Genomic DNA, 57671 nt, shown 5'->3' on the forward strand with positions numbered 1-57671 from the left:
AAATAAGATGAATAACTGTTTTTTAGGTGTATTTTTGCAAAAATCCAAAAATAAACAATGTCTCAAAACACTTTAGAAATAGAAAGAGAAGAGAAAAAAGAACTTTATGCATACCAAAAAGGCGATATTGATGCCATTTTTGAACGTTTAGATAATGCTCCAGCTCAACATCATTTATTGTATCAATTACCGACAGGTGGTGGAAAAACAGTAATTTTTTCCGAAATCGTTCGTCGTTATTTAGCTAATAACGATAAAAAAGTGGTTGTCTTAACACACCGTATTGAACTTTGTAAGCAAACTTCAAAAATGCTTAAAGGTTTCGGTGTCAGCAACAAAATAATCAATAGTAAAGTAAAAGAACTACCTGATCAAAACGAGTATTCTTGTTTTGTGGCGATGGTTGAAACTTTAAAAAACCGTATCAATGACGAGAAATTACATCTTGACAACATTGGTTTGGTTATTATTGACGAGGCACATTACAATTCCTTTAGAAAGTTATTAAACTCATTCAAAAATGCCTTTATTCTTGGAGTAACAGCAACACCTTTGAGTTCAAATATAAAATTACCAATGCACCAGAGTTATGATGAACTTATTGTGGGTGACACTATTAGTTCATTGATCGACAAAGGTTTCCTTGCAAGGGCTACAACTTACAGTTATGATGTTGGATTAACATCCTTAAAAGTTGGTATTAATGGAGATTATACGGTAAAATCATCTGATGATTTATATACCAATACAATCATGCAAGAGAAACTTTTGCATGCTTATACAGAACGTTCTTTAGGTAAAAAGACTTTGATTTTCAATAACGGTATTCATACCTCATTATATGTATATGAAACGTTTAGAGAAGCTGGTTACGATATCAGACACCTTGACAACACAAGTAGTTCTGAGGAACGTAAAGATATTTTGGCCTGGTTCAAAAAGACTCCGGATGCAATTTTAACTTCTGTTGGAATTTTGACTACCGGTTTTGATGAGCCAACTGTTGAAACGATTATCTTAAACAGAGCAACAAAATCATTAACTTTATACTACCAAATGATTGGTCGTGGATCTCGTAAATTACCTGGTAAAGACGAGTTTACAGTAATCGATTTGGGTAATAATGCTGCACGTTTTGGTTTATGGAGCGAGCCGGTTAACTGGCAACACATTTTTAAATCACCTGAATTTTATTTAGAAAATCTGCGTGATGATACTGAAATTGAATTGTATTTCAAATACAGTATGCCGCCGGAATTAAGAGCAAAATTCAGTAAAACTGCTGATGTTACTTTTGATGTTGATGAAGAACATAAATTAATTATCAAACAAAATTTACGTTCGAAAGTAGTATTAGACAAATCGTTAGAGCAACACGCTTCAATGTGTGTAGACAATACTGAAACGTTGCAGGAAGCAAAATCATTAGGAAAAGAACTTGATGATGATATCGAATGCCGTATCAAACGTTACGCAAAATGTTTGAGCCAATGTAGTAAAAACTACCGTGAATGGTTGGTTGAAGATTATAAAAAGAATATGACTTTATTAATCGGTAAAAAATACCGTGAAAAAATCATGAACGAACCGGATTGATCTGGTAAAGGTTAAAAAAGTTTCAGGTTTCAGGTTATTTTCTTTGAATATAGTCTAACCGCAAAGTTCGCAAAGTTTTTTTAGCAAAGTCCCCAAGGATTAACTTTGCGTTCATAGCGTAAATCTTTGCGAACTTTGTGGTTAAATACACCATCCAATAACTTGAAACCTGAAACAAAAAAAACAATAAAAACAAAAATCAAAACATGTCTAAACAATTCTCAGCATTAGGAGTTTCAGCACCAATTTTAAAAGCGTTAAGCGAATTGAACATTGTTGAACCAACAGAAATTCAACAAAAAACGATTCCATTACTTTTAGCTGAAAGTCATGATGTTGTAGGTTTGGCAAAAACAGGAACAGGAAAAACTGCTGCTTTTGGATTGCCTTTATTGCAATTGATTAATACTGAAATCACAACTGTTCAGGCTGTAATTTTGGTTCCAACCAGAGAACTTGGACAACAAATATTTAGAAATTTAGAAGATTTTGGAAAACATATTCCGAATATCTCTATAGCTTCAACTTGTGGTGGAATCCCAATAAAACCACAAATTGAACGCCTAACACAGCCAACACAAATTGTTGTGGCTACACCAGGACGTTTAATCGACTTGATTCAACGCAAAGCAATTGATTTAAAACAAACGGAATATCTAGTTCTGGATGAAGCCGATGAAATGGTTTCGATCCTAAAAGAAAGTTTAGACGAAATCGTTGCTGAACTTCCTAAAAAACACCGCACTTTATTGTTTTCAGCCACTTTGCCTGGAACAGTCAAACAATTGATTCAAAATTACTTAAATAAAAATGTAGTTCATGTTAGTGCCAACATGGAAACGGTAGGTAACCAAGGAATTGATCACGAATATATTGTAGTTGACCCGATTGAGAAATTAGATGTTTTAATGCATTTTTTAAACTCAAAAGAAGGAGAACGCGGAATCATTTTCTGTAAAACCAAAGCTGCAGTTAATAAATTGGCCAAAAATCTGGCTATAAATCGTTTTTCTTCAGGAGCATTGCATGGAAGTTTATCTCAGGGAATCCGTGACAGAATTATGGAGCAATTTCGTGAAGGACATATCAATATCTTAGTTGCTACAGACTTAGCTGCAAGAGGAATCGATGTAAAAGAAATCTCTTATGTTGTGAATTACCATTTGCCGGACACTTACGAAACTTACGTTCACAGAAGCGGAAGAACGGCAAGGGCAGGAGCAAAAGGACTTTCATTAACTGTTTTACAAGAAGAGGAAGTAATTGAAATTCCGGAATTTGAAAAAGAATTAGGAATTAAATTCACTAAATTCCAAAAACCATCTGTTGTTAGTTTAGAAGAAAATAATACGCTTCTATGGGCAAAACAAATTTTCAAAACAAAACCCAATCACGATATTTCAGCTGATTTAAAAACAAAAGTGAAAACGGTTTTCCATCATCTTACAAAAGAGGAATTAATAGAGAAACTGATGGCTAATTATGTGTTACAAAACAAAGTTGAAGTAGCCGAAAAACCTGTTAAAAAATTCAAAAAGTAACATTTCGGGTAAATGACTTTTCCAATTTATGTTGTATATTTATAAGGTAAATTTTTATAAAACCTACTTAATCGACAACATATATGAAGATAGTCATTATAGGAGGTGGCTTTGCAGGCATCAATCTCGCAAAAGAGCTTGTCAACCATCCTCAGATACAGGTAACACTTGTAGACAAAAACAATTATAACTTTTTCCCTCCACTTATATATCAGGTTGCAACTGCATTTTTAGAGCCTTCAAGCATTAGTTATCCTTTCAGGAAATTTTTTGCAGGTAAAAAAAACCTGCAGTTTCGTTTGGGAGAATTACTTTCTGTTGTTCCGGAAGAAAACAAAATAATTCTCAGTAATGGAGAACTAACCTACGATCATTTAGTTTTCGCTACAGGAGCTGAAACGAGCTATTTTGGAATGGAAAACGTAATGAAAAACGCTATTCCGATGAAAACCTTAAATGATGCCATCGAAATGCGGAATGCGTTGCTTAAAAACCTTGAAAAAGCAGCTATCTGTAAGGACATTAGAAAACGTCGTAAATTACTAACGATCGTTGTGGCAGGAGGAGGACCAACCGGAGTAGAAGTTTCTGGAATGTTTGCAGAAATGCGTAAAAATATTTTACTAAAAGAATATCCGGAATTAGAAACCTCTGCAAGCAATGTTTATTTGGTCGATGGGGGAGACTCACTACTCTCTCCTATGAGTGAAGCTTCTCAAAAAGACACTTTAGATGCGCTTACAAAACTGGGTGTTGTAGTTAAATTACACACCCGCGTTACAGACTACGTTGACGATACTGTCTTTTTTGAAAACGGCGAAACTATTAAAACTAAAAACTTAATCTGGGCAGCCGGTGTTTCTGCTAAACTTTTTGACGGAATTCCGAAAGAAAGTTATGGACGTGGCAGACGTATGGCAACGGATCAATTTAATAAAGTAAACGGTTTTCAGAATATTTATGCTATTGGCGATACTGCCATTTTAGCTGGAGATGCAAAATTCCCTGACGGACACCCACAGGTTGCTCAGGTTGCCATTCAGCAGGGTTTGAATTTAGCAAAAAACTTTAAAGCAATGGTTCAAAATAAACCTTTGAAACCATTCGCATACAAAGACAAAGGCTCAATGGCAATTATAGGAAAAAATCAGGCTGTTGTTGATCTACCAAGTCCAAAATGGCATTTTAAAGGCTTTTTTGCATGGGTAATTTGGTTGTTTATCCATTTAATTTCTTTGATCACTTATAGAAACAGATTAAATACTTTTTGGAATTGGATGGTAGCTTATTTTGCAAGGGATCAATCTCTTAGAATGATTATCAGACCAGATAAAAAGCAACAGATTGAATAAAATAAATTCCAATTTTTAAATTCCAAATTCCAGGCTTCACAAAAAAGCCAAAATCTAATAGATTTTGGCTTTTTATATTCTATTACTTTATTAAAGAATTGGAATTTGGAATTTAAAAATTGTAATTTATTATTCCTAATGCCCAACCACCATATCATCCTCTATAGAAACTTCTACTTTTTCTTTAATAAACCTTTTACCTATATTCAAAACAACAAGCGCAATTAAAGTCGTCACCGTCATAATAAGAACCATTGGAGCCACAGAATCTTTAACAAAAACGCCAACTGCAAAAGAAGCTAATGCGCCCAAACCTAATTGAATTGCACCCATTAAAGCAGAAGCACTTCCGGCATTTTTAGCAAAAGGAGCCATTGTTAACCCGGCAGTATTTGGGTTTGAAATTCCCAAACAACCTAAAAACAAAAATAACATTGCAATGGTTTCGTACAGTCCCAAAAGATTATTCACTGAAAGTAGCAAGAAAACAATACTGATTGCAGATTGCGAGATCAAAGCTGCCAAAATCATTTGTTCACTAGAAAATTTCTTTAATAAAAGAGAATTTAACTGGCTTGAACCAATAAAACTTACAGACATAAAAGCAAAGATCCATCCGTATGTTTTGGCATCGACATGGTAAATGTCCATAAAAACAATAGGAGAGGCCGCTACGTAAGTAAACAATCCGGAAAAAGCTATCGAACCAGTAAACGCGTAGGTGTAAAACTGAGGTTCTTTTAGTACTTTCATAAAATTAGAAATAATTGGTTTCGGCTTTAGTGAAATTGAGGTATCTGCTTTATAAGAATTAGGCAAACCAACCTGTGAAGCAATTAAAATCGCTATTCCCATACACATTAATATAAGGAACACAATGTGCCATCCAAAATCTTCTGTTACATAACCACCAATTGTTGGTGCTAACATAGGCGAAAGTCCAAGAACAAGCATTAGTAAAGAAAATACTTTCGGTATATCTTTTACAGGGAACAAATCACGAACCATTGCTACTGAAGCTACAGTTGCAGCACAGCTTCCAATAGCCTGGATAAAACGTAAAAAGATAAAAGTATCAATATTATTAACATATATACAGCCTAAAGAAGCAAGAATATAGACCATTAAACCAATAAATAAAGGTTTTTTTCTTCCAAAACGATCCAACAAAGGCCCATAAAGTAATTGTCCGGCGGAAATTCCAATAAAATAACTTGACAAACTCATTGATACTTTGGCCACAGTAGTATGTAAATCCTTAGCAATACCTGCAAAACCTGGCAAATACATATCGATTGAAAAAGGACCAAGCGCTGTTAAAGAACCTAAAATAAGGATGAGTTGAATATATTTTTTTGTTGTCATTTTCTTAAAAAATTGCTTTTTAATTTAAAATATCAATTAATATTTACTATCTTGTTAGATATAATAACCATTTTATACAAAAAGTGGCTATTATGTAAGTTTTCAAAAATGTTTTGAAACTTTAACCATAAAATTTAAATTATGAAAAAAATCACTTTACTATTAGCGCTTATTTTTACAACAATTTCATTTGCGCAAACAATTACATCTAAACAAGAAGATGCAAATGTAGAACAATACGCATTGCTTACAAAAGTAAATCAGTATTATCCCGACATTACATTAAACAAAACAATTACGAATTTTTATGCTGATGGAAAAATTATCGATTCACAACAACAATTCGATTTAAAAGGAACAAAATTTTCAAGTTATAAAATTGGTATCGAGCCTGGCAATAAAAAATTGTTATTTGAATATGTTTCGGATGAAACCGGAAAAGTTTTTGGAGATGTTCAGCTTTTTAAAGGAAACGCCCTAAGAACGACGTTTTCTGATAAAACTAATGAAATTGAAGTTTCCTTAAACGGTAAATCCGTTTTTTTGAAGAAACTAATGTAAACAACTATTTAGATTCAAAACAAGAGCATACGCCATAAACGTATGCTTTTTTGGTTTATATTTGTTACCGGCGTCATGGAAGTTACAGGACATGTTGCTTCACATGGCGAAAAAGCCCAAATAAACATCAAAGGAAAAGATGGTTCAGCAAGTGCGGTTTTATTTGTGAATGAAGGATTATTAGAATTCAATAAACGTGGTGGTGCAGATTTAGTTCCGAAAGAAACAATTCTCACGAAGATCAATTAGGGAAGTTTTCCAAAAAGTAATTCCAAATGGTTAAATGATATGAATTTGGTGTTTTGCAAAAGCACTCAATTTGACCTATAATTTATATTATGTAAAATAGAATATTTTAAAACTGCTTTCTTTACACTCTTATGAACCATTTAATAATATCTACTTAACCAATAGCAAATATCAAAATAGCTTCGATGAAATAAAATAATGCTCCTCGATTTTAATAAATTGCTGTTTTTAAAAGTTTTACAATAAAACTAAAGTTAAATAATAAAGAAATTAACCAATAAAAAATCATTTTAAAGCTTATAAAACTACAAATTTTAACATTTCTTTAAAATAATTATATTCTGATAAAGATGCTTTCATTGTAAGACTTTATTTTATTATTTTTACATTCGATACTTCAAAAAAATTATCAAACGTATGAATACAATTGCTGAGCATATTGCCGATTTTTTAAAAGAATACCCGCCATTTGATAATTTGACTTTTCAGGAATTATCTGATATTGCTACTAACATCAGAGTGCTAAATTTAGAAAAGCATACTGTATTGTTTCAAAACAACGACGTACTTCATGATAGTTTTTATGTTGTGGCATCTGGTGTCATAAATTTGACTACAATTGCTGATGCTGAAGAGACAATTATCAATAAATGTCACGAAGGAGATATTTTTGGCTTAAGACCATTTTTTGCCAAAAATAACTATATGATGACTGCGAAAGCACGCGAGGAAAGTATTGTATATGCTATTCCAATCGCTGTTTTTAGACCTTTTGTAGCTAATAATTCTGATGTTTTAAACTTTTTACTGGAAAGTTTTGCTGTAAATTCAAGACATACAAAAGATAGTGTAAATTCAAACGGAAAATTGATTTCTGATACTTCATTCTATGTAGATCAGCAATCTGAAATGCAATATATTCAATCGCTTAGTTATAATAATTCACCTTTAACTACTGAAGCTAGCCATGTTGTTAAAGATGTTGCCATATTAATGACTGAGGCTATGGTTGATAACATTATTGTGTGCGAAAAAAACAAACCAATTGGTATTGTTACTGCTGCAGATTTATCATCTAAAATTGCCACAGGCCGTTATCCTATTACGGAAACCATTGATAAGATTATGTCTTCGCCAGTAGTTACTGTAATTGAAAACGTGTCACTTGCTGAAGCACAATTATTGATGTTAAAGCATAATGTAACGCATTTATGTGTTACTAAGGATGGTACAAATAAATCTGCTGTTAAAGGAATTATTTCTGAGCATGATTTGATTGTTGCTCAAGCCAGTAATCCTGGTGTTTTGATCAAAGAAATCAAGCGTTCTCAGCTTCCTAAAGATTTAAAACAAATACGTGATCGTTTGTCTGATTTGATTCAGAACTCAATTCAGAAAAACATTCCAATTTCACATATCAGTAATATTGCCAGTGAAATTAATCTTGCTATTATTAAACGTGCCGTTGAATTATCAATTTTAGACTTAGGCTCACCTCCTGCCCGATTTGCATGGTTAAGTATTGGTAGCCAGGGTCGTAAAGAACAACTTTTACTAACTGACCAGGATAGTATTTTAATTTTTGAAGATGTTACTCCGGAAAAATACAGAGAAACAAAAGATTACTTTTTAAGATTAGCAAAAAGAACAACTGCTATCTTAGAAAAAGTAGGTTACGAGTACTGCCCAAATGGTCATATGGGAAGCAATATGTTATGGTGTAAATCACTGACAGACTGGACAAAACAATACAACAGCTGGATGAATACTCCAGGTGAAAACAGCAATGATTTGAGTAGTATTTTCTTTGATTACGAAATTGTTTTTGGAGAACCAAAAATCGAAGAAGTAATTGAAAATGTTATTTTTAAAAATGCTGTAAACAATACTTTATTCTTTGACTTTCTAGGAAATGATGCTTTAAAAAGAAATTCTCCATTAAGCTTCTTCAAGAAATTCATTGTAGAAGAAGAAGGTCCGAATAAAACAAAATTTGATATTAAAACCCGTGCATTAATGCCTTTGATTGATGGTGCACGTTTATTAATTTTGAATGCAAATATTAAAGGAATAAAAAACACCTATTTAAGATTTAAACAGTTAGCGATAACTGACTCTAAAAATGCAGAGATTTACTTAAGTTGTGCTGAAGCTTTTTTAATTTTATCTAAATTTAGAACTGTTGAAGGATTGAAAAATGATGATTCAGGACAATTCATCAATCTTAGAGAAATGTCTAAAACAGATAAGGAAAAATTGAAAAATGCTTTAACACCAATGAAAGACCTTGAGGAATTAATTAAGAGTAAATTTCAACTTACCCAATTCTCATAAAATATGCTAGACTGGCTGAAAAATATCAATAAAGAATATCCGGATTTCTGGAAAGACTATTTAACAAAATTTGAGACAAAGCCCAATCGATTCGTGGTTTTGTCAACTGAAACTTCAGGATTAAATCCTGATAAAGATGTTATTTTATCTCTGGGAGCATTTTCAGTTATTGACGATGGTATTGTAATTAAAGATAATTTTGAATCGGTTTTGTTGCAATATAAATACCTGCAGGATAACGGACTTTCGAACGAGTTTATCATAGAAAGTAAAATGATAAAAATGCCGGAACCTGATGCATTAGAAGCTTTTATAAACTTTCTGGGAAATGCTATCTTAGTTGGTCATCATATTAATTTTGATATCGAAATGCTAAATTCAGCTTTAGAACGCCTGGATTGTGGCCGAATAAAAAATGAAGCTTTGGATGTTGATGTCATGTATAGAAAATTAATGGATGTGAATGACAAACAGTTTTCTTTGGACGATTTATGCGAAATCTATAAAATTCCAAAAAGTGATAGAAATTCTTCCTCTGAAGATGCATATAGAATTGCGCTTTTATTTCTAAAACTAAAATCAAGATTGGGAATAAAATAACTTTATCTAATATAAAATATTCGAAGTTTTAAGTAGTAACAAAGATATTAGACCAACCTATTTTAAAATTAAAAGTCTATGAAAAAGCTATTATTTATAATACCCTTGTTATTTCTTGTTTCAGCAATTTTCGCACAAGATCAAGATCCTTCATCTCGACGTATTTTAGGAAGCTGGTATTCTAATACCAACCGAAGTATAAAATGGATTTTTACACAAGATGGAAAAGTTTATAATTACAATAATGATATAATGAAAGTGATGTATAAATATACTATTTCGCACAGCTGTCAAAACTATTCTGATGAAAGTACTGAATTTGTAACGCTTAGAGACAAGGACGGTGATGAGTTTTGTTTTAAAATAAACGGAATAAACGAAAATAAAAATGGTATTTTATTACTAACTAACTTAAGTAATATGGAGCCTCTCGTTTTTGTAAATGATTTAAATTTAAAAATAACACAATAACAATTAATAAAGATGCTTTTTTTTTTAGCATTTAAGTACTTTTTACAAATAGACTAATAATACAAAATAGACAAATCCTTTTTTTATTCACTATTGTCTTATAAAGCAAAAATGCCTCTTAAAACTAAGAGGCATTTATTTTATTTATTTCAGAATTAAGAAATTCTTTCTTTCATAATTTCTTCAACAATTTCAGGATTTAATAATGTCGAAGTATCTCCAAAATTAGAAAAATCTCCTTCAGCAATTTTACGTAAAATTCTACGCATAATTTTTCCGGAACGTGTTTTTGGTAAACCAGAAACAAACTGAATTTTATCTAGTTTAGCAATTGGCCCAATGTGGTCTGCAATATATTGATTAATCTCTTTAGTTAGGTTTTCTTTATTTCTAACTTCTCCAGTTTCTTTTAAGATTACATAACCATAAAGAGCATTTCCTTTAATTTCATGTGGGAAACCAACAATTGCAGATTCTGCAACAGCCTGATGCTCGTTAATTGCATCCTCGATAGGAGCTGTTCCTAAATTGTGTCCAGAAACGATAACCACGTCATCTACTCTACCGGTAATTCTGTAGTAACCAACTTCATCCCTAAGTGCACCATCTCCTGTAAAATATTTTCCAGGGAAAGCAGAGAAATAAGTTTCTTTATAACGATCGTGATCTCCCCAAATAGTTCTGGCAATTCCGGGCCAGGGAAATTTAATACATAAACTTCCAACTACTTGATTTCCTTCAATCTCATTACGTTTTTCATCCATTAAAACAGGTTGAATTCCAGGTAATGGTAAAGTTGCATACGTTGGTTTTGTTGGTGTTACGAAAGCAATTGGAGAAATCATGATTCCACCAGTTTCTGTTTGCCACCAGGTATCAACCACAGGACATCTTTTATCTCCAACGTGGTCATTAAACCAGTGCCAAGCCTCTTCGTTAATTGGTTCTCCAACAGATCCAATAACTTTTAGTGATTTTAGAGGATATTTTTGAATATAATCTAAACTTTCTTTTGCTAACGAACGAATTGCTGTTGGAGCTGTATAAAATTGTGTGATTTTATGTTTTTCGATGATATCCCAAAAACGGCTAAAATCCGGATAAGATGGAACACCTTCAAAAATAACAGTTGTTCCTCCGTTCAACAATGGACCATATAAAATATAGGAGTGACCCGTAATCCAACCAATATCAGCAGTACACCAGAAAATATCATTTTCTTCGTGACTGAAAACATTTTTAAAAGTATAGGCCGTATAAACCATATAACCTGCAGTAGTATGAACCATACCTTTTGGTTTTCCTGTAGAACCAGAAGTATACAAGATAAACAGAGGATCTTCAGCATCCATAATTTCAGCAACGCTGTTATCCAGCGCTACATCTAATAATGGTTGCAACCATTGGTCACGACCTTCTTTCATTTTAATTTCAGTCTGAGTTCTTTTAACCACCAAAACTTTAGAAACTGATGGACAAGAATCTAATGCTTCGTCAACAATTCCTTTCAAGTCAATAGTTTTATTCCCTCTGTAACCTCCATCAGATGTAATTACCATTTTACATTCGCAATCATTGATTCTTGCAGAAACGGCAGAAGCAGAGAATCCAGCAAAAATTACGGAGTGAATTGCCCCTATTCTCGCACAAGCCAAAACAGCAACAGCCAATTCAGGAATCATTGGTAAGTAAATACAAACTCTGTCTCCTTTACGAACTCCTTGCTCACGCAAAACATTCGCCATTTTTGAAACTCTTTCGTAAAGTTCGTTATATGTTATATGTAAAGCTTCTTCAGAAGGATCATTCGGTTCAAAAATAATTGCCGTCTTTTCTCCTCTTTTGCTTAAATGTCTATCGATACAGTTTTTTGTAATATTAACTTTAGCTTCAGTAAACCATTTTACTTCAGCATCAGCCATATTAAAATCAACTACTTTTTCCCATTGTTGGTACCAAGTAAAATTTTCTTCAGCTATTTTTCCCCAGAATTTCCTTGGTTCTCTTATTGACTTATTGTAATGTTTAAAATATTGTTCTAAATTTTCAATTTTATAATAACTCATATGTTTTTGGAATTTTTTTATAAATGTATTAAATATCAGCGTATTCTTAAAATTATTTAATTCATAAATTTTGACAAAAAAAAACACATATTAAAAAAAATACAATCTTTTAATGTATATAATTTAAAAATTTACTTTTTTAGACAAAATTACATAGTGCAAAAAAGGCATGATAAATAATACCATGCCTTTTTAATTTTAACAATTTCAATAACAATTAATTTTTTGTAATTCTGTCTTACAATCTGCGATTCTATTTTGAAAATAGTAGCAGCTTTATTAATTAAAATAGAAATCTCAACAAGCATATTTATTGCTAAATACACCCCATTATACGGGATTACCTCACTTAACTCACTTGCTCGCAGAAGTTAAGTGAATGCAATATTGCATCTATATCCTTTTTCTTAATAAGTGCTTACTAATTCAAAATATTACATAAAACAGAGATACAGTGCAAATCCCATCACAGTCGAATGTGTGGTAATTCCCAATTTATTATCCAATTTTTTTCATTGCAGTCATAGATTCTCTCAACCAAGCTCCTACTTCTTCGATAGGATGTTGACGAATTTCTTTATTTACGGCAATTAAAATAGCATTATCTACTCCATTTGAAGTTGAGAATGGTTTTCCTATTATATTTGTTTCAACCGTTTTCATGAATTCAGTCAATAACGGCTTACAAGCGTGATCAAATAAATAACATCCGTACTCAGCAGTATCCGAAATAACGCGGTTCATTTCAAACAATTTCTTTCTTGCAATTGTGTTAGCAATTAATGGCAATTCGTGCAATGACTCATAGTAAGCAGACTCTTCAATGATTCCAGCCTCTGTCATAGTTTCAAAAGCTAACTCAACTCCTGCTTTTACCATTGCAATCATTAAAACTCCATTATCAAAATATTCTTGTTCTGGAATTGCAGCTTCTTGTGGTGCTGTTTTCTCGAAGTTAGTTTCTCCAGTTGCTGCTCTCCATTTCAATAAATTTACATCATCATTAGCCCAGTCAAGCATCATAGTTCTTGAGAATTCTCCTGAAATAATATCATCCTGGTGTTTTTGAAATAACGGACGCATAATGTCTTTTAATTCTTCAGCAAGTTCGTAAGCTTCAATTTTTGCAGGATTAGAAAGACGATCCATCATATTGGTGATACCACCATGTTTCAAAGCTTCAGTGATTGTTTCCCATCCGTATTGAATTAATTTTGAAGCATATGCAGCATCGATTCCTTTTTCAACCATTTTATCAAAACATAAAATAGATCCCGTTTGCAATAAACCACAAAGAATAGTTTGCTCACCCATTAAATCTGATTTTACTTCAGCTACGAATGATGATTTCAAAACTCCTGCTTTGTGACCACCAGTTGCAACTGCGTAAGCTTTTGCCTGATCTAAACCAGCTCCATTTGGATCATTTTCAGGGTGAACAGCGATAAGTGTTGGCACACCAAATCCTCTTTTGTACTCTTCACGAACCTCAGAACCAGGACATTTAGGAGCACACATAATTACTGTTATATCTTCACGAATCTGCATTCCTTCTTCAACGATATTAAATCCGTGAGAGTATGCTAAAGTTGACCCGTTTTTCATTAATGGCATAATAGCAGTAACTACAGCAGTATGTTGTTTATCCGGAGTTAAATTACAAACTAAGTCTGCAGTTGGAATTAATTCTTCATATGTACCTACCTTAAAACCGTTTTCAGTAGCATTTTTATAAGAAGCTCTTTTTTCAGCGATTGCATCTGCACGTAATGCATAAGAAATATCTAAACCAGAATCTCTCATGTTTAAACCTTGATTCAAACCTTGTGCACCACAACCTACAATAACAACTTTTTTCCCTGCCAATGCTGCGATTCCGTCTGCAAATTCAGATTGCTCCATAAATTCACAAACTCCTAATTGTTCTAATTGTAATCTAAGTGGTAATGTGTTGAAATAATTTGCCATTTTTTTTAATAATATTTAATGATATGTAATTTATAATTGATACTAGTTAAACGCTTCTAACAATGATGAAATTTCCATTTTTTCTTTAGAAACTGATATTCTGCCTGAACGAACAAATTGCATAATGCCGTAAGGTTTGAATTTTGCGTATAATTCTTCTATCTCAGAACGTCTTCCTGATTTTGAAATCACAAAGAAATCACGAGAAACCGTCACAATTGTAGACTGACTTTCTTTAATGATATTCTGAATTTGTTTTTCATCAAACAACAAACTTGACTGTATTTTAAACAAAGCATTTTCTAAGAAAATTGTTTCTTCATCAGTATGATAAAATGCTTTAATAACTTCAATTTGTTTTTCAATTTGTCCCACGATATTCTGAACCCATTTTTCTGTTGTATTTACAACAATAATAAATCTAGAAACATTCTCTATTTCTGATTCTGAAACGTTTAGGCTTAATATATTAATGTGACGCTTTAAGAATATTCCAGATATTCTGTTCAACAATCCAACATTATTTTCTGAATATACCGATATGGTAAATGTTTTATCTTCCATGTTTTTTTATAGTTTATTTTGTTTCAGGTTTCAAGTTTCAAGTTGTACAACCTGAAACAATATAAACCTGAAACCTGAAACTTTTTCTTTAGCTTAATCTAATCTCTGAAACACAGGCTCCTGTTGGTATCATGGGGAAAACATTATTCTCCTTTTCTACCATAACTTCTAAGAAATAAGAATCTTTTGAAGCCATCATTTCTGCGACAGCTGCATCCAAATCTTCTCTCTGTGTTACTTTTTTAGATTTAATATGATATCCTTCAGCGATAGCGACAAAATTTGGATTAATCATTTTTGTTGATGCATATCTGTTATCAAAGAACAATTCCTGCCATTGACGCACCATTCCTAAAAACTCATTATTTAAAATAACAATTTTTACAGGTACTTTTGTCTGGAAAATAGTTCCTAATTCCTGAATAGTCATCTGGAATCCACCATCACCAATAATAGCAACAACTTCACGATCCGGTCTTCCCATTTTAGCCCCGATAGCCGCTGGTAAAGCAAATCCCATTGTTCCTAAACCACCAGAAGTAATATTACTTTTAGTTGAATTAAATTTCGCATAACGGCAGGCAAACATTTGGTGTTGGCCAACATCAGAAACAATAATCGCATCCCCTTTTGAATGTTTGTTGATCATCTCCATAGTTTCACCCATAGAAATACCTTTTCCATTCGTTGGATTTAATTCTTCATTTATAACAGATTCAACTTCTATTTTGTACAATTCTTTAAACTCATTATGCCATAAATCATGAGATTTTTTCTCAATTAAAGGCAATAGTGCACTTAAAGCTTCTTTTACATCTCCTAGAACAGCTACTTCTGTTTTTACGTTTTTATCAACTTCAGCAGGATCAATTTCAAAGTGAATTACTTTTGCCTGCTTAGCATATGTAGCTAACTTTCCGGTAACACGGTCATCAAAACGCATTCCTAATGCAATTAAAACATCACATTCGTTAGTCAGCATATTTGGTCCATAATTTCCATGCATTCCTAACATCCCAACGTTTAAAGGATGATCTGTTGGCAAAGCTGAAAGACCTAAAATAGTCCAACCTGCAGGAATTCCTGATTTTTCAATAAAAGCTTTCAATTGCTCTTCGGCCTGACCCAAAATAATTCCCTGACCAAAAACTATGAAAGGTTTTTTAGCACTATTAATTAAAGCAGCAGCTTCAGCCACTTTGTCTAGTTTTAATTTTGGAACCGGAACATAACTTCTTATTGAAGTACATTTTTCATAACTAAAATCAAACTCATCAAATTGAGCATTTTTAGTAATATCAATTAATACAGGCCCTGGACGTCCAGAACGTGCAATATAAAATGCTTTTGCAATGATTTCAGGAATTTGAGAAGCTTCAGTAATCTGAAAATTCCATTTGGTTACCGGAGTTGAAATTCCAATAATGTCTGTTTCCTGAAATGCATCAGATCCTAATAAATGTCTTCCAACCTGGCCTGTAATACAAACCATTGGAGTTGAATCAATTTGAGCATCTGCTATTCCGGTAACTAAATTTGTTGCTCCCGGACCTGAAGTAGCAATGGCTACTCCAACTTTTCCTGTAGCTCTGGCATATCCCTGAGCTGCGTGAGTTGCACCTTGTTCGTGACGTACTAAAACGTGGTGTAATTGGTCCTGAAATTTATATAATTCGTCATAAACCGGCATTATGGCTCCTCCAGGATATCCATAAACTAAGTCTACTCCTTCTTCTAATAAACATCTTATAACGGCTTCTGCCCCTGATATTTTCATAGTATATTTTGTTTTATCAATGTCAATTTCAAAAATCAATATCAAAATTCAATCGCAATGTCAAAAATCAATTTCAATGATAAATTCTAAATTGATTTTTTGTTTTTTTTTGCTATTTGATTTTTGATATAGTTATTGTCATTGTCATTGATTTTTGATATTGTTATTTAATTAGTTATCGGTAACGCAACCTGTAGAAGCGCTTGAAACCGATCTGGCGTATTTTAGCAAAACTCCTTTTGTAACTTTTAACGGTGGTTGAACCCAAGCCGCTTTTCTAGCCGCAAATTCTTCGTCGGAAATTTTCAGGTCGATTGTATTTTTTACTGCATCGATAGCAATTAAATCACCATCTTTTACAAGTGCAATACCACCACCATCATAAGCCTCTGGTGTAATATGTCCTACGACAAAGCCATGTGAACCTCCAGAGAATCTGCCGTCTGTGATAAGAGCACAAGTACTTCCTAATCCAGCACCAATAATAGCTGATGTAGGTTTTAGCATTTCAGGCATCCCCGGACCACCTTTTGGTCCACAATACCTGATGACGACTACATTGCCTGGTTTTATTTTTCCGGCCTCAAGACCAGGAATCACTTCAAATTCACCTTCAAATACAACAGCTGGTCCTTCAAAATATTCTCCTTCTTTTCCGCTGATTTTTGCAACAGCACCTTCAGAAGCAAGATTTCCGTATAAAACCTGAATATTTCCAGTTGGTTTTAATGCTTTTTGAATTTCATGAATTACTTGTTGTCCATCTTGTAAATCCGGAGTAGATGCTAAATTCTCAGCTACTGTTTTTCCGGTTACCGTTAAACAATCTCCGTGAATCAATCCTACTTTTAATAAATATTTCATTACTGAAGGAATTCCTCCCGCTTCATGAATATCTTCCATCATATATTTACCACTTGGCTTCATATCAGCCAATACTGGTGTTCTGTCATTAATTGCCTGAAAATCATCCAAAGTAATCTTAATATCAACAGCGTGTGCCATGGCAATTAAGTGCATAACTGCATTTGTAGAACCTCCTAAAACAGCTACTATTGTAATAGCATTTTCGAAAGCTTTGCGAGTCATAATATCTCTTGGCTTAATATCTTTTTCTAATAATATTTTGATTGCTTCACCTGCAGCCAGACACTCGTCTCTTTTTTCCTGACTCAAAGCAGGATTTGAAGAACTGTATGGTAAGCTCATACCTAATGCTTCGATTGCTGAAGACATTGTATTTGCTGTATACATTCCGCCACAAGCACCAGCACCAGGACATGCATTTTGAATTACTCCTTTAAAATCTTCAGGAGTGATTTCGTTTTTTACTTTTTTTCCTAAAGCTTCAAAAGCAGATACAATATTTAAAGATTCTCCTTTCCATTTTCCTGAATGAATTGATCCTCCGTACACCATCATCGATGGGCGGTTTAATCTCCCCATTGCAATTAATGCACCAGGCATATTTTTATCACAACCAGGAATGGCAATTACACCATCATACCATTGTGCTCCCACAACAGTTTCAATAGAATCTGCAATTACATCACGAGAAACCAATGAAAAACGCATTCCTTCAGTACCGTTAGAAATTCCGTCACTAACACCAATAGTATTAAAAATAAGTCCGACCAGATCTGCATCCCAAACACCTTTTTTAACATCTTTTGCTAAATCGTTCAGGTGCATGTTGCAAGTGTTACCATCGTAACCCATGCTCACAATACCTACTTGTGCTTTTTTCAAATCTTCTTCAGTTAAACCAATCCCATACAACATCGCTTGCGCCGCAGGTTGTGTTTGATCTTGAGTGATGGTTTTGCTGTACTTATTTAATTCCATTATGTATTAATTTATTTTAATTTTTATTCAAAAAAAAACCTTCCAGTATTTGGAAGGTTTATAATATAGTTTTTCAATTATATTTATACCATTCCCGATGCAGATGTGAAAATCACATTGACAACAACGACAGAAGTAATAATAATTGAGATTTGCATCTTGTTATTTTTTTAGTGTGACAAAAGTATAAAAACTTACGTTACTAAAAAAATAAAATCTCAACATTTTAGATACTTCTTGTTATTTCTTTTAAGTTTTAACAAAAAATATTAAACAATTGTCGATTGTCCGATATGAACGTTGTCATTATTAAAATATAGCAAATCGTCTTTGCTGAAAATAAAATTAGAAACAAACTCCCCTACTTCATTTGTACCGAATTTTGAATCCGCTTTTAAATCAACAGTAACCACTTTAAATTCAATAGCTTTTTCAATTGCCTGATAAATTACATTGGCTTCTTTAAATAAGCCAAAATGTTCTAACAGCATGGCCGCTGATAAAATTGAAGCAATTGGATTGGCAATATTTTTTCCTTTTGCTTGTGGATACGAACCGTGAATAGGTTCAAACAATGCATTTTTTTCTCCTAAAGATGCCGAAGCCAATAAACCAATAGAACCTGTAATAACACTTGCTTCATCTGATAAAATATCTCCAAATAAATTCTCTGTCAAAATCACATCAAATTGTTTTGGATTTAAGATGATCTGCATTGCTGCATTATCCACAAATAAAAAGTCTAAAGCCACATCAGGATAACTTTCGCCCACTTTCTGAACTACTTTTCTCCATAATCTTGACGTTTCCAAAACATTTGCTTTGTCTACCATTGTTAACTTTTTACGACGATTTTGTGCCGACTTAAAAGCTAAATGTGCAATTCTGGTAATTTCTTCTTCTGAATACTCACATAAATCAGAAGCATGTGTTCCTTCTTCATTTAATGTTTTAGCTCCAAAATAAGCTCCACCTGTTAATTCTCTGAAAATAGTAAAATCTGCGCCTTCGATAATTTCTCTTTTTAAAGGAGAAGCATCAAGTAATGATTTATAAGGTTTAATTGGACGAATATTCGCGAACAATCCCAATTCTTTTCTCAATTTCAATAATCCCTGCTCCGGACGAACTTTTGCATTTGGATTATTATCGTATTTAGGATCTCCGATTGCTCCAAATAAAACAGCATCAGTATTCAGGCAAAGATTAAGCGTTTGTTCCGGCAGCGGATTTCCCGTTTTGTCAATGGCAATCGCCCCCATCAGCGCTTCCTCAAAAACAAATTCATGATTGTACACTTCGCCAATTGCGTACAACGCTTTTTTGGCTTGTAAAATTACTTCCGGTCCAATTCCGTCTCCTGGTAAAACTGCTATTTTCAAATTCATAACGTCTCGTTCTTTATGTATTTAAATCTTTTATTTTTGTTCTTTGTTCTATTTTCTTTGTTCTTTTCAACTAGGTTCTTTTCAACTAGCTTCTGATCAAGTCTCCCTGAATTTTTGAAGCTTCAATAATCTGATGAATATCAGCATCGATAACTTCTTTTTTAATATCAGCGAATTTCAAAAACTCAATGTATACAATATCTAATTGTACTTTAGTAAGCTCATAGCCTACTTTTTTAGCACGGTAAGCCAAAGCAGCTCTTCCGCTTCTTGCAGTCAAAATAATAGATGATTCGTTTACACCCACATCAAGCGGATCCATGATTTCGTAAGTCGCTCTGTTTTTGATCACACCATCCTGGTGAATTCCTGAGCTGTGTGCAAAAGCATTTGCTCCTACAATAGCCTTATTTGGCTGTACAATCATTCCCATACTTTCAGAAACCAAACGACTCATTTCGTTTAACTCTCTTGTATTAATGTTTGTATCTAAATTAAGATAAGGATGTTGCTTGAAAATCATTACTACTTCTTCAAGTGCAGTATTTCCAGCTCTTTCACCAATACCATTAATAGTACATTCTATTTGTCTCGCTCCATTAATCGCACCTGCAATAGAGTTTGCAGTTGCCATTCCTAAATCATTATGACAGTGACAGGAAAGAATTACATTTTCAATTCCTTTTACGTTTTCTTTTAAATATTTAATTTTTGCTCCGTATTCTTCTGGCAAACAATATCCTGTTGTATCAGGAATATTTAATACTGTGGCTCCGGATTTAATTACTTCTTCACAAACCTGCGCTAAGAAAGCGTTATCTGTTCTACCAGCATCTTCTGCATAAAATTCAACATCTTCTACATATGATTTAGCATGAGATACTGCAAATTTTGCTCTGGCAATAATATCTTCTCTGGTAGTATTTAATTTATGGAGTATATGAGATTCAGATGTTCCGATTCCAGTGTGGATTCTAGGTCTTTTAGCATGCTTTAAGGCAGCTGCAGCAACATCAATGTCGTTTTTTACGGCTCTTGTTAGTCCACAGACGGTTGCATTTTCTACAATTTTACAAATCTCAGAGACCGATAAAAAATCGCCCGGACTTGACACAGGAAAACCTGCTTCGATAACGTCAACTCCCATTTTGTCTAGTCGTTCTGCGATAACTAATTTTTGCTTAGTATCTAACTTACATCCTGGAACTTGTTCACCATCGCGCAAAGTGGTGTCAAAAATTTGAACTTTCTCTCTATTCATATTCATTTATTTAATGTAATTTCACATCTTGATAACAAATATATATTGTACTTACGCAGTATGAAATTCATTTTAATGAAATTATACTGTTCATAACACAATTTATAACGAGTTAATTATTTAGTAATCAATAAGTTACATTATTATATTTTACAATGGCTAACCATCAAAAAGATTTCTTATTTGTTCTGATAAAATCGCTTTCCAAATCCGAGAAAAGACAGTTTAAAATTTTTGCGAGCCGATTAGAGACCAGTTCCAATACTAAATTCATCGAGTTATTTAATATTTTAGACAAGTCCGAAACCTATGATGAAAAGCTGATTTTAAAGAGCGGAATCATCAAAAAAATACAGTTATCTAATTTAAAATCATATTTATACAAACAGATTTTAGTAAGCATTCGATTGAATATTCCTAGTCAGAATATTCGATATCAATTGCGTGAACAAATTGATTTTGCAGGTATTTTATATAATAAAGGTCTTTACAAACAGAGTTTAAAAATTCTGGATAAGACAAAAATCATTGCACTTGAAAATGATGAAAAATATATGGCGTATGAAATTGTGGAATTCGAAAAGCTAATCGAATCGCAATATATTACACGAAGTATTCAGGGGCGTGCAGATGAATTAGTTATTCAGGCAAAAGAACTGAATTATCGAAATACAATTTCAAGCAAACTATCAAATTTATCACTTCAGTTATACGGAATTATGCTGAAAACTGGTTATGTAAAAAATGATGAAGAGTATAAATATATTGATGATTATTTCAATAAACATATCGCCAAATTAGACGAAAGCAAATTTGGTTTCCGCGAAAAATACTGGTTTTACAATGCTAATCTTTGGCGTAGTTTCCTTGTTCAGGATTTTTTAGCCAGTTATAAATATGCTTATAAATGGGTTAGACTGTTTTATGATAATTCAAATATGATTTATCAAAACCCTGTATTTTTTCTAAAAGGAAATCATTACTTTTTAGAGTCTTTATATATGTTGAAATATCAATCTAATTTCAAGAAATATTTAACTTTATTAGAAGAAACAATTGCAGATCCAAAATTTCCGGTAAACGATAACATTGCATCGCTATCCTTTTTATATGTATATAACAATAAGTTAAATTTACACATCCTTGAAGGTACATTTGCTGAAAGCGAATATTTGATTCCGGAGATTTTAGAGAAAATAAAAATTCATAGTGAACATCTTGATGAACATCATGAAATGTTATTTTTCTATAAAATTGCATCTATATATTTTGGAAATGAAAAGTACAACGAATGTATTTTTTATTTAGATAAAATCATCAATAATAAGAACTTATCGATGCGAGAGGATTTAATGTGTTTTGCGAGACTATTATCGTTGATTGCACATTATGAGTTAGGAAAAGACTATTACTTAGAAAATCATCTTAAGAGTACGTACAAGTTTTTATTGAAAATGAATGATTTACATGAAGTTCAAAAGGAAATTATCAAATTCTTAAGAAACCTGAATAACTTCTATCCGGCAGACATTAAAAAGGAATTTATTAAGATGCGGGAACGTTTTATTGAATTAGAGAAAAACACTTACGAAAAAAGAGCTTTCCTGTATTTAGATATTATTTCCTGGCTGGAAAGTAAAATTGAAAACCGAAAAATTGCTGATATTATTAAGGAAAAGGCGAAATTGAGCAGCAGGTAGAAGGTTAAAAATTCAATCTAAAAAAATCCAAATTCCAATAAGAATTATTTATACAAAACAAACCCGACAAGTTGTAAATCTTGTCGGGTTTGTTTTTTTATCTGCAGTAACAGCACGTAGAAGTACCTTCCAGGCAAACATCTCCTTTGCCTGGCGCAATGCTCAGGACTCCTCCTGCAGGACCACACAATCTATCGCACAAACCAATTGTTGGATTTACATACGGAAGTTGGCCTCCAAAAATATACTTTTGAGCGTCTTTACTTAAGATTTCTGCATTTTTCATGTTTTTTAAATTTTTCATAATGGTTTTGATTTGTTTTGTTTGTTTCCTACTCTATTAGCTTTTCGGATGACGCTTTTAATAACCATAAATCGCTTTATTTCAGGTTATTAAAATCTAAATTACATAATAAAATGGTAATATTCGTACAAATATTTAAATTAAAATTAGAAAATATCTGAAAATTTGTAAGAAGCCTTTATTTACAACCATTAGGCAAATTTTAAAAGTCTCATCTCTTTATAATCCACCTTGCAATAAAAAAATCCCAAACTCCAGCAATTGGAATTTGGGATTTTATAATTTGAAATTCACTTAAGTTATTCCACAATATTAGAACTCGTTACATAAAAGTTTTTATCAACTTCTAACGCTCGATTTTCATTTGTTGTTTTTAATGACTGCCATTCTGTTGTTGGTTTCAACCAGGTTTCTACTCCGTTTATTTTCACTTTTACAGCCATATCAAATTTAGAGACACAATTAGTCCAGTGATATCCTAAAGTTCCATTTTTGAACATGTATTCAAAAACCGGAATTTGAGTTGTGGTTAAATACTGAGCAAAAACTCTGTTGAAATTAATTCCGGATTGCGCATTGATATAATCTTCAATTTGTTTCGAGGTAACTGTTTGGTGATAAAAAGTACTGTTTAAACCTCTCAAAATCGATTTCCATTTTGCATCATCATTAATAATTTGGCGAATGGTATGTAACATGTTTGCTCCTTTAGGATACATATCACCTGATCCTTCATTATTTACATCATAATGACCAATAATTGGTGTGTCGTTATGGATGTTTTTCCTACATCCAATAACATATTCAGCTCCGGCTTCTTTTCCATAATAATATTCCACAAAAAGGCTTTCAGAATAATTGGTAAAACTCTCATGGATCCACATATCTGCAATATCTTTATACGTAATATTGTTGGCAAACCATTCATGTCCGGATTCGTGAATAATGATAAAATCAAATTTTAACCCCCAACCCGTTCCACTTAAATCACGACCTAAATAACCGTTTTTATACCCGTTTCCATAAGTTACACTACTTTGGTGTTCCATACCTAAATAAGGAGCTTCAACTAATTTATAACTGTCTTCGTAAAATGGATAAGGTCCAAACCAGTTTTCAAATGCTTTTAACATTCTTGGAGCATCTTTAAATTGTTCCTTGGCCTTAGCTAAATTATCACGCAAAACGTAATAATTACAATCTAAATCACCTTTTTCACCTTTATACTTTTCAGAGAAATTAACATAATCTCCAATGTTGATGTTTACACCGTAGTTATTAATTGGGTTCGAAACATACCAGTTAAAGGTTTTTGTACCATCTTTTTCCTTTTTAACGCTTTGAAGTCTTCCGTTCGAAACATCTGTCAAATCTCCGGGAACATTTACGCTAATCAACATATTTTCTACTTCATCATACATATGATCTTTACACGGCCACCAAACGCTTGCACCTAAACCCTGACAAGATGAAGCTATAAAATCTTTTCCGTTATTGTCTTTCTTCCATGTAATTCCTCCGTCCCACGGTGGTTTAATAGCTTCTTTAGGTATTCCTCCAAAAGATATTACAATTTCTTTGGTTTCGCCTATTTTTTGTTTTGCTGTTAACTGAATAAAGAAAGCATTACCATCTCTTTCAAATTTCAATTCTTTTCCGTCCTGCGTGACCTTATAAATTTGCATTGGTTCCTGCAAATCAATCTGCATTTTATTGTATTCTTTTAAAACAGTATATTTAACGGTATTTGAGCCTTTAATAGTTTTATCAGAAGGATTTACTTTTACATCAAGATGATAGTATTTTAAATCCCACCAGGCTCTTTCTTTTGTAATGCTTCCGCGTAAAGTGTCCTGATGTGTAAAAACGGTTTCAGACTTATTTAAAAGTCCTTGCGCATTGGCATTAAAACCAACCAAAAAGGCAATAAAAACGCCTCCAAAGTAATTTTTCATAAATAGAAATTTGAAATAAATAGGGTAATCAAGTGAACTTAATCTGTAACAAATGTAAACATTCATATCAAGTTTATAATAATTTTATAATTTCAATTCGGATAATTTAATGTTAAAATTCATTATTGTTCTTTATTTTAGCTAGTTCATTTTTTCACTAATACATTATGAAATCTATTTCAATTATTTCTTTTTTATATTTTTTGTGCTCGATAACAGTTTATTCACAAAACATACCCGTTCATACGACTAATAGTAAAATGATTATTGATGGTGATTTAGCTGATTGGAAACACCTTTTACCGGCCCATTTGTTATTCATAATTCAGGAGAAAAAGCGACACAAAGCACAATGGTTTCACTTTCGTGGAATAACGAGAGCCTTTATATTGCGTATAATTCAGTTGATTCTAAGATCATCGGATCAAATCAGAAAAAAGATTCAAAAATTTTCAGTACAGATGATTTGGTAGAAATTTTTATTGATGCCGATGGAAATGGACAAGATTATATTGAGCTGGGCGTAAATGCTTTTTCAACCAATTATGACATGCTTTTAAAATGTATTTCTTCTAATTGTGGTGGATGGAAAACATCAATGATTTACGACATAGAAGGACTTGAAACGGCTAGTAAAATAACAGCTGAAGGATTTACCACCGAAATTAAGATTCCGTTTTCAAGCTTAGAAAAGATTCAAAATGGTAATTTTAAGAAACCTATAGCAGGAACAAAATGGAAAGGAAATGCTTTTAGAATTGATTACGGTAATACAACCGAATACCTTGCGTTACAGCCTTATAAAAGTCTGAAATTTGGATTTCATCAACCGCAGGAATTTGCGGTATTTGAGTTTGTGGAGTAGTTATTGGTTTAATTTGTTTCAGGTTTCAGGTTATCGCGCATAACTTGAAACCTGAAACCTGAAATAAAATCTTTTACTTCTGACGTTTCTTCAAAACATCAACAACATCATTCAATTGAAATCCTTTTGCCTGCAATAAAATCAAATAATGAAACAATAAATCGGCACTTTCGCTAAGAAATAAATCGTCGTTGTCATCTTTTGCTTCAATAACCACTTCCACGGCTTCTTCACCAACTTTTTGAGCAATTTTATTGATTCCTTTTTCAAATAAAGAAGCAACATAACTTTTCTCAGAATCAGCATTTTCTCTTCTGGTTTTAATAGTATTTTCCAAATGAGAAATAAACCCATAATTTGCTGCATTCGATTCCTGCCAGCAAGTATCCGCTCCTGTATGACAAGTTGGTCCAACTGGTTTCGCCTGAATCAAAAGTGTATCGCCATCGCAATCATTTTTAATATCTACGAGTTCTAGAAAGTTACCACTCTCCTCGCCTTTTGTCCAAAGTCTTTGCTTAGAACGGCTAAAAAAAGTAACTTTTTGAGTTTCTATTGTTTTTTGAAGCGACTCTTCATTCATATATCCCAGCATCAAAACATTTTTTGTTTCTGAATCCTGAATTATGGCTGGAATCAAGCCGTGTGCGCTTTTAATATCTATATTCATTTTATTTTAGATTATTTATTATTTTAGATTTTAGAATTCAGATTTTAGATTCTCTCTTTACTCCTTATTCTATGTTCTATTCTCTATATTCTTCTAAACTCTATATTCTTTGTTCTATACTCTATTCTCTAAAGTCTAACCTCAATATCATTATTCCTCAATTCTTCTTTCAAAGCCTTAATTTCGATTTCTTTAAAGTGAAAAACACTTGCTGCCAAAGCAGCGTCAGCCTTACCTACTTTAAAAGAATCTACAAAATGCTGTATATTTCCCGCACCTCCCGAAGCAATAATCGGAATATTGATTAGTTCTGATAATTTAGCCAAAGCTTCATTTGCAAAACCATTTTTGGTTCCGTCATTGTCCATTGAGGTAAATAAAATTTCTCCCGCGCCACGTTCAGCAACTTCTACAGCCCAATCGAATAAATTTAATTTTGTTGGTACTTTTCCACCCACTAAATGCACGATCCATTGTCCGTCAATTTGTTTGGCGTCGATAGCAACAACAACACATTGGCTTCCGAATTTCTGAGCTAAGTCATTAATTAATTGCGGATTTTTTACTGCAGATGAATTAATCGAAACTTTATCAGCGCCATTATTCAGCAGAATTTCAACATCTTCAACAGATGAGATTCCACCACCAACTGTAAACGGAATATTGATTTTCTCCGCCACACTTCGCACCATATTGACCAAAGTTTTACGACGTTCTTCGGTAGCCGAAATATCGAGAAAAACCAATTCATCAGCCCCTTCAGCCGAATAAATTTCTGCCAATTCTACAGGATCACCAGCATCGCGCAAGTCAACAAAGTTAACGCCTTTTACGGTTCTTCCGTTTTTTATATCCAAACAAGGAATGATTCTTTTTGCTAACATTTTTTTAATGTGTCAATTAGAAAATTTGATAATTAGATAATTTTTGACGTTTCGCATAAAATTATCTAATTGACTAATTTTCTCATTATCTAATTATAAAATTTTCTAGTTGTTTCAAGGAAATTCTACCCTCATAAATCGCTTTTCCGATTATCGTTCCTTCACAACCTAAATGAGCTAATTTTGGCAATTCATCAAAAGTTGAAATTCCTCCAGAAGCTATTAGTTTTATGCCATTCGCTTCTTTCAAAATTTTACCGTACAAATCAAAACTAGGTCCTTCCAGCATGCCGTCTTTTGCAATATCAGTACAAATAACGTATTGAATTCCTTTAGTTTGATAATTCTGAATAAACGGAACTAAATCTTCATCTGAATCTTCTAACCAACCCGAAATTGCGACTTTTTCGTCTTTAGCATCAGCACCTAAAATGATTTTTTCTGAACCGTATTCTGAAATCCATTTTTCGAAAATTGCTTTGTTTTTTACAGCAATACTTCCACCAGTAATCTGACTTGCACCACTTTCAAAAGCAATTTTCAAATCCTCATCCGATTTTAAGCCTCCGCCAAAATCAATTTGCAAACTGGTTTGTGTCGCTATTTGTTCCAGGATTTTATAATTTACAATTTTACTCGATTTTGCACCGTCTAAATCTACTAAATGTAAATATTCGATTCCGTGCGCTTCAAATGATTTTGCTACTTCAAGCGGGTTCTCATTGTAAATTATCTTCGTATCGTAATCGCCTTTTGACAAACGAACACATTTTCCTTCAATGATATCTATGGCTGGTATTATTCTCATTATTTAAGTCTTAAAGTTTAAAAGTCTAAAGTCGTAAAGTCTTTAAATCTCTCTTTATATTTTTAAAAAATTATCAAGTATCTTTTCCCCTACAGCACCACTTTTTTCGGGATGAAACTGTGTTCCGTAAAAATTATCTTTTTGTAATGCCGATGCGTATTCTAACTCATAATTTGTTGTGGCAATGGCTTCAGCACAATCTGGTGCATAAAAACTATGAACCAAATACATAAATTCATTTTCGGAAATTCCTTTGAACAAATCCGATTTTAAATTATAGATCTGATTCCACCCCATTTGCGGTACTTTTACATTTGGCGTGAACTTAATCACATCAACATCAAAAATACTCAACCCTTTGGTGTCGCCTTCTTCAGATGATTTACACATCAATTGCATTCCCAAACAAATTCCTAAAACCGGTTGTTTCAAATTCGGAATCAAACTATCCAAACCACTTTCTTTCAGTTTTTTCATAGCCGAACTTGCTTCTCCAACACCAGGAAAAATCACTTTATCAGCTTGTTGAATTTCGTTCGGATCATTACTCAATACAGCTTTATAACCAAGCCTTTCAATAGCAAACATAATGCTCTGAATATTTCCTGCTCCGTAATTTATAATTACTATTTTCATTTACTTTTTGTTTGTTTTGTTTCAGGTTTCATGTTTCAAGTTACTCAACAAAACGTGAAACCTGAAACTTGAAACTTGAAACAAAATTCATTACAACATTCCTTTCGTCGAAGGCAAAATCATTTTTTCTGTATCTCTTTTCACCGCTACTTTTATTGCTTTCGCGAAAGCTTTAAAAATCGCTTCAATTTTGTGGTGCTCGTTGGTACCTTCCGCTTTTATGTTGATATTCGCTTTGGCACCGTCAGAGAACGATTTAAAGAAATGGTAAAACATTTCTGTTGGCATTTTACCTACCATTTCACGTTTAAATTCAGTTTCCCAAACTAACCAGTTTCTACCGCCAAAATCAATCGCCACCTGCGCTAAACAATCATCCATTGGAAGACAGAATCCGTAACGTTCAATTCCTAATTTATTTCCGAGTGCTTTAGCAAAAACTTCGCCTAAAGCAATTGCGGTATCTTCAATTGTGTGGTGTTCATCTACTTCTAAATCGCCTTTTACAAAGATTTCCAGATCCATTTGACCATGACGTGAAATCTGATCTAACATATGATCAAAAAATGCAATTCCGGTATCTATTTTACTTTTCCCGGTTCCATCTAAATTCACATTAATAAAAATATCTGTTTCATGGGTTTTACGGGTAATAGAAGCCGAACGTGCTTCTAATTTTAAAAACTCATATATCTGTTTCCAATCGGTTGTCTGAAGAATTATTGAATCGTTTAATTGTTCCCGTTTAGACGAAATTTCATTACTTCCGGCCCCATCTGTCACATTCATGAAAATTGCTTTTGCCCCAAGATTTTTTGCTAATTCAACATCTGTCAAACGATCTCCCAAAACAAAAGAATTAGCTAAATCATATTCCGGATTATTCAAATATTTCGTCAGCATTCCTGTTCTTGGCTTACGTGTTGGTGCATTATCTTCAGGAAACGATCGATCCACAAAAATATCATCAAACAAAACTCCTTCATTCTGGAAGGCTTTTAAAATAAAATTGTGTGTTGGCCAAAACGTATCTTCAGGAAAACTATCCGTTCCAAGTCCGTCCTGATTGGTCACCATCGCCAATTCGTAATCTAATTCACTAGCAATTTTAGCCAAATATTGAAAAGCTTTCGGATAAAATTCCAATTTATCCAGGCTATCTAATTGTAAATTTTCTGGTTCTAAAACAATCGTTCCATCACGATCGATAAAAAGTACTTTTTTCATAATTTATTTTTTGAGAATAAAGAAAAAAGAGTAAAGAAAATAGACTTTTAATTCTATCCAAAAAAGCGCTTTCAATTTTTTCTTTCTTCTTTGCTCTATAATCTTTCTTCTATTTTAATAACTTCAATTCCTTAATCAAAACTGCATTTTCTTCTGGAATACCAATCGTAAAACGAAGGCAGTTTTCACATAAAGGCTGAGTATTTCTGTTGCGAATCACAATTCCTTTTGCAATTAATTCACCGTATCTTTTGTTGGCATCATCTACTTTAACCAAGACAAAATTGGCTTCTGTAGGATAAACCTTTTCTACAAAACTTACTTCAAGTAAGACTTTAAGCAACTCTTCTCTTTGCTCAATAATTGAAGCTATTTCTTGTTTTATTTTATCAGAATCATTCAAACGTAAAATTGCTCTTTGCTGCGTTAATTCATTTACATTATAAGGAGGCTTAATTTTATTTAAAACCGAAATTACAGCTTCAGAAGCATAACAAATTCCTAAACGAATTCCAGCTAAACCATATGCTTTTGAAAGTGTTTGTGTAATAACCAAATTTGGATATTCATCAATTTCGATCAACCAGCTTTCTTTACCTGAAAAATCAATATAAGCTTCATCAATTACAACCAAACCTTTAAAGTTCTGAAGCAATTTCACCACACTTTCGTCAGAGAAAGAATTTCCGGTTGGATTATTCGGCGAGCACAAAAAGATGATTTTAGTATTCTGGTCAACAGCTTCTAAAATTTTCTCCACTTGTGGCTGAAAATCTGTTGAGAGTAAAACTTCTCTATTTTCAACTGCATTAATATTCGCTAAAACACTATACATTCCGTACGTTGGTGGCAACGAAATAATATTATCGATTTTTGGCTCACAAAAAGCCCTGAAAAGTAAATCTAAAACTTCATCACTTCCGTTTCCTAACAAAATCTGACTTGATTTTACACTATTATTCTTAGCCAAAATCGCTTTCACCGAACTTTGTTGCGGATCAGGATAACGATTTACACCATTCTGAAAAGGATTTTCATTGGCATCCAAAAAAATCATTTCGGCAGTATCAAAATCTTCAAACTCATCTCGTGCTGATGAATATGGTTTTAAGGTTTTTACGTTTTCACGTGTTATTGTATTTATATCGAATTTCATTTCTTTTTGTTTTGAGAAGAAAGAATCAAGAGGCAAGAAGCAAGATTCAAATCTATACTTTTAGCTCTCTTTCTCTTGCTTCTTGCTTCTTGACTCTATTTTCTTTACTCTATACTCTTTAATCTCAGCGTTACAGCATTTTTATGCGCCTGTAAACCTTCGGCTTCAGCCATAACCTCAATAGCTCGGCCAATATTTTGAATTCCGGTTTTAGATATTTTCTGAAACGTCATCGATTTCATAAAACTATCCAGATTTACTCCGCTATAATTCTTAGCATAACCATTTGTAGGCAAGGTATGATTCGTTCCTGAAGCATAATCTCCAGCACTTTCAGGTGTATAATTTCCAATAAAAACCGAACCTGCATTTACAATTCCGTTACAATAAAAATCATCAAATTCTGAACATATTATAAAGTGTTCCGGTCCATATTCATTGATAAGATCTAAAGCAATCTGATCATTTTCTATATAAATCAATTTCGAATTTTCAATTGCTTTTTTAGCGATTTCTTTTCTGGGAAGTTCTTCAATTTGGCTTTGAATTTCTGCTTCTACCGCCTCGATCAATCGTATTGAAGTAGAAACTAAAATTACCTGACTGTCTGTTCCGTGTTCTGCCTGAGATAATAAGTCTGAAGCGACAAATGCAGGAACTGCTGTGTCATCAGCTACAATTAATAGTTCTGAAGGTCCAGCTGGCATATCGATTGCGACTCCAAATTGAGTTGCTAATTGTTTTGCAACCGTTACAAACTGATTTCCTGGTCCAAAAATCTTATATACTTTCGGAATTGATTGTGTTCCAAACGTCATTCCTGCAATTGCCTGAATCCCCCCCACTTTTAATATTTTAGTAACACCGCATAAATGAGCAGTATACAAAATCGCCGGATTTATTTTTCCTGTTTTATCCGGAGGCGAACATAAAACAATCTCTTTGCAACCTGCAATTTCAGCCGGAACCGCCAACATTAAAACTGTTGAAAACAAAGGCGCTGTTCCACCCGGAATATATAAACCAATTTTTTGAATTGGTCTTTTTTCCTGCCAACAATTTACTCCTTCAATTGTTTCAACTGAAATTCGATCTGTTTTTTGAGCGGTGTGAAACTTCAGAATATTTGCTTTCGCCAATTGAATTGAACTTTTCAATTCGTCAGAAATTGAATTAATTGCCTCCTCAATTTCCGCTGGCGTAACTTCGTAATTCTCTAAAGTGATTCCGTCAAAGATTGAAGTGTATTTTGCAACAGCTTCATCACCTTTTTTCTGTACTTCTTTAAAAATTTCTTTAACCGTAACTTCGATATCATCGATGGTTTTGGTTGGTCTTTTTAATATTTCTGACCAGGTATCTGGTTTTGGATTGTCTATTTTATTCATGCTGTATAATTTAACCGCAAAGGGCGCAAGGTTTTTTACTATTCTTTATCTAAAAAAAACGCAAAGTTCGCAAAGCTGTTGTCGAATTTTGGAATTTGGAATTTAAAAATTGGAATTTAAATTTTTACAGTACCATTTTCTCAATCGGGCAAACTAAAATTCCTTCGGCTCCAGCCTCTTTTAATTTATCGATTACGTCCCAAAAAGTATCTTTATCGATTACCGAGTGAACACTGCTCCAGCCTTCCTGAGCTAATGGTAAAACAGTTAAACTTCTTAAAACCGGTAGAATTTTACCAATTTCGTCAATTTTATCGTTTGGCACATTCATCAGGATATATTTCGAATTTCGAGCTCTTAAAACCGATTGGATTCTGAATTTTAAAGTATCGATGTGTTTCTGAATTTCCGGAGAAACTTTTGGAGAAACCGCCAGAACAGCTTCACTTTTAAGAATCACTTCAACTTCTCTTAAATTATTTTTGAACAAAGTGCTTCCACTTGAGACGATATCTACAATAGCATCAGCAAGGCCAATATTTGGTGCAATTTCGACTGAGCCTGAAATTTGGTGAATATCAACTGTTAATCCGAAAGAATTAAAATATTCGTTAACTGTGTTTGGATAAGATGTTGCAATTCGTAAACCTGCTAGATCCTGAATAGAATTGTATTCGAAAGTTTTAGGAACAGCTACGGAAACCTTACATTTTGAAAATCCAAGTTTCTGAATTACTTCAATATGTTTTCCTTTTTCTACTAATAAATTATCTCCAACAATAGCTAAATCTACTACTCCATCAATCAAATACTGAGGAATATCTGAATTTCTAAGGTATAAAACTTCTAAAGGAAAATTTGAAGCTTCGGCTTTTAACTGGTCGTTACCATTATTAATCGAAATACCGCAATCTTTTAAGATTTGAATGCTGTCTTCGTTTAAACGACCTGATTTTTGAATTGCAATTTTTAAAGTACTCATTTTTTAGTTGTTTGCTGATTAATAGTTTGAGTACAAAGAATTGGAATTAAAAAACCCGCTTGATGTACTCAAACGGGTTTTAAAATATGATGATTTACATGCATACCATTAACACATCGCTTGAGAGCAATAATGAAAATGATGATGATGTAATTGATTTGAAATCATTGTTTGGTTTATTTTATAATTCTTTGATTCGGTTGCAAATATACTAGTTAATTTCATAAAAAAGCTATTTTTAATTTAACTTAACGATAGTTTATTGTTAAAAAATATTTCAGCAGCAATTTTTATTAGATTTTCTCAATTCACTATAACGTTTTCATATTTTCGTTAAAAGTTAGTATAACTGTCGTTCCTGCTCCTATTTCACTCTCAATTTTAAACTTAATTCCAAGCAGTTCAGTTGTTCTTTTAACAATAGACAAACCTAAACCTGTCCCTTTAATCTCAGGGTGATCCGTAGAATTTGATCTGAAAAATGGATTTAAAATATTAGCCAAATCTTCTTTTGCAATTCCAATTCCGTTGTCTGAAATTTTACAAACTGTTTTCCCATTTTGTTCTGAAAGTAAAATTAAAATTTCTCCTTTCGTATTAGAATACTTAATTGCATTCGAAATAATATTTCTTAAAATAGTAATGACTAAAAAAGTATCCGATTTAATATAAAAATCCTGAACAGCATCAAATTTGATATTGACCTTCTTATTTTTTATTTTTTCAGAATTTAATGTCAAAACATCCAAAATTAAAGCATTCAAATAAACCGGTTCTCTGTTTACAGTTTTTTTTTGATTCTCAAAACGAGCCATTAAAAGAAGCTGATCGACCAGCATATTTAAATGGTCAACTTCATTTATGCAGTAATTAATTTTTTCCTCATATTCTTTGTTATCACGAGGTTTACGAATTAAAACTTCCAGCGTTCCTTTAATAACGGTTAAAGGTGTTCTTAATTCGTGCGAAGCATCAGAAGTAAATTGTTTTTCACGTTCAATTGCATCTTCAATTCGATTTAATAAATTGTTTATTGTTTTCGAAAGTATATACAATTCGTCGCGGGTTTTGGGTAACGGAATACGTGTTTTAAGGCTATCTTTCGTAATAATTTTAGACGTATTTATAATTGCATTTATTGGTTTTATACTTCTTCCGGCAAAAAATCGTGCAATAAAAAACAACAATAGTAAAATCGCCAGAAAAGACAAACTCATGATGTCAAACAGATTATTCAGCACCATTTTAGAATCTGCTAAAGACATGGCTACAATCACATAACCAATCTGTTTCTTCTTTATATGAAGCGGAACCTGAATTTGGCGAATGGCATGATTTCCCATTTTGGTATCAAACAATTCATAGTCTTCAACAGAATCATTAAATTCAAGCGTTTCTGTTTTTAGATTAGGTGCTTTATCGATAATCTTTTTGTTCAAATCTAAGAACTCGACAAAAACGGGATTTACATCTACTGAATTGTGCTCACGCTCATTCCATTCTTCTTCATCAATTAAAATTACTTTATCACCTACTACTTTAATTTCTGCTAAATGATTTTGTATTTCAACCTTTATATTTTCGTCGATATGACTGTAAACAGTATGTTTTACAATAGAATAAATTACCGAAAACACCACTAAAATCAGTAAACCAGTAGTGATTATATAGTTTAAGGCTATTCTGTTTTTAAAAGAAAGTTGTGCCATCTATAAGTCATTTGCGATATAGCCGATACCGCGGATTGTTTTTATATAATCTTCTTCAATTTTTAAATTGAGTTTTTTTCGAATTGCATTCATAAAAACATCAATTACACCGGTATCATACTCAAAATTGATTTCCCAGACGTCTTTTAAGATCTGATTTCGGGTACAAACCTTTCCCTTATTCTGAACTAAATAAGTCAATAATTCGAACTCTCTTTGTGTTAACGCTATTTCTTCCTCATTTTTCAGCACAATATGTTTCGACAAATCAATCTTAATAGCACCTAAGGTTAAAATTTCACTTCCTTTTCTGTTTCTAAAATGAACTTTTATGCGCTCTACTAATTCTTCAAAACTAAAAGGCTTTTTGATGTAGTCATTCGCGCCAGCTTTTAAACCTTCAATAGTTTCGTGAACAGTATCTTTTGCCGTTAAAAAGATTATTGGCGTTTTCTGATCTTTTATCCTAATGGCTTTACATAGATCTAAACCATTAATTTTTGGCAACATCCAATCCAATAAAATTAGATCAAATTGTTGGTTTTGAACCAATTCAAACCCTTTCGAGCCATCATTAGCCGTAGTTACCTCGTAGCCTTCCTCCTGTAAGCCTTGTTGCAGAAACTGAACAATTCCTAATTCATCTTCAACTATTAAAATGTGCATTTATCGCTATAATTTAGATTAGATTACTTTTGAATTAGTCAAAGATAAATATTTTAACACGCATTAAGGAATCCAAACGTTAGATTAAAACAAACTTAATCATCTTAAGGAAACATTAAGTTAACACTAAGTAAGGTAAAAGGGTAACTTAATCCCGAATTAATGAATCGGAATTAATTTTGCAGAAAAATAATTTCATGACTTTTTACAAGAAGATTTCCCCGTTTTACAATCTTGCATTATTCTATTTCATTATAAGTTTTCTGTTGCGAATTGTTCTATTTTTCCATCCCATTACACAAAGCTGCTTCACCATTCTTCAGAGCCTGAAAATCTTTAGTTTAGGTCTTCTTTCTGATTTTTTTGTGTTTGTGATAGCAAGCGTCTTTCTATGGTTGTACTTGGTTTTTATTTCGAATTCAAAATATAGCAAACCTTCAGGATATATTATTCTTGGCATCTTTCTGGCCCTATTTATATACGTAGCTTCCGGAAAAAGCATATTTGATGAATACGGAGGTGCATTGCCAGGAATTGTTTTAATTTTTATCGGAATAAAAACAGCCCTTTTTGCTCTTTTACTTTTTCTTCCAAAATGGAGAGACAAAATTAGATTTTGGTTATTTGCTTTTGTGCTCTTTTTATATGTTTTATTGATTCTTCAAAATGCTTTAAGCGAATATTTCTTTTGGAATGAATTTGGTGTTAAATACAACTTTATTGCAGTTAACTACCTAATTTACACAAATGAAGTTATTGGAAATATTATGCAATCCTATCCCGTTATTCCTTTATTTTCTGCTTTATTTCTGGTAACTGGAATTGCTACATATTTTATTCTTAGAAATTCTAAAAACTTCATTAAAGAAATTCCTAATCTTAACGAAAAAATAAAACTTTCTGTCGTTTATATTTTTTTATTTGCGATTTCCTTAATTGCTATTCCAACTTTAGCCAAAACAGAAAATTCTAAAAATGTCTTTGTTAATGAATTGCAATCTAACGGATTATATAAATTCTATTTGGCTTTTCAAAATAACAAATTAGACTATTTTAAATTTTATAAATCGCTTCCAAATCAAGAGGCTTTTACCCTGCTAAAAAAACAGTTCCCGGCTATTTCAGGAAAAGATATTCAAAGAGCTATTACTAGTGATTCTATTGAAAATCATAAAAATGTAGTTTTAATTACTATTGAAAGTTATAGTGCCGAATTTATGAAGTCTTATGGAAATGAGCAGAATATTACACCTTTTTTAGACAGTCTGGCACAAAAAAGTCTTGAGTTTACAAATCTGTATGCAGCAGGAAACAGAACCGTTCGCGGACTTGAAGCTGTGACTTTGTGTTTACCTCCAACTGCCGGAGAAAGTGTGGTAAAAAGAGAAGATAATAAAAACAAATTCTCAACTGGAGCTATCTTTAAACAAAAAGGTTACAATGTAAAATTCATGTATGGAGGAGATGCTTTTTTTGATAATATGCAGGATTTCTACTCTGGAAACGGCTATCAAATTGTAGACAAATCAAGTTTTTCTCCGGAAGAAATCACATTTTCGAATGTTTGGGGAGTTTGCGATGAAGATATGTATAACAAAGCCATAAAGGTTATGAATGCTGAAGCTAAGGAAAACAAACCTTTCTTCAATCATATTATGACAGTGAGCAATCACAGGCCTTTTACCTATCCTAACAACAAAATTGATATTCCTGGTGATATTAAATCTCGTGATGGAGGTGTTAAATATACCGATTATTCATTGAGAAAATTCTTTGAAATGGCGAGTAAACAACCGTGGTTCGACAATACTGTATTTGTTATTGTTGCTGATCACTGTGCTTCTAGTGCGGGAAAAACACAGCTTCCGTTAGACAAATATAGAATTCCGGCTTTTATTTACGATCCAACCGGAAGACCTTCAAAATACAATCAGTTAATGTCACAAATTGATTTGATGCCAACACTTTTTGGATTATTACATTTTAATTATCAAAGTAAGTTTTTTGGTCAGGATGTTTTAAAACAAGATTATAAACCGAGAGCTTTTATAGCTACTTATCAGGATCTTGGCCTAATAAAAGATAATGTTTTGACTATTTTATCACCAAAACAAACCGTAAAACAATTCGCTTTAAAACTAAAGCCAAAACCTGGTGTTGCACCGGAATTCCAAATATATTATGATGAAATTCCATTAGAAACAGAAAGAACTGATTTGGTGAATGAGACTATTTCATTCTATCAAACGGCTTCGGATATGTTGAAACAGAAGAAATATCAAAAGTAAAAATTTTTTGTTTCAGGTTTCAGGTTTCAGGTTTCAGATTTAACCGACGTTTCTACCGCATTTTTATCATAGAAATAAGGATGGCGCAAGAATGTGTGATAAAAAAACGCCTCAAATTCAATTAGAATTTGAGGCGTTTTTTTTATTGAGATTTCAACTTGAAACTTGAAACCTGAAACAAAATAAACCCTTTTAATCGTTCTGATTTTTCATTCCAAATAAATCTCCGCTTTGATATAATTTTAAATCATCTTTTAGAGACTGATTATTTCTTTGTGTAACAGCTGGTGAATCTAAATCGCTTAAATCAGGTTTTCCTGCATTTACCCATGCAGTGTACCAAAAACTAGCCGTTGCACTAATGGCTTTTTTCATTTGATTTTCAACCATTCCGTTTAACTCTTTATTCAATTTCTTAGCGTATTCATCAGAGAAGAGAGCTGTATTGTATTTACTTTTCAATACTTTTCCATCAGCATCCATTTTAAAAACTTCATTTTCGGGAGTTGCAGTTCTCAGTTTTTTATCAATGTCTAATAACGGTTTCGCTAAACTATGTGTATCATTAATCATATCCCAGGTTGCTTTATGAACATCTTCATAATATTGTGCCTGCGGAACATTTAACTTATAATTTTTAGCAAATAATTCAGGTAATCTGCTTTCCCAAAGTGAATGAATTCCTTTTTGATCGCTTAATTGTCCGTCATGATTTGCAGAAGTATGAAGTGGCATATGCGCATCACCTATATAATGACCTAAGTCTGCAGCAAGAAATAAAATTTCAGCTCTATTTTTATCCTTAAAAGCCTTAGTTAATTTCACCATCATATCTTCAATATACCAAGGTAAAATCCCGTTATCATTCAAAAATTTAGCATTGTATTTCTTCTTTGCTTCTTCCATCGTTTTTGGCAAACTGTCAGCAGAACCAAAGTTTTCCATATCAAAGTAATGTCTTGGATTCTCGTCTTTATAATTCAGGGCATATTTACGAATGTCCGGAACAGAGGCTTCTTGTGTTATAAAATCAATGTGATTATAAAAGAATATTTGTAGCGGTTGAGGCAAAGCCATTACAGCAGCTTTATTAATACGCTCGTGGCCAACGATACCCCATGATAAGGTCAAAAATCCAATAGCTAATACAAAAAAGGCGATTAGTCTTGGCTTCATTCTAAAGTTTTTCATTTGTAAATTTGTTTGAGGGGTCAAATTTATCTCATTTAAAGATAATTCAAAAGAATAGGAGCAAATATTATGTAAATTAATTTTTTCTTAACTTTTAAACCCTATAAATGATTTAAGTTCATATTAAAAGTTTCTTTGTAAATTCGTTTTATATTTCTTCTAAATTTTAATGTATGAGGCTTATTCATCTTAGTTTTCTTTTTTTGATATTTAATTCTGTTTGTTTTGCACAAGAAGATATTGTGCAATTAAAAAGTGTCAGTGATACTATTTTAAACCCTAAAAGAACGCTGTCTATTGCCGATCCGATGGATCCTGTAAAAACAATGCAAAAGTTGTTTCCGGGAAAATTATATAACCTTTCTGATCACAATACTTTTGTAAGCTGGAATTGCAAAAAATGTAAACCAATGTCATATATTGATGCTAATGGCGAAGAAGGTGATCAGATTTTTCCTTATAATGAAGGCGTTGCTACAAGGCTTCTTACCACTAAAGATTATACAGATTCAAAAGGAAATCAATTCAAATTATTGTTCTTCAATCATTCTGTTTACGACGAAGACGGATTGCAAACAAGCAGATTTACAGGTGGTTTATTAGGTATTGCTAAATTTGCAAAAAATAATAATTTATGGGAAATGAGATCTTTTCAACCCGCGATGTCAGCCTTTGGATCTTTTGCCCAATGTCCAAAACCTGAACTTTTACAAATTGGAGAAGATCAATATGCTTTTACATTAGTTCATTCAAATGGCGGTGCGGGCGGCCCATATGAAGGCTTTTTTTATGTTATTGCGGGACTTGACGGAAAATATCAACCCATACTGGAAACATCTGGATATAGAATGTTTAACGTTCCAAATATAGATTGGTCAAGCTCTTGTAAAGTCGTACGTGATACTAATAAAAAGTTTTTCAGAGATATTATCATTACAACAAATGGTTCGTATCATAAACCAAAAGCTGACGATGAATTTGAAGTCAACCTGCCTGAGGAAATAGTCGAAATGGCCAAATCAAAAAAGCAATTTAAGTTCATTATAGAAAAACGCTATTCTTTTAGTGGTAAAGGTTATAAAGTCGCTGCTAAGCCAGTTGTAAAATTTTCTGATGTAAAATAATACAATTGAGGTTCTTTAATTTAAATAAATAATTGAAATCAAGCTTAAACCAGCAATAAATATCCAAAGAAAAAATCCTTGCAACAAAGGCTTCACTCCTACTGATTTTAAAGTATTTACATTTAAAGTTGCACCAATTAAAAACAAAGTTATAGTCAAACCAATTTTTGCAACACCTACAATATGTGGTGCAATAACAGCAGTTGCAGGCAAGTAAGTATTAAAAAGCATTGCCAAAATAAATAAACCAATAAAATAAGGAATTTTAATTTTTTTCCCGACACTTCCAGATTGATTTTTAAAAATTACGGCAGTTCCTAATGAAATTGGAATAATCCATAAAGCTCTGGCCAATTTTACTGTTGTGGCAACCTGTAAAGCTTCTGTTCCATATTTGTTAGCTGCACCAACTACTGAGCTGGTATCGTGAATAGCTATCGCACACCACAAACCAAAATCTTTTTGAGACAGATCGAGCTGATGACCGATAAAAGGAAAAACAAATAGAGCAATTGAATTTAGAATAAAAATAACACCCAAAGCTATTGAAGTTTGATTTTCATTTGATTTAATTACAGGAGAAATTGCTGCGATAGCACTTCCGCCGCAAATAGCTGTCCCGCAAGAGATTAAATGCGAAGTCTTTTTCTCTGTTTTAAGCCATTTTCCTAAAAGTGTTCCAAAGATTAAAGTGCTGAAAATGGAAAATATCGTCAATAGAAAACCTTCCTTTCCTGCAGAAATTGCTGATGTGGCGTTCATTCCGAAACCTAAACCAATAACCGAAAATTGCAATAAAAAAGTAATGGCTTTATGATTGAATGCAACAAATGGATTTCCAAAAATATTTACGGTTAAAACGCCCAATAACAACGCGATTGGCGGAGAAATTAGCGAAAATAAACACAATGCGATTATTAACACAAAAACGGCTTGTTGTAAATAAAGATTCACTTCGAGTAAATGGGTTTCAGAATGTTGCTTTGTTTTCAAAATAGGCTAATTAATAATTATTGTACAAAGGTCGCTCCTATATCTTGAAAACACCAATCGTAAAATACAATTGATTATAACTTTAAATTATAGTAAGATGATAAATTTTGGATAAAAAGTTCCGATAAAGAATCTGATTTTCCGATTAAAGTAATGATGTAAAAGTATCTTTCGATAGTTAAAGTTTCAACATCTAAAACAATCAACTCATTATTTTTTAATTCATTATTAACAGCGTGTATTGACATGAAAGCAAAACAATCTGAGTTTAGTAAATATGATTTTATACTTTCTGTACTTCCCAATTGCATTTCGATTTGCAAATCAGTTAGTTTTACATTTAATTGTTTTAGTGCATATTCTATAACTTCAAGTGTTCCAGAACCTCTTTCACGCGTTATGAATTTCATCATTTTTAAATCTTCTAATGAAATTCTATTCTGTTTTACCAAAGGATTTTTTGTATTGCAAACCAAAACCAATTCGTCTTTTAAAAATGGAATATATTTAATCGATTGATTCTTAGATTGTCCTTCAACAATTCCGATTTCAATTTCTTTGTTGATTAACGCATTTTCGATTTGCTCTGTATTTCCATTTAACAAATTGACTTTTATATCTTTTTGCTTTTGATGAAAACGCGCTAAAACAGGAGAAATAATATACTGAGAAATTGTTGTACTTGCTCCTAACCTTAATAAACCTTGTCGTTCATTAATAAACGAACTCATATCAAAGTCGATTTCACGATAGATTTCGAAGATGTTCTTAGTATGCTTTAGCAGAATTTCTCCAGCCGGAGTCAAGGCTATTTTTGAGCCGTTTCGCTCAAAAAGTTTGGTTTTATAGGTTTCCTCTAATTCTTGAATATGTTTTGAAACCGCTGGCTGAGATATATACAACTCTGTTGCCGCTTTAGTAAAATTTAAGCGGAGTGCAACGGTATAGAATACTTTTAGCCTGAAATCCATTGTTTATTTTTTGTTTCAAGTTTCATGTTTCAAGTTAAGCAAAACTTTGAGACTTTGTTTTTATCGACGGATGTAACGAATTAAAGAATAAGAATATTTTTTTTTATGCTTCCTGCTTTAGCCGAATTAGTTATAATATGCCGTTCTGCTAAAGCCAAATTATAACTTTTTAAATTGACTCCAGCTTTATCAGGAGGCTATTCAATGAAAGTAATTCGAGTTTATTCGTAAAATTACTTTGTCTGTTCGCTATTTCAGGTTAAGGTTGTGGTAAAAATTAACTACAATATATTTAGTATTTTCCCATTGCCTGAACCCCATTTTCGGTGAATTTCAAAATTTCGGTTGTAATTGGATATCCCGATTTCTCATATTCTTCTACTATAACAGAGCCCAAACGTTCAGAAAAATATTCAAAATCTTGCTCTCCAAAAATGTAACAAAAGTCTCTCACAGGAATAACAGCATAAAATGGAAAACCAATATTACCTTGAACTAAATACTTAATTTTTGACGAAAAGAGACAAGCGCTTTTAAGCCAGACTTCCTCAATATCAATCATTCCAAGTTTATGATTTTCAACATCTTCAATTTCAATCTTTACTTTATCTGAAAAAGTATCTAAATTTAAATCAACTTGATTTTTTAGTTCTTCTAAGTCTAAGTTCCAGTCGATCAAATCATCTTCAGAAATAAATGAAAAGTTATTATTAGTATTTACCATAAAAACTTTACTAAATTCATCTGTCACCTTTTCATATATCAGATTTTCAAACTCAAAGTCATTAGGGAAAAATTGAACGTATATTTTATCTTTTATATTCTCCCAATCTTCTTTTTTTGATGAATGCGAAACAATTGTATTAACTAAATCTGTGATATAACTTTCATCATTATCTCTTTCGTAGTTACGTCTAACATTTTCTAAACTTACTTTTAATTCAGATTCTTCTACATTTATAAGAATAAATCCGTCTTTATCAATAAAATCAATAGTTAAGCCTTTATTTTCAAGTTGTATTTTAAACGTATTAAAAACAACATCTTCTTTGCTATTACTTTTGAATGAATTAGACATATTAAAATATTTATATTTTATTTAAATTAAACGTTCCTCAGAAATTACAGTTTCTAGTTCACAAAGATTTGCATTTTTTCAATTACTTTCCAAGATTTCCCAAATATTAAATCATTATCGTTCAATTCATAAGGATAATAAAAAGTGTAAGCTTCCATTTCTTTTTTATGCTCAACAAAAACAGCAATAGCGTCAGTTTGTTCTTCTTTTAATTTAACATCATAAAAAATTGCTACAGCCAGAAATTCATTTTTTCTCCAACGTAATTCTTTTTTAAGTTCTGTTATTATTGAAGTCGATTGTGGAAAATCATTTTCTTCATCTTCTTCAATTATTATGTGTTTAACTTTTTGTTCAATATTAACAACGGCTGATATGGGATAAAATTCTCCATATTCTTTTAGCAAACGTTCCACAAATGGGAATATCTCATCTAAAATGCTTTGAAAATCATTCATTTAATTATGTTTGAAGTAAAGAAAACCTTTGAGCCTTTGCCCCTATGAACCTTTGTTCGTTATTAAAGCAATCCATTATACTTCCTAACAAACCACTCAGTCGTCAATAAAACAGCGATTAAAATCAACAACCAAACCCAATCAATTAACGGCGTCTTGGTCGAAATATTTTTTTCTATCGATTTGTATTCTTTATTTTCAAGAAGTGTGTTGATCAAATTATCGGCTTGATCTTCAAAGAACGCTTTTCCGTTGGTTTGTAATGCCAATTGATTCAATTTTAAAACATCAGGATTTACAAATTGCTTTTCGATATCAAAATCCAGGATTTCAAAATGACTTGAATAAGATGTGTTTGAATTTAATTCTTTTACAGAGAAATTATATTTTCCGGCTGTTAAACCATCGAGGTTTACTGAGAAAGAATTATTTCCTTTTAACAAATCGTAATTTTTACTTTGTTTCGTTTCTGCATTTGTAACGGTAATTGTTAATCTTGCTTTCTCGTCAAACTCATAATTTTTATTGAAATACTGCGCATTGATTGCAATTGCTTCTCCTGAATTATAAAAGCTTTCGTGCGTTACAACTAGAGATTTTTTTGAAGTGGAAGAAGCCAAATATTGGATAATCTTATCTATAAAAACATCATACTTTTCAAATGATTGGTTGTCGATATGACTTTGCAAACGCCATTTCCAGCTATTTTCTCCCAATAAAAAAGCCGTTCTTTTTCCTTGATTTTCGGCGAAAGCCAATAAAGGAGCATTGGTAGAAACGTTTCTAATTTTTGAAGAAAGTAAAACAGATACATTTCCGTTGGTAGAAATTGTACCAAATAAATTTTGCAAAGGCGGGAAATTTTCAAAACCAAAATCTTCAATGGCAAACAAATTAAATTGAGATTGAAACTCTGACAAATAATCTTCTCTTTGTCCGCTCATTTTAAAAACAAGATTATTTTGTTGTTGGTTCAGAAAATTAAAATCGGTGCTGTTTCCGGTAATGATAAAAGTGTTTCTTCCGGCTAATTTATTATTATCAAAAATTGCTTTAAAGGCTGCTGTCGGCTGATACAGAACTAAAACTGAAGCATCTTGTAACTGACTAACATCATTTGGTTTAACCAAAATCACTTTACGTTGCGCATTAACTTCTATTGCACGTTTTAAAGACGCAATATCCGGATGATTAATCGACGAAACAATGGCAATGGTTGATTTTTGGTCAATAATTTCGACAGCAAAATTTTTGATATTATTATAACTGTTTTTCTCCTTTTGAGTGGAAGAAATACTTGCTTTAAAAATTTGTAAACCTACTTTATCAGCTGGCAAAAGTAAATTTATAGTTGCTGTTTTTTTAGAAGGAGAAAAAGAAACCTTTTCTTTTGCAACCACCGAATTTCCTTGCGAAATTGTAAAATCTGCAGTTGTTGGCTTATCTCCGGCATATTGCAGGAAAACTTCAACAGGAAATTTATTTTTATGAAAAGCGTATTTGTTGACGTTAAGCTGATTGATTTTTAAATCAAAAAAAGTGGTTGTATCTCCCACAACCAAAGGATAAACTTTATTGACAGGATCAAAACGATAAACGTAATCATTTCCTGTAGTTTGATTTCCATCCGTAATTATAATTGTGGGGAAAATCAGATTTTTATTGATGCTTTTAAGATTCTTGGCAACTTCGTCAAGATTGGTTTGTTTTCCTTTGAAATCAAATGTAGAAGAAGGCTTAAAATCAGCATCAAATTGATAAGACTGTATTTCAAATTTCTCCTGAAGTGCAGGATTTGAAATTATTTTTTGATACAATTCGGCAACTTTTTTATCTGACTTCAAAGCAACAATAGAACTCGAATTATCAACTGCAATTGCCAGTGGAGTTTTTGTTATTTCTAATGAATTTTTAGAAATTATCGGATTTATCAATAAAACCAATAAAGCAAAAATGGCCAAAAAACGTAAAAAAGCCAAAAACACAATCACATTGGATTTGTTTTTAGCTTTGAAATAATATTGAAAATACGACAAACCACCCGCTATTACTAAAGAAAGCAATAATAATAGAATCGTATTTGTAGTCATATTTATTTAGTGTTCAGTATCAGTTTACAGTAATCAGATTTAAAAAGTCATTATTTGCGACTATTTTGGTTCCAGTTTCAGAAAAAACTGATTACTAAAACCTTAGAATCTTAGCAACTTAGAACCTTAGCATCTTAGGTAAGCATTCCTCCACAAACATTAAGTACTTGTCCAGTAATGTATGCACTCATATCTGAAGCTAAGAAAAGACATGCATTTGCAACATCTTCAGTAGTTCCGCCACGTTTCAACGGAATTCCGTCTCTCCATCCTTTTACTACATCTTCAGGTAATTTTGCAGTCATTTCTGTTTCGATAAAACCAGGAGCGATAGCATTACAACGAATATTACGAGAACCTAATTCTAACGCCACAGATTTTGTAAAACCAATTGCACCCGCTTTAGACGCTGCATAATTTGTCTGACCAGCATTTCCAGAAACTCCAACTACAGAACTAATATTAATAATAGAACCTGCACGTTGTTTTAAGAAAGTTTTTTGAATCGCTTTGGTCATATTAAATACTGACTTTAAGTTCACATCAATAACCTGATCAAAATCAGCTTCTGACATACGCATCAATAAATTATCTTTTGTAATTCCGGCGTTATTAATTAAGATGTCAACTGTTCCGAAATCAGCCAAAACAGCATCAACAAAAGTTTGCGCTTCATTAAAATCGGCCGCATTTGATTGGTATCCTTTTGCTTTAACTCCTAAAGCATTCAATTCCGCTTCTAAAGCCTCTGCAGATGCTGCAGATGAACTGTATGTAAAAGCAACATTTGCTCCATGTTTAGCAAAAACTTCAGCAATTCCTTTTCCAATTCCACGACTAGCGCCCGTAATAATGGCAACTTTTCCTTCTAGTAATTTCATATTCAAAAATTAATTTTAATATTTATTTATAGCTATTCCTGCTATGAATGACTTGTCAAATATATGATAATTCCCTTTTTAAAAAAATAACAATCGCAATAACCTTTCAACATTACAAAATATTTCTGCTTTCTGTAGATTACATAAAATCAAAAAAGCAACTCAAAATTGAGTTGCTCCTTCTTCAAAATAAATTAAAACTAAACTTTATATTTGATTTTGCTTTGTAATGAAAAAAAACACCAATAGCATTCCGCCTACAATAAGCATTCTATACAGTGATGATTTAAACTCTGTTGTATCATTAAGCATGTCTTCTTTTTTTCTTTATCAGATCAATAACAATTGCCGGATTTATCAGTATAAAAAAAAACGACAGGTAATGTCTTTTATATTCTGGATAAAATCCTGTTATAGCAATAAGTATAAGAGCCCATAAAAAGAAAACAATGTTTATTGGTCTAATAGTTTTTTTTACAATAAAGACCTGAAGTTTAAAAAGTTAATTAAAAGCAGCTCAAAAAGAGCTGCTTTTCCCCAAAATTAAAAACAAACTAAAAATAATATTTTACTGGAACGAGTATGCAACCATTCTAAAAGGAGTAGTTGTACTTGTAAATGTATATGCTGTATAACCTGAAACCGGTGTTTTCGCAAAATATAGTCCCTGAGGATTCATAAACTCATCGTCAAGTGCTTTTAAGAAAGATGGTGTTGCTATCGCCGGCGAAGCTGCAGTTGCAACTGATTTCCAAACACCTGGAGTCAATGTCACAGTTTTATTCACGGCATCTGTTTTTATACTAAAATAGTGATATCTTCTTGCTACTGTTACCGCTGGGTTCGCTACAGCCGCAAATCTATATTCGATATAACTTGTTCCATCAGGATTATTAAACCAAGGCTGTATTCTACTAATCATTAATCCCGTTCCTGCACTTGCTTCTGAATTTGCTAATAATGATAAAAATAAAGAAGAATTTGCAGGTTCCGCTTTGGTTAAATTGTAGATATATGCATAAACATTATTCCCGCTAGCAGGCAATAATAATTTATAATCATCAGTTAAAACAAGAGGTTTTGTAGAGTACTTTATTACAGCACTTACTCCATTGGTCCCCGTTGCCGTAAAACTTCCTGTAGCATCATCATAAACGAATACGGATAATTTTTGTCCGCCCACTTCAACAGCAGGGCTAGCAATGATTCCGGTTGGCGTGTAACCAATTCCCATATCATAACTTACCGCATATCCTGTTTCAACAGAATTAGCTTCTGCAAAACGGGTTACATCACTAAACGAAAAATCAAATTGATGTTTTGTTGTTCCGTCATTCGTTTCTAATAATCTGAAAAGAGGACGTGTATCTGCTCCTATAACATTTTGCTCCATAACAATGTTCTTAGGAAGATTTGCCCAATCTGCAGCACTTGCTTTTACAAAACGTAATTCCTGAACACTTCTGTTCGTTTTAAAAATGATTTCACCATTTTCCTGTCCATAATACAAAAACTGAAAATCTCCCAAATACCCTTTTCCACGTAATAAATCAATTGGATAATCATTAGAATCTGATAAAAGGTGAATTCTGTTTTTAGTAGTAAAAACCAAACTTACAGTACTTCCTAACTGAATTGCATATTCACTTTTATAGGTTTTGGTGTCACTATCAAAATCAGATGCCATTTGCACAGTGCCATCATTTGCAAATTTGAACAAATGTGTATAACCACCTAATACTGTATTATCTGTAAAATAAACCGCTTTCCATCCAAACTCCGAAGAAAGTAATACATCGTTTAGTTCTTTTTTCTGAGTATTTAACCTTTCTGTTGGTGTTTGCTCAAATTTTTGCTCTGCCTCATTACTGCTGCAGCTTCCAAATTGCAATGAAATTATTATTACAATCAGATATTTTAATATATATTTTGCTTTCATAACATTCATTATTAATTATTTAGTACTGCGTTTGTATTTTTCTCTGCTTCATCGCGCAAGGCATAGAAATCCATATTGTACGCATCTTTGAAATATTTTACAACAAGAGCTTCTTTTGCCTTTATCTGTGCAACAGCAGTCTGACTTGTAATTCCAGCTAATATTGCAGCATATTCTGTTTTAGAATTAATCAACATCATAGAAGCCATTTCAGCAAAATCTTCATTGATATTCATTCTGGAATAATTAGTTATAAAACCAATTTCATTAGACTCTTCATCAGTGTATAAATGCCAGCTTGCCGTGTAACCAGCCGGCGTAATTGCTGCCCATGATTTTTCATCAAATGGTTTGTTTTGATTTAAAATATGAATGTATTCATGTTGAATAGTATGCAAAAATTCTTTGATATTAGCTCGGTTTTTTTTATTAACGTAATCGGTTTCAAAAAGTGTAACACGCTGTCCACCCTCGGCTAGTCCTAAAGTTCTTGTTCCAACCGTATTTAAGTTTACACCTCCAATTAAGACGATTTCTCTTGGTGCAATTTTTTTTACAAAATCTGCACCTCCGACAACGCGGTAACTATCCAACCAAATTTTCTGAACGATTTCAAGTGCAGGTTGTACTTTTTCTATCAATGGAGGAAATAAAAATCGGTTATTATCAACCGTATTTTGATTCCATTTATACTGTACATTAATATTATACGGATTTAGATAATTTACAGTAATCCAATTATCTAAAGCTGTTTTTGTTGGTTGAGTATAATCCAACTGGCTTTCTCCGGGTTGCTCTTCATGAGCACAGGAAACTAATGCTATTATCAATAGAAACAGTCCTGTTATTTTAGTATATTTTGATGATTTCATAAATCTCGAATTAAAGTTTTTATCTAGGATTTGTTTCAATACCATTGCTAGAAGCATGAAGCGGTATTTGTAAAGCTCTACGTTTATCATCTTTAGTCAAAATGTTTGTAGGCTGGTTAAAAATTTCATGTTTAACCTCAATATTAAAACGTTTCACATCAAACCATCTCATGCCTTCATGTATAAAATCTCTTCTTCTGGTTTCGGCAATAGCCTTGATATAAGAAGTTTGCACTGGCGTCAAAGCATAAAACGGAGTATATTCATTATCGATTACCGGATATTTTGCTATTACTTTGGCCTGTGTCAGGATATCTGTAGTTGCAGTATAACCTGTTGTTCTTGTTGCCATGAAATACTCCAATTCAGTATTCGCTAAAGCGATCTGACCTTTCATTATATGTGCTTCAATTCTGTTAAGGAAAAACTCATCATTACTTAGCAATACTTCTGCTAAGAAACCCTGACCAATGTTAGCTGTTACATTTGTGTATTTAAAATACTCGTAAAATTTTGGCACAAACGCTGTAACAAAACTGTTGCGCGAATAAATTGAATACAACCATGATTTACCAAAAATATTTGTTCCTGCACCTAATATTTCATTATATCTAGTTCCTGAAAGAAAAAATCTGTAAGCGCTAGTGCCTGAATAAGAAGCTCTGGCATAATATGATTCCGGAGAAACAACTAGTAAATTTGTTGGTTCGTCACTTTTTGCATAACGCATATTTTGAGTCTGAAAATCATCTAGTTTATAAGCAGCATAATCTCTAAGTTTACCAACAGGTTTTGACCCTAAGTCATTTGATAATTCAATAACTCTGTCCCAGTTTCCTTTTATTAAATAAAAACGGCTGGCAAAAGCTTTTCCGGCATCTTTATTAAAATGAAATTTAGGCTCTGAATAATCGTTGGTCAAAAATGGTAATCCTTCTTCAATATCTTTTTGAATAAAATCGAAAACTTCAGCTACAGTATTACGTTTGTATTTTGCTACTAACACTGTTTCTGGTTTTGTTACATACGGAATTCCTAAATCTTTATCAGCTGTTGCAGGATTATAACGTTGTGACCAGAAAGAAACCAGCATATAATGCGCATAAGCTCTGGCAAGTAGCGCTTCTCCTTTTTGCGGATTTAAACTTTTCGGACTTCCTAATTCTTCAATGGCTTCCAACGCTTTGTTCGCATGTGCAATTGCACTATAACAAGCGTCCCAATACGCAGCCTGAGTATCAGTATCCGTTTCACTTTGAATTTCCCAATTGTAGTTTTGCTCGTTTTTTCTTAAAGTATTAGTTAAACCACTATCAAAAACATTATCCGACATTGTCTCAGCAAAATCCAAATAACTTTCTTGTGGATAGGCGTTTACTAATAATTCAGAAATTTTTTCTGGAGTATCTATTTCGGTTCTATTATCTGGCTTTTCAGAAAGGAAATCATCACAACTAGTAATACCTATAAGTACTAATAGAAATAAGGTTATTTTTATCTTTTTCATAATCTTAAATATTATAATGAAAGGTTTAAAGTAAAAGTGTATTGAGATGTAACAGGTAAAGCAACACCTCCGGAATTACGGAATTCAGGATCCTGACCATTTAATCTTTTATCAGAATAAATTAACCACGGATTCACAGCAGATCCTTTTAACGTAAAAGTGCTTACCCCAATTTTTCTCTTAAAATCCTTTGGAAATTCCCAGCTTAGCGAAACGTTTTTCAGTCTTACAAAATCACCATCAGCAATACGAACATCAGAATAATTATAAGTATTATAGGCTCTTGCGAGGGTACGCTCTCCACCATAATTTTCATTCAATCGTTTATCTGCAATTACAGGCACATTGGTAAAGTTTTCATCTCCAGGATTTATCCAACGATTCGTAAAATCTTTGGTAAATACCGTTAAATCATCATAAGTACTATCATAAACAGGATTCAAACGAACTTTATTTCCACCTGAACCTACGAAAAACACATATAACGACCAGTTTTTGTATGTAAAGGTATTAGCAAGACCAATAGATTTGTTTGGCTCAATTGAACCTTCATATTTTAGATAGTTGGTAACATCTTTGTTATCCTGAAAATCAGCTCCTGTAATATTATCTTTTTCACCTTCAGGCATTATGAATGTTGGCAATCCTTGTTCATTTAAACCTGTAAATTGATAAGAATACAATGAATTTCTTGGATGTCCAATTGTATTTCCGCCATTTCCATCAATCAAATCGAATGAAGTTGGCTTGTTCTCTAACTTTGTAATTTTTTGCGTGTAAACAGAAAAATTAAGCGTTGTAGACCATTTAAAATTCTCAGCATTTATGTTTCTTGTAGTAAAGCCTATCTCAAGACCTTCAGTTTCCATATTTGCATTATTTCCTTGCTTAATTCTTTGACCTCCAATACCGGAAGTCACAACATAATCAACTAAATCAAAAGCTTTACGACGGTAAATATCTGTTGTCAATTGTATTCTGTTATTGAACATTCCCAAATCAACTCCTAAGTTAGTTTCGTATTGTTTTTCCCAAGTCAAATCGCCATTCTGCAATTGATCTATTTTAATTCCGCTTTCTCTGTCAGCAAGATTCAAACGATCTGTTATAAAACTTTTGTAGATAGCCAATGAATTTGTTGCTGGCCCCGCAGTAGCAGTAAGTCCGTAAGAACCTCTTAAACTTAAATTGTTTACAGATTCTACATTTTTCATGAAATTCTCTTCAGAAAGATTCCATTTCCCACTTACAGTATAGGTTGGCAACCATCTTGATGAACCACTGTCTCCTTGTCTGTTCGATCCGTCATAACGACCAGTAACCGAAGCGGTATAACGACGATCATAGGTATAACCAACTTTTCCGAAAAAACCAACAGTTCTTTCTTTCTCTTCATTAAAGCCATAGTACGAATCTCCGGCATTAATAATTTTTTCAATCAATCTAGGATCAGTAAAAGCTGTAAGTCCTCTGTCGTACTGAATTCCCGCCGCAACAAAATTATCGCTGCTCCTATCTACAACTCTCATTTCTGTTCCAAAGAAACCTTCTAATTCGTGTTTTACATTGAATGTATTTCTGTAGGTAACACTATTTCTAACATTATAAGAAGTCATATCATTAGTGAACTTTCTCAAAAATCCTCCATTTGGTAATACCGAAACTTTTGGTGCCGTTAAATCATTAGGATCTTGGTACAAAAAGATATTTGCATCTCTGACAATTGTATTTTCCATAGCATTGTAAGCACCAACAACATTTGATCCTTCCAGAATTTTATGCTCACGAGTTGTATTTGCATAACGTGCCGAACCAGTAAAATTGTAAGTCAGGTGTGGATTAATTTTATATTCCAAATCCATTTGGAAACGAATATCTTTTACCTTAATCTCCATGAAATTGTTAGCCAATTCATTGATGATATTCATTGGAGCCCAGTTATTTCTGTAATACTCTAAATTTCGATTCTCATCATAAGGTCTAAGTGTTCTGCTTGTATTTAAAACATAGTTGAACGGATTTATATCAAAATCACGGGTTACTTTTCCAAAAACAACATCTTTTTCACTTTCATAACTACCAGGAGCACCCTGATCACGTATAGAACCCAAAGTTGACAACGTAATATTTAATTTATCATTTAAATAAAATGTTCCTTTAATGTTTGACGAAAGCTGTTTTACATCATCAGCAATAGTCCATCCCGGATCTGTATAATAACCTAAAGAGGCATAAAATGTATTGTTTTTTCCTCCTCCGGAAAAACTCAAAGAGTGATTTTGTGTAAAAGCAGGTTTAAACAAAACATTAAACCAGTCTGTATTAGCCTGTTCGTATTTTCTTAAGAAATTATTTCTGCTAACAGGATCATTGTTAACTAAATAACTATCCGTTTCTGGAACATACGTATTAATTGCTCTTCCTAAAAGATTATAAGCTCCACCGTATCTTCCGTTTACAGTCGTTGGTAAATCAAGATAACCTTTAGATTCCATTTCTTTAAAAATACTCATTGATTCCTGAGAATTCAATATATCATACTGACTGTAATTTGGTACTGTTCTGGCCGTTTGTTCAATAGAATAACTTACTTTTAAAGGAGAATCTCTGCGGCCTTGTTTGGTTGTAACAACTACCACTCCATTTAAAGATCTTGAACCATAGATTGAAGTAGCAGACGCATCTTTAAGAATTTCAATACTTTGGATGTCGTTTGCATTCAATCCCGCAACAGATGAACTTAATAAAGTTTCAGAATTACCTGAAGCCAAATCTGCAAATGTCAAGTTGATAATATCTTCCTGAACAACTCCATCAATCACCCATAATGGTTTTGTGTCACCAAAAATAGAAGATGATCCACGAACCGTAATTTTTGGTGCTGTACCAAAAGTTCCCGTTACGTTTTGAACAGTAACCCCAGCCGCTTTTCCTTCGATCATTCTGCTTACATCAACTACACCATCCACTTTTAATTCCGTTCCCGAAATTTTACTGATCGCTCCTGTAAAAGTTCTTTTAGAGGTTTTCTCATAACCTGTAGTAACAACAACTTCTTTTAAGTTTTGACCTAATTCAGTCAAAACAATTGTAGGTGAAGTATTTGAAGTTCCAATTTCTTTTGTTTCCATTCCAACATAAGAAATCACAATCGTAGTACTATTTGCCGGCATTTCGATAGAAAAATTTCCATCAAAATCGGTTAAGACTGCAATTTTGGTTCCTTTTGCCATAACTGTTGCTCCCGGTAAAGGACTTCCGTTAGAATCGGTCACTTTTCCTTTTATGATTGGGCCCGCAACCAATATTTCGAACAATGAATCATGATTAGTTGCACTTGAAAATGGATCTGCAGCCACATTCTTTTGCAAAATAATCTGATTACTAACTTCTGAGTAGCTAATATTAAAAGGTACTAAAATTCGATTAAGGATACTCGACAAAGTTTCTTCGTTTGCCTCGATGCTTACCTTTTGATTTAATTGTGGCAGTCTTGAATTATAAGAAAATTTCACATGTGCAGATTTTTCTATTTTTGATAATGCATTATCTAAACTCAAATTTGCAACTGTAATCGTAACTTTTGTATCTAGTTTTCTTTGCCCATTTACACTGTTCGCCATGGTAACACTTGAAAATACAAGTGCTAGGACAAACTGAAATAGCGTTATTTTCATGATTCGATGGAGTAATCGTTGTTTAACAACTGGTTTTTTCATAATTTTGGTTTGTTTTGATTAATACTGTTCGCGTGTATTTTAAGAAACGTACTGAATTACTCTTTACAGAGAGGAATTCAATTTTTATAAGTGTCGATAATGTTACAGCATTTCGGCACTTTTTTTATGCATATTGTTTTACATAGGCATTTAATATTAGTTTGGTTTGGTTATTTTTTAGTTTTTATATTGGCATTAAGGGTTATTTATATAGTTACAGCTATATAAATTGCTAGTTACAACCTTCTGATGTTATCGTTATTTGATTGCCATTCATTTCAAAATTGGTATTTGTGCCAATACTTTTGCAGACAATTTTTAATTTCTCTGTTAAGGGCTGATCACTTAGTGAAGTAGTCAAATGGCAATCTTTCAGTTTATTTTTAGGATAATCAATATCAACTAAATAAGCCTGTTCGATTGTTTCAAAAATTTGAGATACCGGAATATCAGTAAATTCAAAACTTAATTGCTCAATATTACCCACACTATGTACCAGCGTCTCATCTTGCGTAATATTTGTTATTTTATTGAATTTCAAATCACTCCTTAAAAACCGAAGTGCCTGATTAGGAAGCAGTACCACTTCTGGCTGATCTGACTTGGCCACCAAATCATTTGATTTTACCTTAACTTTACCGGTGCGAACAAGAACTTCAACATCAGGTTGATCAGAATAAGCTTTTATTCTAAAACTGGTTCCAACGACCTTTGTAACGATCTCGTTTGCATAAACGTAAAAAGGTTTTCTTGGATTTTTACTAATTTCAAAGAAACCTTCGCCGGATAAATAAACCTTTCTTTCGTTTCCGGTAAAGATTTTAGGGTAACTTAATTTACTATTGGGCTGTAACAAAACAGAACTACCATCAGACAATGTGATGATTTGTGGTTTACTGGAATTATTAGTCTGCTCCACTAAACCTTCACTATTTTCATCAATTAACTCTTTGTAAGTTACAACATTGTCTCTGCTGGAATGATTTTTATAAAACCAAACCGACATCAAACAAAAAAACAAACTCGCAGCAATTCCACTAAGAAGATATTTTTTAAAGAAATGGGCTCGTGAATTTTCAACAAAATTGATGTGATTTTCTTTTTCTCCGATTTTTATCCAGGTTGATTGTAACGCTTTATGGATATCCGAAGATGATAAGTCCGATTCCGGCACTTTCATAGCCAGCAACAAATGTCTTGCGTCTTCTACCAACTTAGCGCGTTGGCGATTCTCTAAAGTCCATTCTTCCCAACCATCTTCATCAATTTTTAATAAAATCCATGATTGAAATGATTCGTCAGACAAGAAGTCTTCTATTTCGATATATGTATTACGTTTTTGCATCTAAAAATGAGGTTACAAAAACATAGAGGACAGCACTCTTATTATATACTCACCAAATTGTGATTTTTTTTATTTTTTTTAGAATAAAATTAAAAACTACCTGAAGATAGTAAAAGGAATACCGAAAAAGCACCTTTCCATTCTTTTCGAAGACTAAGTAAACCACGATGCAGCAAATTACTTGCAGATTGGTAATTAACATCCAGCATTTCGGCAATTTGTTCAACAGTTAAACCCTGATGATAACGCAGATATAACGCTTCTTTTTGACGTGAAGGTAAATCGTTTAATAATCTATTTAAGTGAATGATTTTTTCTCTTGTGGCGTAGTCATCATCAATGAGATCATGCTCTACTGAAAATTCTAAAAGAAAAGCTATAGAATCTGTACTTGTAGTTTTGCGAAAAATATGATCTCTTTCGAATAAACGAGCAATTCTTTTTCGTACACACGATAACAAATAAGCTTTTACTATCACCGTACTCTGCAATGTACTTCGGTACACCCAAATATCAGTAAAAACATCCTGAATACAATCCTGCACTTTTTCTTCATACGGAGAAAGTGAATTTCCATAACGTACCAAATCGGCATAATATCTTTCGAATAACATGGAAAATGATTTTTCATCACCTTCCTTTAAATTATTCCAAAGCGTACTATCATCTAAACTATTGAATGGTAAAATTGCGGTCTTCATGGTAAAATTTGGGTAGCGTACAAATAAAAATTATCACATAATGTTAGGAATCTATTTTTTTAACATTTTCCGTTCATATTGTGCGATAAATATATAAAAGCAAATATTTAAAAACCAATTTTTTCACATAAAAGAAATATTTTCTTAATATAATATGATGTGCCTCTATCATATTTTACTAGGGTTTTAAGTCAAATGTTAAAATTATACTTTCTTTAACATATTGCTTTATGTGTAAGATTTTACTTCGTTTTCACAATACGCTATTTTTTAATAAACTTCTCTGCTGAAAAACCTTTTTGTGTTTTGAGCTTTAAAATATAATTGCCTACATGAAGTTTTGAAACATCAATTTTAGAAATATTATCAGTGTTTGGAATTGCAATAACCAACTGGCCTAAAACATCATAAATAGAAACAGACTCTATTCGAACATCATTTTTAGTCTAAATATTCAAAATTTCATTTACTGGATTAGGATAAAGATTGAAATAATTCGAGAATTCGAAATCATTAATTCCTAAAGTTTTAAAAGTTGAAGTAGCTTTGTAAAGTCGTAATATTAAGGCTTGTTAATTGATTGTCAGAACAAGATAAGCCTTGAAGATTTTTAAATTGATCTATTT

Annotated in this window: 47 protein-coding genes (1 of these 47 running past the window's edge); 12 read left to right on the forward strand and 35 right to left on the reverse strand. The window is 32.5% G+C overall.

Annotated features, from left to right (window positions below; translation table 11 throughout):
- The first annotated feature begins 57 nt into the window (after positions 1-57).
- The 3 genes from B0A65_RS11480 (at position 58) to B0A65_RS11490 (ending at position 4489) form a co-directional block, all read left to right on the forward strand.
- Complete coding sequence (locus tag B0A65_RS11480; protein ID WP_074661330.1) at positions 58-1596, forward strand: DEAD/DEAH box helicase; 1539 nt, start codon at positions 58-60, stop codon at positions 1594-1596.
- A 206-nt stretch (positions 1597-1802) separates the two neighbouring features.
- Positions 1803-3137, forward strand: coding sequence for a DEAD/DEAH box helicase (locus B0A65_RS11485; RefSeq protein ID WP_074661327.1), 1335 nt, complete (start codon positions 1803-1805; stop codon positions 3135-3137).
- A gap of 83 nt (positions 3138-3220) precedes the next feature.
- A complete protein-coding gene (locus tag B0A65_RS11490; RefSeq protein WP_074661323.1) occupies positions 3221-4489 on the forward strand; it encodes an NAD(P)/FAD-dependent oxidoreductase in 1269 nt (422 codons plus the stop codon).
- Between the two features lie 135 nt (positions 4490-4624).
- Here B0A65_RS11490 and B0A65_RS11495 read toward each other — a convergent pair whose 3' ends face one another.
- On the reverse strand, positions 4625-5854 hold the full coding sequence (locus tag B0A65_RS11495) for a multidrug effflux MFS transporter (protein ID WP_074661320.1): 1230 nt from the start codon (positions 5852-5854) through the stop codon (positions 4625-4627).
- A gap of 141 nt (positions 5855-5995) precedes the next feature.
- Here B0A65_RS11495 and B0A65_RS11500 point away from each other — a divergent pair, with 141 nt between their 5' ends.
- From B0A65_RS11500 to B0A65_RS11520, 5 genes are all read left to right on the forward strand, one after another.
- Positions 5996-6415 (forward strand): hypothetical protein, encoded by a 420-nt coding sequence (locus B0A65_RS11500; protein ID WP_074661318.1) that lies wholly within the window; start codon positions 5996-5998, stop codon positions 6413-6415.
- Positions 6416-6457: 42 nt separating this feature from the next.
- Complete coding sequence (locus B0A65_RS11505) at positions 6458-6664, forward strand: hypothetical protein (protein WP_207556425.1); 207 nt, start codon at positions 6458-6460, stop codon at positions 6662-6664.
- A 417-nt stretch (positions 6665-7081) separates the two neighbouring features.
- Complete coding sequence (locus tag B0A65_RS11510; protein ID WP_074661315.1) at positions 7082-8998, forward strand: DUF294 nucleotidyltransferase-like domain-containing protein; 1917 nt, start codon at positions 7082-7084, stop codon at positions 8996-8998.
- 3 nt (positions 8999-9001) lie between these two features.
- Positions 9002-9598, forward strand: a complete 597-nt coding sequence (locus tag B0A65_RS11515; protein ID WP_074661312.1) for a 3'-5' exonuclease — start codon at positions 9002-9004, stop codon at positions 9596-9598.
- 78 nt (positions 9599-9676) lie between these two features.
- Complete coding sequence (locus tag B0A65_RS11520) at positions 9677-10069, forward strand: hypothetical protein (RefSeq protein ID WP_074661310.1); 393 nt, start codon at positions 9677-9679, stop codon at positions 10067-10069.
- A 155-nt stretch (positions 10070-10224) separates the two neighbouring features.
- Here B0A65_RS11520 and acs read toward each other — a convergent pair whose 3' ends face one another.
- The 7 genes from acs to B0A65_RS11555 all read right to left on the reverse strand — a co-directional run bounded on the left by acs (position 10225) and on the right by B0A65_RS11555 (position 20938).
- The gene (gene acs, locus B0A65_RS11525) at positions 10225-12135 is read right to left on the reverse strand and encodes an acetate--CoA ligase (RefSeq protein WP_074661307.1); all 1911 of its coding nucleotides are present in this window, start codon (positions 12133-12135) and stop codon (positions 10225-10227) included.
- A gap of 498 nt (positions 12136-12633) precedes the next feature.
- The gene (gene ilvC / locus B0A65_RS11530; RefSeq protein WP_074661305.1) at positions 12634-14103 is read right to left on the reverse strand and encodes a ketol-acid reductoisomerase; all 1470 of its coding nucleotides are present in this window, start codon (positions 14101-14103) and stop codon (positions 12634-12636) included.
- Positions 14104-14145: 42 nt separating this feature from the next.
- Positions 14146-14667 carry an acetolactate synthase small subunit gene (gene ilvN / locus B0A65_RS11535; protein WP_074661302.1) on the reverse strand — a complete coding sequence of 174 codons (522 nt, stop codon included), beginning with the start codon at positions 14665-14667 and terminating at the stop codon, positions 14146-14148.
- An 88-nt stretch (positions 14668-14755) separates the two neighbouring features.
- Positions 14756-16444 (reverse strand): biosynthetic-type acetolactate synthase large subunit, encoded by a 1689-nt coding sequence (gene ilvB / locus B0A65_RS11540; RefSeq protein WP_074661733.1) that lies wholly within the window; start codon positions 16442-16444, stop codon positions 14756-14758.
- A 171-nt stretch (positions 16445-16615) separates the two neighbouring features.
- Positions 16616-18289 (reverse strand): dihydroxy-acid dehydratase, encoded by a 1674-nt coding sequence (ilvD, locus tag B0A65_RS11545; RefSeq protein ID WP_074661299.1) that lies wholly within the window; start codon positions 18287-18289, stop codon positions 16616-16618.
- A gap of 269 nt (positions 18290-18558) precedes the next feature.
- Complete coding sequence (gene leuB / locus B0A65_RS11550; protein ID WP_074661296.1) at positions 18559-19677, reverse strand: 3-isopropylmalate dehydrogenase; 1119 nt, start codon at positions 19675-19677, stop codon at positions 18559-18561.
- 85 nt (positions 19678-19762) lie between these two features.
- On the reverse strand, positions 19763-20938 hold the full coding sequence (locus B0A65_RS11555) for a 2-isopropylmalate synthase (protein WP_074661730.1): 1176 nt from the start codon (positions 20936-20938) through the stop codon (positions 19763-19765).
- A 155-nt stretch (positions 20939-21093) separates the two neighbouring features.
- Between B0A65_RS11555 and B0A65_RS11560 the strand changes: the two genes are divergently transcribed.
- Positions 21094-22638 carry a hypothetical protein gene (locus B0A65_RS11560; RefSeq protein ID WP_074661293.1) on the forward strand — a complete coding sequence of 515 codons (1545 nt, stop codon included), beginning with the start codon at positions 21094-21096 and terminating at the stop codon, positions 22636-22638.
- A gap of 97 nt (positions 22639-22735) precedes the next feature.
- Here the strand turns inward: B0A65_RS11560 and B0A65_RS11565 are convergent, their stop codons facing one another.
- Both B0A65_RS11565 and B0A65_RS11570 read right to left on the reverse strand, forming a co-directional pair.
- Entirely contained in the window at positions 22736-22942 is a 207-nt protein-coding gene (locus B0A65_RS11565) for a hypothetical protein (protein WP_089069629.1), read from the reverse strand.
- A gap of 299 nt (positions 22943-23241) precedes the next feature.
- On the reverse strand, positions 23242-24897 hold the full coding sequence (locus B0A65_RS11570; RefSeq protein WP_074661286.1) for a M1 family metallopeptidase: 1656 nt from the start codon (positions 24895-24897) through the stop codon (positions 23242-23244).
- Between the two features lie 286 nt (positions 24898-25183).
- On the opposite strand from B0A65_RS11570, the gene B0A65_RS11575 reads away from it, so the two are divergent.
- Positions 25184-25762, forward strand: coding sequence for a carbohydrate-binding family 9-like protein (locus B0A65_RS11575; RefSeq protein ID WP_242670273.1), 579 nt, complete (start codon positions 25184-25186; stop codon positions 25760-25762).
- Positions 25763-25835: 73 nt separating this feature from the next.
- Here the strand turns inward: B0A65_RS11575 and hisIE are convergent, their stop codons facing one another.
- The 10 genes from hisIE to B0A65_RS11625 form a co-directional block, all read right to left on the reverse strand.
- Positions 25836-26432, reverse strand: a complete 597-nt coding sequence (gene hisIE, locus B0A65_RS11580; protein WP_074661283.1) for a bifunctional phosphoribosyl-AMP cyclohydrolase/phosphoribosyl-ATP diphosphatase HisIE — start codon at positions 26430-26432, stop codon at positions 25836-25838.
- A 128-nt stretch (positions 26433-26560) separates the two neighbouring features.
- A complete protein-coding gene (gene hisF / locus B0A65_RS11585; protein WP_074661280.1) occupies positions 26561-27316 on the reverse strand; it encodes an imidazole glycerol phosphate synthase subunit HisF in 756 nt (251 codons plus the stop codon).
- An 85-nt stretch (positions 27317-27401) separates the two neighbouring features.
- Positions 27402-28124 (reverse strand): 1-(5-phosphoribosyl)-5-[(5-phosphoribosylamino)methylideneamino]imidazole-4-carboxamide isomerase, encoded by a 723-nt coding sequence (gene hisA / locus B0A65_RS11590; RefSeq protein ID WP_074661276.1) that lies wholly within the window; start codon positions 28122-28124, stop codon positions 27402-27404.
- Between the two features lie 54 nt (positions 28125-28178).
- Positions 28179-28760 (reverse strand): imidazole glycerol phosphate synthase subunit HisH, encoded by a 582-nt coding sequence (hisH, locus tag B0A65_RS11595; protein WP_074661273.1) that lies wholly within the window; start codon positions 28758-28760, stop codon positions 28179-28181.
- A 90-nt stretch (positions 28761-28850) separates the two neighbouring features.
- The gene (gene hisB, locus B0A65_RS11600; protein ID WP_074661270.1) at positions 28851-29987 is read right to left on the reverse strand and encodes a bifunctional histidinol-phosphatase/imidazoleglycerol-phosphate dehydratase HisB; all 1137 of its coding nucleotides are present in this window, start codon (positions 29985-29987) and stop codon (positions 28851-28853) included.
- A 109-nt stretch (positions 29988-30096) separates the two neighbouring features.
- Positions 30097-31143: a histidinol-phosphate transaminase gene (gene hisC / locus B0A65_RS11605; RefSeq protein WP_074661727.1), complete on the reverse strand. Its 1047-nt coding sequence runs from the start codon at positions 31141-31143 to the stop codon at positions 30097-30099.
- 104 nt (positions 31144-31247) lie between these two features.
- Positions 31248-32531 carry a histidinol dehydrogenase gene (gene hisD, locus B0A65_RS11610; RefSeq protein WP_074661266.1) on the reverse strand — a complete coding sequence of 428 codons (1284 nt, stop codon included), beginning with the start codon at positions 32529-32531 and terminating at the stop codon, positions 31248-31250.
- A gap of 124 nt (positions 32532-32655) precedes the next feature.
- Positions 32656-33513, reverse strand: a complete 858-nt coding sequence (gene hisG / locus B0A65_RS11615; RefSeq protein ID WP_065450122.1) for an ATP phosphoribosyltransferase — start codon at positions 33511-33513, stop codon at positions 32656-32658.
- A gap of 311 nt (positions 33514-33824) precedes the next feature.
- On the reverse strand, positions 33825-35222 hold the full coding sequence (locus B0A65_RS11620; protein WP_074661263.1) for a sensor histidine kinase: 1398 nt from the start codon (positions 35220-35222) through the stop codon (positions 33825-33827).
- Entirely contained in the window at positions 35223-35888 is a 666-nt protein-coding gene (locus tag B0A65_RS11625) for a response regulator transcription factor (protein WP_074661259.1), read from the reverse strand. It lies immediately after the preceding gene.
- A 197-nt stretch (positions 35889-36085) separates the two neighbouring features.
- On the opposite strand from B0A65_RS11625, the gene B0A65_RS11630 reads away from it, so the two are divergent.
- Positions 36086-38176 carry an LTA synthase family protein gene (locus B0A65_RS11630; RefSeq protein ID WP_074661255.1) on the forward strand — a complete coding sequence of 697 codons (2091 nt, stop codon included), beginning with the start codon at positions 36086-36088 and terminating at the stop codon, positions 38174-38176.
- 192 nt (positions 38177-38368) lie between these two features.
- Here B0A65_RS11630 and B0A65_RS11635 read toward each other — a convergent pair whose 3' ends face one another.
- On the reverse strand, positions 38369-39367 hold the full coding sequence (locus B0A65_RS11635) for a zinc dependent phospholipase C family protein (protein ID WP_074661252.1): 999 nt from the start codon (positions 39365-39367) through the stop codon (positions 38369-38371).
- A 173-nt stretch (positions 39368-39540) separates the two neighbouring features.
- Here B0A65_RS11635 and B0A65_RS11640 point away from each other — a divergent pair, with 173 nt between their 5' ends.
- Complete coding sequence (locus B0A65_RS11640) at positions 39541-40491, forward strand: glycoside hydrolase family 68 protein (protein WP_074661248.1); 951 nt, start codon at positions 39541-39543, stop codon at positions 40489-40491.
- Between the two features lie 15 nt (positions 40492-40506).
- On the opposite strand, the gene B0A65_RS11645 is transcribed toward B0A65_RS11640, so the two are convergent.
- From B0A65_RS11645 to B0A65_RS11715, 14 genes are all read right to left on the reverse strand, one after another.
- The gene (locus tag B0A65_RS11645) at positions 40507-41484 is read right to left on the reverse strand and encodes a YeiH family protein (protein WP_074661243.1); all 978 of its coding nucleotides are present in this window, start codon (positions 41482-41484) and stop codon (positions 40507-40509) included.
- A 74-nt stretch (positions 41485-41558) separates the two neighbouring features.
- The gene (locus B0A65_RS11650) at positions 41559-42455 is read right to left on the reverse strand and encodes a LysR family transcriptional regulator (protein WP_074661239.1); all 897 of its coding nucleotides are present in this window, start codon (positions 42453-42455) and stop codon (positions 41559-41561) included.
- A 292-nt stretch (positions 42456-42747) separates the two neighbouring features.
- Positions 42748-43533 carry a hypothetical protein gene (locus tag B0A65_RS11655; RefSeq protein WP_074661237.1) on the reverse strand — a complete coding sequence of 262 codons (786 nt, stop codon included), beginning with the start codon at positions 43531-43533 and terminating at the stop codon, positions 42748-42750.
- A gap of 53 nt (positions 43534-43586) precedes the next feature.
- Positions 43587-43991 (reverse strand): hypothetical protein, encoded by a 405-nt coding sequence (locus B0A65_RS11660; protein ID WP_074661234.1) that lies wholly within the window; start codon positions 43989-43991, stop codon positions 43587-43589.
- A 62-nt stretch (positions 43992-44053) separates the two neighbouring features.
- Positions 44054-46081 carry a hypothetical protein gene (locus B0A65_RS11665; RefSeq protein WP_074661232.1) on the reverse strand — a complete coding sequence of 676 codons (2028 nt, stop codon included), beginning with the start codon at positions 46079-46081 and terminating at the stop codon, positions 44054-44056.
- A 134-nt stretch (positions 46082-46215) separates the two neighbouring features.
- A complete protein-coding gene (fabG, locus tag B0A65_RS11670; RefSeq protein ID WP_074661230.1) occupies positions 46216-46962 on the reverse strand; it encodes a 3-oxoacyl-[acyl-carrier-protein] reductase in 747 nt (248 codons plus the stop codon).
- Positions 46963-47530: 568 nt separating this feature from the next.
- Positions 47531-48901 carry a DUF4302 domain-containing protein gene (locus B0A65_RS11680; protein ID WP_074661724.1) on the reverse strand — a complete coding sequence of 457 codons (1371 nt, stop codon included), beginning with the start codon at positions 48899-48901 and terminating at the stop codon, positions 47531-47533.
- Positions 48902-48912: 11 nt separating this feature from the next.
- Positions 48913-49773, reverse strand: coding sequence for a zinc-binding metallopeptidase (locus B0A65_RS11685; RefSeq protein ID WP_074661720.1), 861 nt, complete (start codon positions 49771-49773; stop codon positions 48913-48915).
- A 19-nt stretch (positions 49774-49792) separates the two neighbouring features.
- A complete protein-coding gene (locus B0A65_RS11690; RefSeq protein ID WP_074661225.1) occupies positions 49793-51280 on the reverse strand; it encodes a RagB/SusD family nutrient uptake outer membrane protein in 1488 nt (495 codons plus the stop codon).
- A gap of 11 nt (positions 51281-51291) precedes the next feature.
- Positions 51292-54999, reverse strand: coding sequence for a SusC/RagA family TonB-linked outer membrane protein (locus B0A65_RS11695; RefSeq protein ID WP_074661222.1), 3708 nt, complete (start codon positions 54997-54999; stop codon positions 51292-51294).
- 232 nt (positions 55000-55231) lie between these two features.
- Entirely contained in the window at positions 55232-56344 is a 1113-nt protein-coding gene (locus B0A65_RS11700) for a FecR family protein (protein ID WP_074661219.1), read from the reverse strand.
- 89 nt (positions 56345-56433) lie between these two features.
- Positions 56434-57045 carry an RNA polymerase sigma factor gene (locus tag B0A65_RS11705; RefSeq protein WP_074661216.1) on the reverse strand — a complete coding sequence of 204 codons (612 nt, stop codon included), beginning with the start codon at positions 57043-57045 and terminating at the stop codon, positions 56434-56436.
- A 263-nt stretch (positions 57046-57308) separates the two neighbouring features.
- Positions 57309-57473, reverse strand: coding sequence for a T9SS type A sorting domain-containing protein (locus B0A65_RS23680; protein ID WP_083370477.1), 165 nt, complete (start codon positions 57471-57473; stop codon positions 57309-57311).
- A gap of 100 nt (positions 57474-57573) precedes the next feature.
- Positions 57574-57671 carry the final stretch of a leucine-rich repeat domain-containing protein gene (locus tag B0A65_RS11715; RefSeq protein WP_074661214.1) on the reverse strand. It continues 502 nt past the right edge of the window, so 98 of the gene's 600 nt are visible here — the last part of the coding sequence; its start codon lies off the right edge, out of view; it ends in the stop codon at positions 57574-57576.

It is taken from the genome of Flavobacterium frigidimaris (assembly GCF_002217275.1).
Lineage (GTDB): Bacteria > Bacteroidota > Bacteroidia > Flavobacteriales > Flavobacteriaceae > Flavobacterium > Flavobacterium aquidurense.

Coding starts and splice junctions, on each gene's coding strand:
- B0A65_RS11480 (WP_074661330.1), top strand. CDS start 58: ATGTCTCAAAACACTTTAGAAATAGAAAGAGAAGAGAAAAAAGAACTT.
- B0A65_RS11485 (WP_074661327.1), top strand. CDS start 1,803: ATGTCTAAACAATTCTCAGCATTAGGAGTTTCAGCACCAATTTTAAAA.
- B0A65_RS11490 (WP_074661323.1), top strand. CDS start 3,221: ATGAAGATAGTCATTATAGGAGGTGGCTTTGCAGGCATCAATCTCGCA.
- B0A65_RS11495 (WP_074661320.1), bottom strand. CDS start 5,854: ATGACAACAAAAAAATATATTCAACTCATCCTTATTTTAGGTTCTTTA.
- B0A65_RS11500 (WP_074661318.1), top strand. CDS start 5,996: ATGAAAAAAATCACTTTACTATTAGCGCTTATTTTTACAACAATTTCA.
- B0A65_RS11505 (WP_207556425.1), top strand. CDS start 6,458: ATGCTTTTTTGGTTTATATTTGTTACCGGCGTCATGGAAGTTACAGGA.
- B0A65_RS11510 (WP_074661315.1), top strand. CDS start 7,082: ATGAATACAATTGCTGAGCATATTGCCGATTTTTTAAAAGAATACCCG.
- B0A65_RS11515 (WP_074661312.1), top strand. CDS start 9,002: ATGCTAGACTGGCTGAAAAATATCAATAAAGAATATCCGGATTTCTGG.
- B0A65_RS11520 (WP_074661310.1), top strand. CDS start 9,677: ATGAAAAAGCTATTATTTATAATACCCTTGTTATTTCTTGTTTCAGCA.
- acs (WP_074661307.1), bottom strand. CDS start 12,135: ATGAGTTATTATAAAATTGAAAATTTAGAACAATATTTTAAACATTAC.
- ilvC (WP_074661305.1), bottom strand. CDS start 14,103: ATGGCAAATTATTTCAACACATTACCACTTAGATTACAATTAGAACAA.
- ilvN (WP_074661302.1), bottom strand. CDS start 14,667: ATGGAAGATAAAACATTTACCATATCGGTATATTCAGAAAATAATGTT.
- ilvB (WP_074661733.1), bottom strand. CDS start 16,444: ATGAAAATATCAGGGGCAGAAGCCGTTATAAGATGTTTATTAGAAGAA.
- ilvD (WP_074661299.1), bottom strand. CDS start 18,289: ATGGAATTAAATAAGTACAGCAAAACCATCACTCAAGATCAAACACAA.
- leuB (WP_074661296.1), bottom strand. CDS start 19,677: ATGAATTTGAAAATAGCAGTTTTACCAGGAGACGGAATTGGACCGGAA.
- B0A65_RS11555 (WP_074661730.1), bottom strand. CDS start 20,938: ATGAATAGAGAGAAAGTTCAAATTTTTGACACCACTTTGCGCGATGGT.
- B0A65_RS11560 (WP_074661293.1), top strand. CDS start 21,094: ATGGCTAACCATCAAAAAGATTTCTTATTTGTTCTGATAAAATCGCTT.
- B0A65_RS11565 (WP_089069629.1), bottom strand. CDS start 22,942: ATGAAAAATTTAAAAAACATGAAAAATGCAGAAATCTTAAGTAAAGAC.
- B0A65_RS11570 (WP_074661286.1), bottom strand. CDS start 24,897: ATGAAAAATTACTTTGGAGGCGTTTTTATTGCCTTTTTGGTTGGTTTT.
- hisIE (WP_074661283.1), bottom strand. CDS start 26,432: ATGAATATAGATATTAAAAGCGCACACGGCTTGATTCCAGCCATAATT.
- hisF (WP_074661280.1), bottom strand. CDS start 27,316: ATGTTAGCAAAAAGAATCATTCCTTGTTTGGATATAAAAAACGGAAGA.
- hisA (WP_074661276.1), bottom strand. CDS start 28,124: ATGAGAATAATACCAGCCATAGATATCATTGAAGGAAAATGTGTTCGT.
- hisH (WP_074661273.1), bottom strand. CDS start 28,760: ATGAAAATAGTAATTATAAATTACGGAGCAGGAAATATTCAGAGCATT.
- hisB (WP_074661270.1), bottom strand. CDS start 29,987: ATGAAAAAAGTACTTTTTATCGATCGTGATGGAACGATTGTTTTAGAA.
- hisC (WP_074661727.1), bottom strand. CDS start 31,143: ATGAAATTCGATATAAATACAATAACACGTGAAAACGTAAAAACCTTA.
- hisD (WP_074661266.1), bottom strand. CDS start 32,531: ATGAATAAAATAGACAATCCAAAACCAGATACCTGGTCAGAAATATTA.
- hisG (WP_065450122.1), bottom strand. CDS start 33,513: ATGAGTACTTTAAAAATTGCAATTCAAAAATCAGGTCGTTTAAACGAA.
- B0A65_RS11620 (WP_074661263.1), bottom strand. CDS start 35,222: ATGGCACAACTTTCTTTTAAAAACAGAATAGCCTTAAACTATATAATC.
- B0A65_RS11625 (WP_074661259.1), bottom strand. CDS start 35,888: ATGCACATTTTAATAGTTGAAGATGAATTAGGAATTGTTCAGTTTCTG.
- B0A65_RS11630 (WP_074661255.1), top strand. CDS start 36,086: ATGACTTTTTACAAGAAGATTTCCCCGTTTTACAATCTTGCATTATTC.
- B0A65_RS11635 (WP_074661252.1), bottom strand. CDS start 39,367: ATGAAAAACTTTAGAATGAAGCCAAGACTAATCGCCTTTTTTGTATTA.
- B0A65_RS11640 (WP_074661248.1), top strand. CDS start 39,541: ATGAGGCTTATTCATCTTAGTTTTCTTTTTTTGATATTTAATTCTGTT.
- B0A65_RS11650 (WP_074661239.1), bottom strand. CDS start 42,455: ATGGATTTCAGGCTAAAAGTATTCTATACCGTTGCACTCCGCTTAAAT.
- B0A65_RS11655 (WP_074661237.1), bottom strand. CDS start 43,533: ATGTCTAATTCATTCAAAAGTAATAGCAAAGAAGATGTTGTTTTTAAT.
- B0A65_RS11660 (WP_074661234.1), bottom strand. CDS start 43,991: ATGAATGATTTTCAAAGCATTTTAGATGAGATATTCCCATTTGTGGAA.
- B0A65_RS11665 (WP_074661232.1), bottom strand. CDS start 46,081: ATGACTACAAATACGATTCTATTATTATTGCTTTCTTTAGTAATAGCG.
- fabG (WP_074661230.1), bottom strand. CDS start 46,962: ATGAAATTACTAGAAGGAAAAGTTGCCATTATTACGGGCGCTAGTCGT.
- B0A65_RS11680 (WP_074661724.1), bottom strand. CDS start 48,901: ATGAAAGCAAAATATATATTAAAATATCTGATTGTAATAATAATTTCA.
- B0A65_RS11685 (WP_074661720.1), bottom strand. CDS start 49,773: ATGAAATCATCAAAATATACTAAAATAACAGGACTGTTTCTATTGATA.
- B0A65_RS11690 (WP_074661225.1), bottom strand. CDS start 51,280: ATGAAAAAGATAAAAATAACCTTATTTCTATTAGTACTTATAGGTATT.
- B0A65_RS11695 (WP_074661222.1), bottom strand. CDS start 54,999: ATGAAAAAACCAGTTGTTAAACAACGATTACTCCATCGAATCATGAAA.
- B0A65_RS11700 (WP_074661219.1), bottom strand. CDS start 56,344: ATGCAAAAACGTAATACATATATCGAAATAGAAGACTTCTTGTCTGAC.
- B0A65_RS11705 (WP_074661216.1), bottom strand. CDS start 57,045: ATGAAGACCGCAATTTTACCATTCAATAGTTTAGATGATAGTACGCTT.